We start from the raw sequence: 57,671 nt of genomic DNA on the forward strand, positions 1-57,671 counted from the left end.
GCATAATAGCTTCCCTTAAGGCCTGTTTTGCAAAGTTGCTATTGTTAAGGCTGTATTTACTGGCTTAGTATTTGTTGGGCATAAAGGATATGACTTAACATTCATAAAACACAGGGAGCGTGTCGGAATGATTAATTTTTTAGTAAGGTGCTTATGCTTCATGGTCATTTGTTTGATGTCTGGGGCCAGTGTAAGCGATGAAACAGTTTCAGTGTCTGAGGTCCAACTCGCCCAAGTATTTTCAGGTGACGATATTAAGAATTATTTAGTCAGTGAAAAGTACGATGGTGTTCGCGCAATTTGGCGAAACCGAGAGTTGCGCACTCGGAATGGTAATTTAATACATGCACCTAAGTGGTTTACCGAAAAATTGCCTGATGTGTGGCTTGACGGCGAACTATGGACAAAGCGAAACGATTTTGAAACCGTGATATCGACCGTCAGCAAACATCAGCCCATAGATTCAGAGTGGAAACACATCAGATATATGGTCTTTGATGCGCCTAATAATAAAGATGTGTTTAGCCGCCGTAGCGCCATTTATCAGGACTTAATCGATGATTTGAATTTAGAGCATGTCATCGCGGTTAAACAGTTCCCAATCGGCAGTAATAATGAGCTTTCAAGACTGTTAAATGATTTGGTCGAAAGTGGCGCAGAAGGTTTAATGCTTCAAAATGCCTCGGGAATGTTTATAGATGGTCGAAGCGGTAATTTATTAAAGCTCAAGCCTTACATGGACGCTGAGGGCATAGTCATAAAGCATTTAAAAGGCAAGGGTAAGTACGCCAGTAGTATGGGCTCTTTATTAATCAGCTATGTAAATACGCAAGGCAAAATGATTGAATTTAAAATTGGCACCGGTTTTAGTGATGCAGAGCGCGATAAACCACCGCCAATTGGCAGTTTGGTAAGCTTCAAATATCATGGCTACACAAGTAATGGTGTTCCGCGTTTTGCGAGTTTTTTGAGGGTTCGAGACAGTCATTAGTGAGCCAATAAAAAGGCCAGCAAATCATGCTGGCCTATTCGAATTGGTGGAGCTGGCGGGAATTGAACCCGCGTCCAGAAAGCGTCAACTTTTGGTACTACATGCTTAGTTTGTCATTTATTTAACCCTATGAACTCCGGCAAACAGGATTTCTTCGGGCTGGCCTAATACTATTTCGCGGTTCAACCTTAGACAAGTTTCCCTCGCTAGTCCATTAGTATGACCTTCCAAACCTTCACGAATAGACAACGGCTGAAGTGGAAGGGCCTATGCAGGTTATTAAGCTGCTAGTGCGTAGTTTTCGTCGTTTGCGACTATTTTTTGCGGCTGTTTAAAGAGGCAAACCGCACCTCTGCATGCACCTCCAGCATCATTGAATCCTGTCGAATCCAGAGCAGCCCCGAATCAACTTGGAATGATATCACACTCCGTATGTATCTAGATAGCGATGATTTTTGAATTTTCAAGTACAGGGCTTTGACCTATATCAGCCGAGCTTTTGATAGTTCAGTTTGTGATAGACAAGCTCTAACAAAATTTGCTAGCGTGTATTATCGTTTTGTTATTGCGTTGTTCATGCGTACCAGTTTACTTTCGTTATTATGCATATTGTTTGTCCTTCAGTCGGTCTTCGCTAATGCCGTCTCAGGTCACAATATGCGTATGCTCAATGCTCAAAATCAGCAGCATGTGCTGGTTATTTGCACAGGTATCGGAATAAAATGGATTAATAGTGACGTTTATTTTGCTACCGGTAACATAGTCGAGGTCGAGCAACCCAACAGCGCTAATGAAAACGAATTAAACTTAGCTTGTTTTAGTTCACTTGCACTAGAGCACAACCCGCTTCTTGATAATTTTAGCGAGTATGCTCTCAATGCTATTGCTAAAAACTCAAAACGTATTTCTTTTACCCAGTTACAATCATATCATGCACGCAGTTATTTACAGCCAGCTCCACGAGCGCCGCCAGTCATTTATCTCATATAAAAATTAATCGTAACTTTTAATAAATTTAATTCAAAAAGCCGCTGTGCGTTGCACTTTGGCGTGAGATAAAGACATGAAAAAAGCTTATATTTATTTGTCCGCAAGTTTAAGTATGGCAGCGTGCCATGTTGCGTTTGCTGAGGACATTTCTACCATCGAAAGTATTGAAGTCCTTGGCAGAATAAACAGTTTTGCAAATCAATCTGAAATTCAACTCAATCAGGCTAGTTCGCCTGACATGCGCAGTCAATTATCTATGCTTCCGGGACTTAACATTAACGGCAACGGTGCGGTATCCGGAGTGTTGCAATACAGGGGGTTGTTTGGCGACCGACTACGCGTCAATATCGATGGGAACGAAGTTGCTGGCGCGGGCCCAAATGCCATGGACAGTCCACTGTCGCACGCAATTGGCACTCTATATCAATCAGTTACTCTGCATCAGGGTATTGCTCCCGTATCGGTGGGTGCTGAAACTATCGGCGGAGCAGTGGAAATCGACGAATACGCTTTCGATATAAACCATACTGAAAAATGGCTTGTTCAAGGTGGGGCGACAGCCAGTGCTTTCGATAACGATAACCGAGCGTTAAGTGCGCTGTTGTTTACTTCCGCAAAAAATTTGTATTTAGGTTTTAGTGCGGACGCCCAAGAAGGTGACAATTATATCGCTGGAGATGGCAGAGAGGTCCCATCTACTTTTTATGAGCGTTCCGCATTAAAGTTAAAAGCAGGTATACAGTCGGGTAAACATCGTGTTGATGCTTTAGTTGCACGCCGTAATACGAATGAATCTGGCACACCCGCTTTAGCAATGGATATTATTTTTGTGGATGCCCTCTGGTATCGCCTTAACCATAGTTTTAACGCTTCCGAAAAGTGGCAAATTAAAACTCAGCTTTTTGGCAATCAAAATCAACACGATATGAATAATTTTGAGCTGAGAATGCCGCCAATGCCCGCCATGTTTCGACTTAATCAGGTAAGCAGTGAAGCTTTTGGTATCAGTTCTAAAGCCACATACAAACACAATGATCGACGTTTTGAATTTGGTGGGGAAGTGTTTCAACGTCAGCATGAATCGGTAATCAGTAACCCTAATAACGAGATGTTTTTTATTAACAACTTCAATAATATGAAGCGCGATAGGGCATCGGTTTATGCAGAGTTGAGCGAACAGCTGTCAGCTTTCGATTGGCAGTTTGGGATGCGTTTGTCTGAAGTTTCAAGTGATGCAGACCCTGTTTCAACTAATATGTCGATGATAAACCCGAACGTGGCGGCGCTGCAAAATGACTTCAATAGCGCAAAGCGTAATCAACGTTTTAATCTGATAGATTTAGTGGGTAAAGTAAAAATGCCGATAAACCAACAAATATCGTTGGTCCTGTCTGCCGCTAGGAAAGAGCGAGCCCCTAGTTACAATGAATTATACACTTGGTTTCCCCTTGGTGTTTCAGCTGGATTAGCAGACGGACGAAATTACATTGGTAATCTTGATTTAGAAAAAGAAACGGCTAATAAAATTGATCTCGGCCTGACATATCAAGACGCGACGCTGATGATGTCGGCAAACGTATTCTATGCAAAAATAGACGAATATATTTTAGGTGTAACGTCGAATAACTTAAAGGCTAACAATATTGCTATGATGAATGGTATTTTGTCGCCTTTGCAATGGAGCAATACTGATGCAAAATTAGTGGGTATGGATATGCTTGCAGCTATCCGCTTATCGGATAATTGGCGCCTGCAAGGAACACTTGAATATGTGCGCGGTAAACAAACTGTGCCGGTAGCTCAAGATCTGTATCGCTTAGCGCCATTGTCTGGGTTTTTGCAGCTCAGTTATGAAGCGAATGAATGGAAGTGGAGGCTGTCATCGAAAATTGTCGCTTCTCAAAATAAGGTTGCAGAACAACAAAACGAAACACCAACAGAGGGCTATACTTTGGTAAATACGGATGTTGAATATGCGATTACGCAGCAATTACGGATTAGTTTGATTGTGGAAAACCTATTTGACAAAGCCTATAGAGATCATCTAGCCGGAGTGAACCGTATCAATAATACTGACATTGCTCTGGGCGAAAAGATTCCCGGCACAGGCCGCAATGTTGGCGTCTTTTTGCAATATCAATTTTAGCAACTTTACGATGAGTATTAGGTATGTGCTTAATGAATAAGCGCATGCCTAAAAAAGGCAAACTTTGAGTTTTTGGCAGAATAAGTTAACTGATGCTTTGAACGGTCATCTTCTGAAGTTCAGGGATGTACTTAACTAAGTTATAGTAATACGTCTGAGTCAAATATAGTAATTTGCATGGCTTTTCACATCATGTTGCAATGCGCCTTACGAAACTAAACAATCAATAAATCGAGCCATACATGTTATTTGACCCCATTACCTTGCCATGCGGACAAGTTTTAAAAAACAGAGCCGCCAAAGCCGCCATGGAAGAGAATATGGCGGACGCCAATCATTATCCTTCTATCGAATTAAAAAACCTGTATGCGGCTTGGGCCAAAGGTGGGGTGGGCTTGATCATTTCGGGCAATGTGATGATAGATAAAATGGCCATGACCGGTCCCGGCGGTGTGGTTTTAGAAAAACATACGCCACTAGAGGCTTTTAAAGATTGGGCGCAACACGCAAAACAAGATGGCTGTGCCGCTGTTTTACAAATCAATCACCCCGGTAGACAGGTAATGAAAGCGATGGGAGGTAAAAATGTATCGCCTTCTGATGTCGCAGTAGATATAGGAAAACACTCAAACCTTCTTGCGCAGCCAAGCCCTCTAACAGCAGACGAAATTGAAGAGGTCATACAACGCTTTGTAGATACAGCAAAAAATGCGTTACAAGCGGGCTTTGATGGCGTACAAATTCATGCTGCTCATGGATATTTACTGTCTCAATTCTTGTCTCCATTGACGAACAAACGCCAAGACGATTGGGGAGGTGACTTACATAGCCGTGCTAAAATTTTGTATGTCATCGTTGAAAGAGTGCGGGCAGCCTTGGGAGCAAAAAGTATCGTCGCAATCAAAATGAATTCGGCGGACTTTCAACGCGGTGGGTTTGATGTTGCTGATGCCATTGAGGTTGTAAAGCATTTAAACTCTTTACAAGTCGATTTCATTGAGCTTTCCGGCGGCTCTTATGAAGCGCCAGCTATGCAGGGTAAGTCTGGAGACGAGCGAAGCTTGGCCAGAGAAGCCTACTTTTTAGAGTTTGCGCAGCAAATTGCCGAGCATGCTGATATGCCCATCATGACTACTGGCGGTATAAAACGTCTTGAAACAGCAGAAAAAGTGCTCGCCAGTGGCGTCGATTTAGTAGGTATGGCTAGTGCCTTAGCTTATGAGCCGGCATTGGTAAATATTTGGAAAAAACAACCAGAATTAGTTGGCTTCGTCCCCCGTGTAAATTGGAAAGATAAAGCTTTGTCGGCACTTGCAACTATGGCATTGGTTAAACGCCAGTTGCGTAAAATGGGGGCGAATAAACCCACAGACTCAAGTTCTAGCCCTTTGTTGTCTTTAATTATGGACAGAGTTCGTTTAAATAAATTGACTAAAAAATACCGTAAATGGATTGGTGTTGCTTGAACGAAAGGATAGCTTAGTAGTATAACTAGTCCAAAGCCATATAGCTTTATGGCAAGCGTGCTCAAAATAGTCAGACCCTGACGCAAGAAAAATTAAACCTTATACAATGATTACGCTACTCGGTGAAGTCGCTGCTCCTGTCTTAGGGCAAGTGGGCAATCAGCGATACATCTATCCTTCATTACGCGCAAAACGCTATCACGTGTGGCACTTGTCAAATAACGGCGAATCCAATTTAATTCGTATTCCGCCATGGAACACAGATAGGATCTGCTGCCGAGGCCCGTAGGCCTTAAGAAGAGTGTTTCATCATTCGCTCTTTTTGACGCGCCCAATCTCTGTCTTTTACGGTGTCACGCTTATCGTGTTCTTGCTTGCCTTTCGCCAGCCACATTTCTAGTTTTACCCAGTTAACTTTCCAAAACATTGCTGTTGCCACAATAGTTAAGCCTTGGCGATCCAATCCACCCATTAAGTGATCAATCTCTCGTTGATGTAATAATAATTTACGGGTGCGGGTTGGGTCACAAACAACGTGACTAGACGCCTGGTTGAGCGGCGTAATGCCAATATTGGTCACGTACGCTTCGCCCTCCTTAATGAAAACATAGGCATCGGTTAGATTGACTTTGCCTGCGCGAATCGATTTGACCTCCCAGCCTTGCAGCTGCATACCGGCTTCAAATTTATCTAACAGGTTATACTCATGTCGTGCCTTTTTATTTAAGGCAATAGTGTTATTATTAGGTTTATTCTTTTTCATGCCGCGTATTATACCTATGTTAAAAGAATTGTCTTTATTAGCTTGAATTTGAGTAAAATCAAGTCAGTTTATTATCAATATTGCATAGTAGTTAATGGATTCAATGCCAAAAATCAATAAAAATGCATTAGTCGCATACAGTGCCCAGCAAATGTACGATCTAGTCAACGATGTAAATTCGTACGACACCTTCTTACCTGGCTGTCGCCGCAGTGAAATTCTCGAGCAAAGTGATAGCCACATGCGCGCGAAGATGCTGCTCAATAAAGCTGGCGTTGACCAAGAATTAGTCACCCTTAATACGCTAACTCCCGGCAGACGAATAGATATGCAATTAGCCGAAGGTTCATTCAAATCCTTGGAAGGAGGATGGCGATTTACCCCATTATCAGATGAAGCCTGCAGAATAGAGCTAGAGCTCGATTTTACGTTTTCAAGCGGCCTTGTTGAATTTGCCTTTGGGAAGGTATTCAAATCGCTCGCGAATAATATGGTAAAAGCGTTTTCAGAGCGAGCAAAGCGAGTATACGGTTAATGCCTGAACAACTATCAATTGAAATTACATACGGTTTACCGCACAAACAATCGTTAATTAGCCTTTCAATAAAACCTGACACTACCGTTGAGCAGGCAATAGAGCAGTCAGGTATCTTGCAAATTTATCAAGACATCGACCTAACGCAAAATAAAGTGGGCATTTGGAATCGAACCTGCAAATTGCAAGATATCGTGAAAGATGGCGACAGAATTGAAATTTACCGTCCTTTGATTGCTGACCCCAGAGAGATCCGCAAGCTTCGAGCACAAAAAGCGGTGGATGAAGGACGAGCCAATAAGGTCACCGGCGGCAGGGCCACACAGGCTGATAGCAAATCAAAAAATCCATAGATATCACGCTTACTTTAAAACGCTAGTTAATGCAGCGCATTAACTAGGGTATTGCTGCTCAAGCATTTCGTATAGTTTGTCTGCGTAGTTATCGAGGTTGCTGTCAAGTGCCTGCATGATGTCGACTAAGTGCTCATTATCCTCACGCCCATCCCAAATCTTTTTGTAAGTGCCGGTTTTATAGCCGTGATCTTGACGAAAAAAATTCAACACATTTTTACCCACGTATTGTTCAAACAATATTTGAGACGTCATTTCGGCTTGTTCAACAATGCGGGTGAACAATTTGATATCAAAGCGCTTGGCCACGCACAAGCCTGCCATGAGTTCTAAATTTTCGACTAGACTTTGTTGGTATAAATCAAAGCTATTGCCGTCAAAAGCGACGGTAGTGTGAGCTGATGTTAAGGCCTGCTCAATTTGCGCAGAGGCATCCTTGATACTGCCTTTATGCTCAATTAATATATGCGACAGTGCAAAGTGCCAGATGTCGACTAGTTCCATCTGTACTTGAGGTAGATCAAGCTTTTGTGCCTTCCACCATTTCCATCCGTGGTGTTCAATTGCTTCAACCGACTCAATCATGGCCGCTCTTAAGTAGCTATAGCCTGCATTTAACCAATCTGGATTGACCTTTACATTCATTTTGTCTTGAAGATTTAGCATAATGGCGAGTTGAGATTGATTAAGCATGTTGTATCCTTAGTTGGTTTTGAGTCTTTTTTACAAACTACTGTGTATTAACTTTGCTATCGCTAAATATTGTTAATTTAAACAGACGCCGAATTACACCAGAGTTGATGCTACTTGAGAAGCATTAAGTCAGTGTTTAGCATTTAAATAATTAAGGGTTCATATGTCAGTCTCTTGTGATCAACCGGGTCTTATCCCTGTAGAAGTGGCCAAAAAACAAATTTCAGACCTAGTGAGTAGTGTTGTCCAAACTGAAAAGCTTCAAATTATTCAAAGCTTGGGCAGAGTGTTGGCGCAAGACGTCTATTCCAAAATTAACGTTCCTGGATTTGATAATTCAGCCATGGATGGTTATGCCTTCAAATGGCAGGATCTCAAAGACTTAAAAACCCTAAGCCTCGTCGGTAAAAGCTTTGCTGGGAATTCTTATCTAAAGCCACTACAACCAGGTGAATGCGTTCGTATTATGACCGGCGCAGCGATGCCCGAAGGCGCAGATACGGTAATGATGCAAGAAAATGCCTTGGTTGACGGTGAAAGAATTTCGTTTAGTAAAATACCCGAAAAAGGCAATGACGTTAGATTAGCCGGCGAGAGTATTAAGCAAAACAGTTTGGTATTGAGTAAAGGGAAGCGAATTAGCGCATCAGATGTGGGTTTGTTGTCTTCCTTAGGTTTTGATGAAGTGAGCATATACAGAGCGTTAAAAGTCGCAGTGTTTTCAACCGGTGATGAATTATTGCGCACAGGAGATGAGTATCAAAGCCACAAAATATACGATGGAAATCGCCCTGCAATAATAGCCTTACTAACTAAACTGCAGTGCGAAGTCATCGATTTTGGAATTGTTCCGGACGATAAAGAAAGCTTAAGAAGTATTTTTAAGCAAGCAGATGAACAAGCCGACTGCGTTATTACGTCGGGCGGTGTATCGGTAGGGGAAGCTGATTTTGTAAAACAAATTTTAGCGGAATTAGGGCAAATAGATTTTTGGAAAATCGCAATAAAACCAGGTAAACCACTGGCATTTGGGCGTTTGCCAAATAGTATCTTCTTTGGTTTGCCGGGTAATCCTGTATCTGCATTTGTGACATTTAATCAAATCGCGGCAGATGCCATAAAGCAGATGGCGGGTGAGCAAGTTACGGCTCCTTATACGTTGCAGGCGATTTGTGACGAAGGACTCAAAAAACAGCCGGGTAGAGCAGATTATCAACGAGGCTATTGCTTTGTTAATGAAGCCGGACAATTGCATGTGAGGTCAACTGGTGCGCAAGGGTCGGGGATCTTTTCAAGTTTTAGTAACAGCAATTGTTATATCGTATTAGAAAGGGAGAGAGGGCGGGTCGCCGAGGGTGAAACCGTGTCGGTTCAACTTTTTGATCACACCCTTACCTAAAATCAATAGTAGCCTGCACTCATCCGCCTGTAACAGGGGGAAAAAACGCAACTTCATCGCCGTCGTTGACAACAGTGTCGTCGTTCGAGATGGTGTGGTTAACCGCGTTTAAAATATCATTTTCGACTAAAATCTGCCAAGGTGCAGCCTTTTTTGCTAACGTCGATTTGATAGCAGCCACAGACTGACCCGCTGCGCCTTCTAGTTCGATCGTGCTTACGCCTAAGGTTTCTCTCAGCTGAGCGAAAAATTTAATTTTTACCATGTAGCTTTTACCCTTTTAAAGCTGTGCACAACCCTTTATGCCACTTTGTTAGTATTGTAATAATCAGGGTTTTGTTACGATGAGCCATTTTTTGCTTTTCGATAGATAAACCCTGATATCTCTTCTACTGATTGTCTAAACGTATGTGAGGTGCAAAGTTACAAGGTCTATGTGTAGAGTCTAGTTGATCTTTCAATATTCCCTGCCATGCGGTTTTACAAGCACCCGTTGAGCCCGGCATGCAAAAGATAACCTTTTTGTTCGCCATGCCAGCAATGGCTCTAGACTGAACCGTTGAGGTACCAATTTCTTGATACGAAATATGTCTGAACAGTTCTCCAAATCCTTCAATTTGCTTATCAAACAGTGGTGTCACTGCTTCAGGGGTTGAGTCTCTGTGAGTAAAGCCCGTGCCGCCGGTTATCAATATTGCCTGCACCTTTGGATCTGCAATTTGCGCCGACACAACCGCTCTTATGAGGTATACATCGTCAATAACGATGCTTCTAAACACTACATTGTGGCCGGCTTGCTTAGCTTGTGAAGTCAAGTAATCTCCCGAAGTGTCATTCTCTGGGGTACGCGTATCTGAGATAGTTAACACCGCGATATTAAGGGCTTCAAAAGGGGTTTCAGTTTTGCTCATGCATGTTTCCTTTGGCGCTCATTGAGCGTACATTTTTATCTGTTTGCTTGGCAGTGTGCGCTATCCGCCAAGCATTGCTAATTGTTTGGTTGCGCCGGTAAAGCCTCTTTGTAATTCATGACTGGCTGTTTTTAGGCTCAAATGCGCTCTTAATGCCTCGCAAGTAGCGTCTACGTCACCTGCGCTGAGGGTATCTCGAATGCTTAAGCCCACTTCAGAAAACAAACACAAGTGCAGCTTGCCGGAGCTCGATACGCGCAAACGATTGCAGGTGCTGCAAAAATCTTTGCTGTAAGGCATGATTAAACCCAAGTTGCCCAAATAGTCGGGGTGACTAAACTCTTGCGCTGGTCCAGCGTGTTTTTCGCTCACCATGCGCTGCCAGCCTTTGGCAAGCAAGTCTTGTTTGATTGCTTCGCCCTGAATATGATTGGCAGCAAAAAATGAGGCGTTGTCGCCGGTCTGCATTAGCTCTATAAACCGCCAAGTAACCGCGTGAGTTTTTAAATAATCTAAAAACTGCTGCATGCCTCCAAAATTGAACTGTTTGAGAATAACTGAATTAAATTTAATGTGCTTTATTCCTGCCGCAATAGCGTCGTCGACGCCGGCAAGGATATCGACTAACTTGTCTTTGCCCGTGATAGCAGCAAACATTCTTGGGTCGAGGCTATCAGCACTCACATTTAGCGCATCTAAACCTGCGTCTGCATATCGTTTGACGTCTTTTTTAAGTCGGAAAGCATTAGTGGTCATGGCGACTTTATCAATACCTGGGGTGTTCTTGCATATCGCTATAATGTCTATCAGGTCTTTTCGTAAACTGGGCTCACCACCCGTGATGCGAATTTTGCTGGTGCCTAAACGAGCAAACGATTGCACCAGCGTCTCAATTTCTTTAAGCGTCATATTGTCTTTAGATGTATCACATTCGTTGCCATTGGGGAGGCAGTAATTGCATCTGAAGTTACACATTTCTGTGATGGACAGCCTTAGGTAATGAAACTGCCGGCCAAAGCTATCTTGAAGCATGAAATTGTTTAATCCTCTCGAAATATTACTTTTCTCAATAACACTTTATCATGTCTTGGTTAAAAGATAAGCTCATAGCATGTCGTCTTATTATATTTTAAGCATTAGTCAGCAATAATTTTATTTGCTCATTTTTATCTTCACAGAATAAACAAACAAATGGTGTCGCATTTAACAATGATAGTAATACAACACGAAGATTTTTTACATGCACAGGAATATGAGTACTTACGGTCTTTAGCGACAAGTGACGGGGCAATAGTTACTTTCACTGGAATTGTTCGAGACTTCTCTGATAAATCAGATGTTTTAGCAATAGAATTGGAGCATTACCCAGAAATGACGCAAAAGTCTTTAGAGGGAATTTGCCAAACAGCAAGGTTAAGATGGCCATTAGGTCAGATAAAAGTCATCCATAGGGTCGGAAAAATCCTCGCGATGGAACAAATTGTCTTCGTAGGAGTTACTTCTAAACATCGTGAAGCTGCATTTGCAGCTTGTCAGTTTATTATGGATCATTTGAAAACTAGCGTTCCTATTTGGAAGAAAGAAATAGGCCTAGAAAACGAACATTGGGTTGAGGCAAATGCTTCAGACAATGCAGCAAAAGAAAAGTGGTAACAATTTATTGTTAAAACTTTGAGTCTTTTTTGTAAAATCTTCTGTACTTATTTGTTACCTTTATACTTTACTCAGCAGTAGTGGATTGAATCGGTAAACCGGCAATCGCGTCGGTATCGATTTAATGCGCATCATAATAAGAGAAGATAACATGCTAAAAAACCGTATTGATGGAGAAGTACAGCCAGGATTTAAATGGGGCCCGTTTACTATGCGTATCCCATTTGTGCATTTACGTTTTTCGTTGCCCGATATGTTACAAGGGTTTGCGGTTGCAGGAGCCACTGGCTTGGCCCTTGTTCCCTATTTTATGGCGCTACTAGGGCTCAGCTTCGAAGAAGCCGTAGTCATGGCGATGTTCCATACCCTATTAATTTCTTTCTCATGGATGCTATTTGGTGACCCGTATGCGCCCGGTTGGTTAACCCCGGCAATACCATTTGTGGTAGCATTTATTACTGCACCCGCTTATTTAGGTGATCATGCCTCGCAGTTTCAAGCGATGACCGCACTTTCCCTCAATTTTTCTGCAATATTAATATTTCTTGGCATCACTGGTTTGGGGGCAAAATTAATTCAAATTGTACCCAATGTGCTTAAGGGCGGCATTATCCTTGGCGCCGCCATCGCTGCATTTATGCGTGTTACGAAAGATGGTGACGCAGCGAACGTATTTCAGTCTGCACCTATCGCCGGGACCCTAGGGGTAGTGGTGTGCTTGTTGTTTGCGTTTTCAAAACCCTTACAATTGGTGGCGATGCGCAATCAAGTGTTGGCCAAAATACTGGGATTTGGTTTATTACCAGGCTTTGTGATTGCAGGTACGGTGGGTTACTTTACCGGAGAATTCGACTATAACATTCGCTGGGAACTTTTGGACGTGGCTAACGCAAGTGCGTCTTTGTGGGCAAAAGCGAGTCCGTTTATGATCGGTTGGCCGCCAATTGAAACCTTTATTGCATCGTTCCCTTTAGCGCTAATCACCTATATTTTGTTCTTTGGCGATGTTGTCACAGGCAATGAAATGATAGAGCAAGCGCAAAAAGAGCGTACAGATGAAAAGCTTGAAATCAATAGTAGCCGTGCGCACATGGCTACGGGTATTCGCAACGCACTTATGGGCATTATTGCGCCATTTTTTAGTACTCAAGGCGTGTTATGGACTGGCATTCAGGTGATCCTACTAAAACGATGGACACAGGGGCGAGATAAACTGGATTCTATTTTTGACAGTATCGGTAGTTTCTATCTGTTTGGTTTACCGTTTTTATTCATTTTACTGCCTCTGGTTACCTTACTAGAGCCCTTATTACCGGTTGCGCTAGCAGTTACCTTAATATTAACCGCCTTTGCGTGTGCGACCCTTGCATTGTCTTTGGTGCAAGATGCAACGGAGCGCGGTGCGATGGTAATAACCGCCATGGCATTTAGCTTGTTTGAACCATGGTTAGGTTTGGCGGTAGGTATCATTACCATTGCGGGTTTGTGTGGATTTAAAGTGTTTATGCCAAACAAGAAAGACGACTGATTTATGCAGCTTTAATTAAGTATAAAAATAAGCACACAAATCGCGATTAAAGAGCATTTTTACTTACTTACTCTCTTTTTACAAAGAGTCGCGAGCTCAAAAGCCAGCTAATGTTAGCTGGCTTTTTTATTGCTAATAAAGCAGTTAACGCCCTGCGCTCTATTCATCACAATCTAAACTCGTCCCATGCAGTCTTTTTAACAGTAAACGGCTTTAGTTAAATCAAGCTCACGTGCGGCCTCTGACAGCCGATATCAAAGATACGATGGCATCAGCAATAACGGTAATATGAATAAATTATTTTGGGTGATTACGGGAGTGTTGCTTTGCAGCAAGCTAATGGCGTCTGAACTAAGTGTTCAGGTATTGGACAATAAGCATCAGCCATTATCGAATATTGTTGTAGAGTTGGTCCCCTCTGAAAAGAGTGACTCTGACTTAAGTTTACCTGTATCTGCAAACATGAAGCAGTTAGACCAAAAGTTTGTTCCTCATATTTTAGCGATCAGTAAAGGAACACAAGTGCACTTTCCGGATTCTGACTCCGTACGTCATCACGTGTATTCGTTTTCAGAGGCGAAAACCTTCGAGATAGCAATTTATAAGGAAGAAGTAAAGCGGCGCATCGAATTTGAGCAAGCAGGAGTAGTAGAGCTTGGCTGTAATATTCATGACTGGATGCTTGGTTATATCTATGTTGCAGAATCGCCACTTTTTCAACAAACAGCACCTGGTGGTTTATCGCGTTTCTCTGAATTACCAAACGGCAGATACACCATAAAAGTCTGGCATCCAAGAATCGCATTGGGTGATATTCAGACACTACATGAGATTGACATTGAATCTCACACACAGAATGTTGTGATTAGGCTCAAAGAAGATCTCCGCCCAAGTCTCGACGACTTCGATAGCGTGCATGCTTTTAGCGAGTATGATTGATTTTTATGCGTGCAATGTTATTTTGCTTCTGCTGTTTAAGCATGTTCAATGCGCAAGGACAAAACATAACTGGCCGTTTTGAAGCCGCCTTAGTGCTTGCTGATTCTATTGAGTCATGGCAAAGCAAAGGCAGCGGCCTTATCCGCGGTGAAGAAAATGCACTTGAATGGCAACAGGGCTTTATCGCTGGCCGTTTTGATCTCAATCGAAACTGGCAGGCAAAAGCGGTTATAAATGCATATGCTGATGGTGAAAAACACCTAGGTTTTACGCAGGCGTATTTACAGTATAAACCCTTGAGCCCGAAGCAAATAAAATTCAAGTCGAAAATAGGCATGTTTTATCCGGCGATGTCGATTGAAAACACCAGTGAAGGCTGGCTGTCTCCTTATACCTATACGCAGTCGGCCATCAACAGTTGGATTGGCGAGGAATTACGGACCATTGGCGGGGAAGCAGCGTGGTCGTCAAATGGCAGAAGACAAGGCAGCCCTTGGTCTTGGGAATTGAATCTTGGCATATTCAAAGGCAATGATCCTCTTGGAACCCTAATCGCTTGGCGAGGCTTTGCAATGCATGACCGCCAATCGCTTCATCATGATAAGGTGCAGTTTGCGCCTGTTGATTCAATTATCAACATCAACGATATTGGCAGCCCAACCTGGTTAAAGCCCTTTGTTGAAATAGATGGCGATTGGGGAGCTTATATTGGCTTTCATTTGAGTTACTTGCGTGAAACAAATATGCGTTATTACTACTATGATAATCGAGCCGATCCAAATGCAATAAATGCAGAGCGACTGTATGGCTGGCACACTAAGTTTCATAGTTTTGCCTTGCAGCATCAATTGGATGCAAACTGGCGTTTCATGGCACAGTTTCTAAGCGGCAGTACCTTGATGGGTAATCGAAGCGTGTTTACTGATTTTGTATCAGCTTATTTAGCCGCTAGCTATGCTACAGGAAAACATAGAGCCACAGTGCGCATTGATTATCATGCTGTTAATGAAGAAGATACTAAACCCGAAGACCAAAACGACAGCAGCGGAAAGGGCATGACTGTGGCATGGCGATATCAGTACACTGCAGTCGTTGAGCTTGGAGCGGAGGTGCATCAACATAGAAATGACGTGGCAAACAGAGCGCAACTAGGCCTTAACCAACGCCAGATTCAGTCTCAATTGCGCTTGGTATTAGCTTATACCTTTTAAAGATCAACAGACCCCAATGTTAACTAAAGAAGTCACCTTATCTTCAAAATACTCAATATTTACGACGCTTAAGTCCAGTTTGGGCTAATATTTTCGCAGAGATTTCTTCAACAGAAAACTTTGTGCTGTTTAAAAATGGAATTTTTTCTTTGCGATACAGGTTTTCAACTTCCCTTAGTTCCATTCTGCACTGTTGCATTGAGGCGTAGCGGCTGTTTGCGCGACGCTCTGAACGAATAGCATGCAGTCTGTCGGCGCTGATAGTTAGCCCAAACAGCTTTTGTTTAAATCTTCTTAGAATAGGCGGCAGTTTTAAAATATCCCCCATGTCTTCTTCCGTGAAGGGATAGTTAGCCGCTTTGATGCCGTATTGCAGCGCAAGATACAAGCTTGTGGGAGTTTTTCCTGAGCGAGATACACCCACCAAAATAATGTCCGCCTCTTCGTAATCCTTTAGATTAGAGCCGTCATCGTTTGCCAATGCGTAGTTAACCGCTTCGATGCGAATGTCGTAGGTTTTTTCATGCATGCTGTGGGTGCGATGTTTGACGGGTTTTGAAGGGACCCCGATCACTTTTTCAAGCGGTGCCACAAACTGGTCCAAGAAATTATAATTGATGCCGACTGACTCTCCCATAATCTTGCCAACTTCGACATTTACCATCGTATAAAATACTAAAGGACGTTCGCCAGTCATTTTAAATGAGAGTGCAATTTGATCGAGGACATCTTTTGCATGTTGTTCGGTTTCAACAAAAGGTACTGTGATGTGATCAAACTCTATGGGGAACAAAGATAGTAGAGCATGTCCAAAAACCTCTGCTGTTATTGCTGTACCGTCAGATACGTAGAATGCTGCGCGCACAACATCTCCTTAACATTGTTGTAATTTTATTACGAAAAAAATTAAATTTTACTTTGCTATAAAACCCAATTTAAAATCAACGGGTGTTTAAAGCTAGCACGTTTCATTCGTTTGTAATAGAAGATGAAACTATTCAATTTTCTATTGGTAATTTTTAAGTCGTTGGAGGCCACTATAGTGCAGGAATACGTTCTTTGGTATCAAGAGTTGGGTATGGATGATGTGAGTCGCGTTGGCGGTAAAAACGCATCCTTAGGTGAAATGATATCAAACTTATCAAATGCAGGGGTGCAGGTCCCTGGTGGATTCGCAACGACAGCATATGCTTTCAATGAATTTTTAGTGCAAAGCGGTGTAGAAGCAAAAATACATGAAATACTCGATGCACTTGACGTCGAAGATGTAAATGCCTTAGCTAAAGCCGGCGAACAAATTCGTCAATGGATTTTAGATACGCCATTTCAATCCGAATTAGAAGACGAAATAAAAACTGCTTTTGAAAAGCTTTGCGTCGACGCAGGTGACGAAGCTTCTTTTGCCGTGCGCTCGTCTGCTACCGCTGAAGATATGCCAGACGCTTCTTTTGCCGGTCAGCAAGAGACGTTCCTAAATGTAAAGGGCTATGAGTCGGTATTGGTCGCAATTAAGCATGTTTTTGCGTCTTTATTCAACGACCGTGCTATTTCTTATCGCGTACACCAAGGTTATGACCATAAAGGCGTTGCACTGTCAGCAGGTATTCAGCGTATGGTCCGAAGCGATATGTCTTCATCGGGCGTTATGTTTACAATTGATACTGAGTCAGGCTTTGAAGATGTAGTATTTATTACCAGCTCATACGGACTTGGTGAGATGGTAGTGCAGGGCGCTGTTAACCCTGATGAATTTTATGTTCATAAACCGACGCTAGCAGCCAATCTACCCGCGGTATTGCGTCGCAACATTGGTAGTAAGATGACCAAGATGATTTATTCATCTGATTTAGAGCACGGTAAGCAAGTTGAAATTGTCGACATAGACCCGAAAGATTCTAAGCGCTTCTCGTTAAACGATGATGAAGTTATGGAATTGGCTAAGCAAGCCATGATTATTGAAAAACACTATGCACGCGCCATGGATATTGAATGGGCGAAAGATGGCCTAGACGGCAAACTGTATATTGTGCAAGCCCGTCCTGAAACCGTGCGTAGCCGCGAAGACATGCAGGTCATTGAGCGCTTCCAGTTAAAAGACAGTGCTCAGTTAATTTGTGAAGGGCGTGCAATTGGACACAAAATCGGCGCGGGTAAAGCCAAGGTGCTCGGCTCTATTGCAGAAATGGACCGCATTGAGCAAGGCGATGTGTTAGTTACCGACATGACCGACCCAGACTGGGAGCCGATCATGAAAAAAGCGTCTGCGATTGTGACCAATCGTGGCGGCAGAACGTGTCACGCAGCCATCATTGCGCGTGAAATGGGCATACCCGCAGTGGTTGGCTGTGGAAACGCGACTGATTCTATTGCCACTGGCGACGAGGTTACCGTTTCGTGTGCTGAAGGTGATACCGGTTATATTTACAACAAGGTACTTGATTTTGACGTAACGACCTCACGCATTGATTCAATGCCTGATCTTCCCTTAAAAATAATGATGAATGTGGGAAATCCAGATCGCGCGTTTGATTTTGCGCGTTTGCCTCACGAAGGCGTAGGTTTAGCCCGTTTAGAATTTATCATCAATCGAATGATAGGCGTTCATCCTAAAGCACTGTTGAATTTTGATGAGCAACCAGATGAATTGAAAGATGAGATCACCGATATGATTTCAGGCTATGCATCGCCGGTTGAGTTTTACATCGAGAAGTTGGTAGAGGGAATCGCGAGCATTGGCGCTGCGTTTTCACCGAAAAAAGTTATTGTGCGCATGTCAGACTTTAAGTCCAACGAATACTACAATCTGGTTGGCGGTTATCAATATGAGCCTCACGAAGAAAACCCTATGTTAGGTTTTCGAGGTGCCAGTCGTTACATTTCTGAAGACTTCAGAGCATGTTTTGCGCTGGAATGTGAGGCAATAAAACGCGTTCGTAATAAAATGGGCTTAACTAATGTTGAGATTATGATCCCCTTTATTCGTACTGTAGAAGAAGGTCAGCAAGTTATTGAGTTGCTTCGTGAAGAAGGCTTAGTGCAGGGCGAAAATGGCTTACGCGTTATTATGATGTGTGAGCTTCCGTCGAATGCCTTGTTGGCTGATCAGTTTTTAGACATTTTTGACGGATTCTCAATCGGTTCGAACGATTTAACTCAGTTAACCTTGGGCCTCGATAGAGATTCTGGACTGATCGCTCATTTGTTTGACGAGCGCAATGAAGCGGTGAAAGCATTATTGTCTATGGCGATAAAAGCAGCTAAAGCTAGAGGTAAGTACGTTGGTATTTGTGGTCAAGGCCCATCAGATCATGAAGATTTTGCGGCGTGGTTAGTGGATCAGGGTATCGACAGCGTATCACTTAATCCAGATACGGTAGTGGAAACTTGGTTGTACTTAGCAAAACAGCATAAAGCCTGATTGTGTATGGCCTGTATAGGTGATATTGTAAGTCAAAGCTAACAAAAAAGGCGTCTATTTAGACGCCTTTCTTATGCTTTCAAGATGCTTAAATTTATACTAATTACGCGTCGCGCATTTCCTTTTCAAGCGTTTTCCGTTTTTTCACTTTGCAGTCTAAAGAACGTTCAACCGTCTTGCGGCCTAGGTATGCAGCCGGAGCATAAGGATGTTTAGGTTTAAATATTTTCTTTAAAAAATTACTCATTGGTCCTCCTAATTGGCTGAGAGTATAGCAAATGCATAGGTAAATGTAAAAACACTCACTATTCGCATCGGCTGCATATGTAAAAACATTAATTTATAAATCAACGTTTTAACTAAAAATTTGAGAGTAACGGCACTAAAAAGAGGCGCTTTTGACTGCGACTATGACTACCTTTTGCTAAATGTTTAAAACATAAGCATATGCTTATCAAAGTAAACCAAAAGCTTAGCCTATTCAATATTGCTTGATTTACGCCTCTATGATTAACCGTGCGCGGTGAGTGGCAGGTTTTGTGTGCGAAAAAATTCATAAAAAGCCTTCAATCACCTGAATATGCCTAGAGGCTGAGATATTAAATCAGTATACTAATACGCTTAAATCACAGGAGCGTGCATTGACCGCATTACCAAGACTGATCCCAGCAGACACTTTACGTCCAGATACCAAAGCATATTTGGTGGCATTGCGCGATAGCGAGTTTACTGGTGATATCGAAATAAGCCATGCTAGCAGAATGGCAGTTGCAACTGATAACTCAATTTATCAAAGTATTCCTCAGGCAGTTGTCTTTCCTAAAAACGTAAAAGATTTATCGCTTATCGCTGAAGTTGGTAATGCTTTCAAAGAAGTAAGTTTTAGCGCGCGGGGCGGCGGTACCGGAACGAACGGTCAGTCATTGACCCCTGGTGTGGTCATTGACACGTCTAAATATATGCGTGAGATCCTCGAGCTTAACTTGGATGAGCAGTGGGTAAAAGTGCAGTGTGGCGTTATCAAAGATGTGCTAAATGATTATTTAAGGCCTCACGGCTATTTCTTTTCCCCCGATTTATCAACCAGCAACAGAGCCACCATTGGCGGTATGATCAACACCGATGCGTCGGGTCAAGGCTCTTTGGTTTACGGTAAAACGAGCGACCACGTTTTAGCGCTAACATCTATCACGGCCAGTGGTGAAATACTGCAAACGCAGGCCATCAGCGTAGAAGCTGCAAAAACAATTGCCGCTGAACAAAGCGATTACGCAAACATCATGCAGCAGGTGCTCGCAACCTGTATAGGCAAACGTCAAGCAATTTTAGACAAATTCCCTCGCTTAAATCGCTTTTTAACGGGCTATGATTTAGAGCACGCCTATGATGAAGATAATGATTCAATTGATGTCAGTCGCTTACTCGCAGGCTCCGAAGGCTCTTTAGCATTTATCGCTGAAGCGAAGTTAAACATTACAAAAATTCCTAAACATACCGCTTTAGTCAACATTAAATATAACAACTTTGAATCTGCCCTGCGACATGCTCCTTCAATGATTGCAGCAAATGCTACTTCAGTGGAAACCGTTGATAGCCGTATTTTGGACTTGGCGCGAACCGACATTGTATGGCATAGCGTATCTGAGCTAATTAAAGACGTACCTAACAAAGCCATGGCTGGACTCAACATGGTTGAATACAACAGCGATGATCAAAGTGATATTACGCAGAAAATTCAGGTTTTAAGCGAGCGGCTTGATGCTGAAATTATAAACAATAAGTCGGGCGTTATTGGTTATCAGATAAGCTATGATAGGAGCGATATACAAAAAGTATATGGCATGCGAAAAAAAGCCGTTGGCTTATTGGGTAAAACGAAAGGTAACAAAAAGCCCATCGCGTTTGCCGAAGATACCGCAGTACCGCCAGAAAAACTCGCTGACTTCATTATGGAGTTTCGCGCTTTATTAGATAGTCACGGACTGCAATATGGTATGTTTGGCCATGTTGATGCAGGTGTGCTGCACGTTCGTCCCGCTCTAGATTTATATGATGTAGAGCAAGAAAAACTCGTAAAAACAATATCCGATCAAGTGGTTGCGTTGGTTGCTAAGTATGGCGGCTTGATGTGGGGAGAGCATGGCAAAGGGTATCGGAGCGAATATGCGCCAGCTTTTTTCGGTGAAGGCTTGTTCGATGAGATATGCAAAATAAAGGCAGCCTTCGACCCACATAACAAAATGAATCCGGGTAAAATATGTGTGCCATATAATTCGGATGCTCAATTGGTAAAAGTAGACGCTGTTAAGCGGGTTACTTTTGACCGCCAAATTCCAGTGCAGTTTAGAGAATCATTTGCACCGGCAATGAGTTGCAATGGCAATGGACTCTGTTTTAACTATGACACAAGTTCGCCCATGTGTCCCTCTAGTAAAATCACACGAGACCGCCGTCATAGCCCTAAAGGGCGGGCAGGGCTTATTCGCGAGTGGCTGTTTCAGCTTCAGCGCCACGGCGTTTCCCCGCAGGAGCTCACGCATAAGACCTTTGCCAAACTTAACTGGTTTGCACGTGCAAAACCGAGTGAGCAGGAAGGTGATTTTTCGCACGAAGTATTTGAGGCGATGAACGGCTGTTTGGCGTGCAAGTCTTGCACGAACCAGTGCCCAGTAAATGTAGATGTGCCTGATTTTCGATCGAAGTTTTTGTCGATTTATTACACGCGATATGCGAGGCCTCTAAAAGACTATTTTGTTGCCAATGTTGAGCGCTTAGCACCCTTGCTAGCCCGCATTCCGCGGATCGCTAATGTGTTTTTAAATAACCGCTTGGTGAGATACGTGCTTAAGCATTGGATCGGTTACGTCGATGCGCCTCTGCTGTCATATCCAGCACTTTCAAAGCGTATTAGTGCCCTAAACAGTGAGTTCGATTTTAAGGCCCTGCAGCGCCTCACTCAAGAGCAAAAGCAGAATTATGTTTTGGTGGTCCAAGATCCGTTTACTAGTTTTTATGATGCTGACGCAGTCGATAAGACGCTACACTTTGTGCAGGCCTTAGGATATACGCCGGTGTTATTGCCATTTGCGCCAAATGGTAAACCGCAGCATGTAAAAGGCTTTTTAGATGAGTTTGAAAAAACAGCTCGCTCCAGCTCTGGCTTTTTAAATAAGGTAAGCTCCCTTAATATCCCCTTAATTGGTGTGGATGCATCTTTAGTGCTTTGCTATCGTGATGAATATCGTAAAATATTGGGCGATGAGCGCGGCGACTTTAGCGTGAGCACCTTAACCGAGTGGCTAAAAACATTACCGCCGCATAACTTTGAGAATATGCGCGCCAGAAACGATGAACCGTATTATTTGTTTGCGCACTGTACAGAGAAAACCGCTCTGCCAAGCTCTGAAAAAGATTGGCAGAATATATTCTCAGGCTTAGGCTTGCGCTTAGAAATCGTTCCGGTCGGATGCTGCGGCATGGCCGGCACTTACGGACATGAAACGGAGCATTTAGAGCATTCAATTGGCATTTACGACCTTAGCTGGCGAGAAAAAATCAATGCGTATTCCAACTCACATATTTTGGCTACAGGCTACTCATGTCGCAGCCAAGTTAAGCGCTTAGTCGAATTTAGACCACGTCATCCTATTGAAGTCTTAGCTGAGCACGCTACAAAAAACCACAACTGACAATAACGGAACAGATATGACAGAAATTACAGATCCACAGGCCTTATCAGCTTGGGTAAGAGAACAGTTTCAGCGTGCCAACAAGCACCTTGCTGAAAAGGGAATTTTGTTTGAATCGGTAGTGACTGAAGAAAGCCGCTATTTGGCCCCATATGCTGCGGTTTGGCAGATTCGTAGCCATGACAAAAAATCTTACTGGGTGGTGAGCGGTGACTTGCCAGCAGACGCAGTTCCATTAGAAGCTGCAGCGACAGCAAGAGAAGCGATGAAACGGTTTTCGTACTCCTGGCAAATGCAGGCTGAAAATATAGAGCGCAGTAAAACTAACGATCAGGCTCAAATAGATTTTGCAAAGTTATTAAAAAATAAAGCGGATATGTTATACAAACTAGCGACGGATAAAAAAATATGGCAAGACCCAGTTTAAGCGATTGCTGCTTTTAACCTTATTGGTCTTGCCATGATTGCACTATTCATCACTTAAAAGTTTAGAAGCGATGACTTGAAAACGCGATGACTTGGCTTTACGAGCGATGATGGTAAGCTCAGTCGGCGCGATCAAGGGCTGTATTTCTAATGGAGCGATGTCTAAATGCTGTTTGGTTTTTATATCCAAAATAGCAGTGATATCTTCCTTGCTCAGTGCCAATGTCACGTTATTTGCCGACACCGGCTCTAGTGCATTTGCCTGACCGAAAACACCAGCGATTAATACCGCGGTTAGTAAAGATTTCATGAATTTCTCCTAATTAAATTAATGTAATGTTTGTTGCTATTTGTTATCAGAAGGTTAAAAGTTATTTACAAGTTAAGCGTATGAATTAACTTACTTTTATTTAACTTCTTGGTTGTATATTACGGCTAGTTTGAGTAAAAGATAAGCTATATTAATTGCATATTCGCATTACTTAAACTAATGTATATCGAGATATATTAACGTATGAGAACCCATGCCTAAACGATTGCCTCCGCTAAACGCTCTTAAAGCCTTCGAATCTGCCGCTCGCCATCTTAGTTTTACTAAGGCTGCTGATGAGTTGTTCGTAACTCAAGCTGCAGTCAGCCATCAGATAAAATCTCTTGAAGGTTATTTATCCACAAAATTATTTCATCGTAAAAATCGTTCGCTGTTATTGACCGAGGAAGGGCAGGCTTACTTTCAAGATTTACGAGATATCTTTTCTCAGGTGCAAGAAGCCACCGACCGCTTATTATCGATGGGAGCGAAAGGTGCGATAACTATTGCCACGCCTCCTAGCTTTGCCAGTCAGTGGCTTGTTCCCAAAATTTATCAGTTTTCTGCTTTGCACACCGACATCGACGTGCGTATCAAAGCAGTCGATTTAGATGAAGGTTTTTTGGATGACTCAGTTGATATCGCTGTATATTACGGACGAGGCTCATGGCAGGGCTTACACGCGACCAAAATGTTAGCAGAATACCTGACGCCAATGTGTTCACCTTTATTGCTGCAAAGGGGCAAACCCTTACTGACATTAGACGACCTTAAGCATCACACTTTGCTACATGACAATACTCGGGGCGCATGGAAAAATTGGCTTCAGGCATTTTCTGTAAAAGACGTGAATGTTAATCAAGGTCCGATTTTTAGTCATACTATGCTGGTATTGCAGGCTGCTGCTATAGGTCAAGGCATTGCGCTGTCGGATACCGTATTGGCTAAACCAGATATTGATAGTGGCAGAATTGTATGCCCGTTTTCAGAAAGAATTGAAAGTAAACTCAGTTATTATTTAGTGTGCAAAGAATCACAGGCAGATAAAGGAAAAATTAAAGTATTCAGAGACTGGATGCTGACCCAAGTTGAAAAAACAGGTGAGTAAACCTATGGAAGTGACCAGATCAGTTCAAATTGCGCTTGTATCAGGAATTATATTTTGTCTACTCAGTGTGGCTATTGGCGCCTTCGCTGCACACGGTTTGAAGTCTTTACTAAATGAGCATCAATTGGGCATTTTTGAAACCGCCGCTAAATATCAGATGTATCATGGCTTAGCCTTAATTATGGTTGGATTATTTGGCATGCTTAGCGCAAGCAAACTCCAATTTGTCAATGTTGGGTTTGTGGGTGGCGTGTTGTGTTTCAGCGGTAGTCTGTATTTGCTGGCTTTACTTGAATTGCGCTGGTTAGCTTTTATCACGCCAGTAGGCGGCGTTTTGTTAATGCTCGGATGGTCAGCCTTTTTGTTTCAAGCCTTATCTTTTTTTAAGTCATTAAAAACTGAGAGCAAGCTATGACTGCTGAGTTTTTGCTATATTGCCGCAGTGGCTACGAAGCTGACTTGCTGGCAGAGATTGATCACAAGTTGAGCATAAACAAGCAATTTGGCTACGGACGCTTTGTCAAAGACTGCGGCTTTATACGGTATTGCATCACGCCTTCTTCTCATCAACATGCTGCTGCTAGTATGCAAGGTCAATACAAGCTGATGTTGACCCTCGATGATCTGATTTTTGCCCGACAAAAAACACTCATCATAGCCAATATTTCGTTTCCCGATTTACAGGACCGGGTTGCTGACGTTATTGCTAAAGTAGAACATGTCTTAGAGGCCAGGAGTTTAGCTTACCAGCAGTTCGGAGATATTCGCGTGGAATACCCCGACACCGAGGATGGCAAACAAATGGCCAAGTTCACCAAAAAATTCACAGTGCCATTGCGCTCAGCGATGCGTAAAGTAAAGTTGCTCACTAAAGTTGAAAACACGGCTTTGCCTTATTTACATATATTTTTTGAGCAAGGAGACGCCTGCATACTGAGCGTTTCTTATCCCAAAGATCGAAGCGAGCAATTGCTTGGTGTAAAACGTTTAAAATTCCCGCCTGATGCACCATCACGCTCAACCTTAAAGCTTGAAGAGGCAATTAGCCAATTTTGTAATAAACACCAGCAAACTAAATTGTTTGTGCCGTCGATGAGCGCTGTTGATTTGGGAGCCTGCCCAGGTGGATGGACTTATCAACTTGTGATCAGGGGGATGCAGGTCGAGGCAGTTGATAATGGTGCAATGGATGACAAGCTAATGGCTAGCGGCTTAGTGACTTACTCAGCGGCGGATGGATTTACCTATAAGCCTAAAGACGGCCATGTTGACTGGTTAGTGTGCGACATGATTGAACAGCCCGATAAGGTTGCTCAGCTTATGATTGCTTGGTTGCAAAAGGGTTGGGCGAATGCGGCGATATTTAACTTGAAATTACCCATGAAAAAACGCTACCTCACCTTACAAACGATTGTAGATGAATTCAATCATTGTCTGCATAATGAAGAGCAGCCGATGTATATGCGCGCAAAGCACCTTTATCACAATCGAGATGAAGTCACATTTATGATTGTAAAGAACAGTCAAATGCAGGCCGAATTGATTTTATAGTCATAATATTTTTGGCCAAATTTACACACAGTCTAGCCTTATTATGAAAATAACGTTGAAAGAGGTGTAATTACTGCTGAATAATCTATATAATTCGCCGCAAATTTTTCTCAAACCTATGAAGTGGAAATATGTCAGACTTATCACATTACAGAAATATAGGTATTTTTGCTCACGTTGATGCGGGCAAGACCACCACGACCGAACGAATCCTAAAACTTACCGGAAAGATCCATAAAACCGGTGAAGTACATGACGGCGAATCAACCACCGACTTCATGGAGCAAGAAGCTGAGCGCGGAATTACTATTCAGTCTGCAGCGGTAACCTGTTTTTGGAAAGGACATCGTTTCAACGTTATCGATACCCCAGGACACGTTGACTTTACAGTTGAAGTTTATCGCTCGTTAAAAGTACTAGACGGCGGCGTGGGTGTGTTTTGTGGTTCTGGTGGTGTAGAGCCGCAGTCTGAAACAAACTGGCGCTACGCGAACGATTCAGAAGTGTCTCGTATCATTTTCGTAAACAAGCTTGATCGCATGGGCGCTGATTTTTATCGAGTGGTTAAGCAAGTTAAAACGGTATTGGGTGCTAACCCACTTATCATGGTCTTGCCAATCGGCGTAGAAGATGAGTTTTGCGGTGTAGTTGATCTACTCGAACAAAAAGCATACATCTGGGATGACACAGGTCTTCCAGAAAACTATACAATTACTGACATCCCTGCTGACATGGTAGAAAAAGCTGCGGAATACCGTGAAATGCTGATTGAAACTGCTGTTGAGCAAGATGACGACGTGATGATGGCATACATGGACGGTGAAGAGCCGTCTATCGAAGACCTCAAACGTTGTATCCGCAACGGTACTCGGAAATTAGACTTCTTCCCAACCTATTGCGGTTCTGCGTTTAAAAACAAAGGTGTTCAAAACGTACTTGACGCAGTTGTTGATTACTTGCCCAGCCCAACAGAAGTTGAGCCGCAAGATTTGTGCGATCCTGAAACAGGTGAGCCTACTGGCGAAAAAGCCATTGTTACTGTTGACGAACCTTTCCGCGCATTAGCGTTTAAAATAATGGATGACCGTTTTGGCGCTCTGACCTTTATCAGAATTTACTCGGGTAAATTGAATAAAGGTGACAGTATCTTAAACTCTTTCACTGGCAAAACTGAACGTGTTGGCCGCATGGTTGAGATGAACGCAGATGACCGTACCGAGTTGAGTAGCGCGCAAGCAGGCGATATCATTGCTATCGTAGGCATGAAAAACGTGAAGACCGGTCACACTCTTTGTGATCCTAAGCACGAATGTACACTTGAACCAATGATTTTCCCAGAGCCGGTAATCTCTATCGCAGTTGCACCTAAAGATAAAGGTTCAACTGAGAAAATGGGTATCGCAATTGGTAAGATGGTTGCAGAAGATCCTACTTTCCAAGTCGAAACAGACGAAGACTCTGGCGAAACCATCCTTAAAGGTATGGGTGAGCTTCACTTAGACATCAAAGTAGATATCTTGAAGCGTACCTATGGTGTTGATTTACAGGTAGGTCAGCCTCAGGTTGCTTACCGTGAAACCATCACCAAACCAATTGAAGATTCTTACACGCATAAGAAGCAATCTGGTGGTTCGGGTCAGTTTGGTAAAATTGACTATAGAATTCGTCCTGGAGAGCCAAATTCAGGCTTTACGTTTAAGTCAGTAGTTGTTGGTGGTAACGTTCCTAAAGAATTTTTCCCAGCAATTGAAAAAGGCTTTAAAGGCATGATGGATGCGGGCGTACTGGCTGGATTCCCTGTGTTAGACGTAGAAGTTGAGTTATATGACGGTGGCTTCCACGCAGTCGATTCATCAGCCATAGCATTTGAAATTGCAGCAAAAGGCGCATTCCGTCAGTCAATTCCAAAAGCAGGCCCACAGCTTATCGAACCTATTATGAAAGTTGATGTGTTTACACCAGATGACCATGTAGGTGACGTTATCGGTGACTTAAACCGTCGTCGTGGCATGATCAAAGACCAAGAAGCTGGCGCTACAGGCGTTCGTGTTAAAGCTGACGTACCGCTTTCTGAAATGTTTGGTTATATCGGCTCACTTCGCACAATGACGTCTGGCCGCGGTCAGTTCTCAATGGAATTCTCACACTACACGCCTTGTCCTAACAACGTGTCTGAGAAAGTTATTGAAGAAGTTAAAGCACGTAAAGCAGAGAAAAAATAAGCGAATGGCAGTCTGATTGACTGTAGTTTGTTAAGAAATAAAAAGCCGGTACAATGCAGTATCGGCTTTTTTTATTCAATATGTGAGTTAATAAATGTAAAAAGCTTTACACCCTGAAATCATCAATGCTACGACGTTTTTTTAAAGCTGCTCTTGATTAAAAAGAGTAAGCGTTCATATTCTGCCTTGGGGATATTTCTGTCTCCATACTCTGCGCCATAGTAGCGATTAATGAATACTCCAATTTGCTTGCTCTGCTTGTCGGTTAAATGAGGAGATAAGCGCGCTATGAATTGTTTTAAGGTTTCGTGTTGCTGTTTCTCCCAACCATATCTGTTTAATAAGGCTAATAGCTTTGCAGACGCAGAATAGTGTTTGCGCTGAAACCATGTTTTGTAGGGTAAAAATAATACGCCAATAAATAAGGCGATTGCCGCTAACGCGCTAAACATAAAGGTCGTCATATTTTTAGCGTTAAATTCGCCAAACCATTGTTTAATTAAATCTCGCTGGGAGTCTTGGTCGAATCGTAGAACAGATTGCGTCCATTGATGATCAATCAATACCAAAAAGTCGTGTAATTGCCTAACTAAAGGGACATCGTTAAACTCAGATAAGTTAAATGGTCTTTGCACCATGTCGCCTTCTTCTTCATCAAGGGAAGACAATAAACCGTTCATTAAGCGGTTTGGCGCCACTATTGCGGTGGGGTCAATGCGCGTCCAGCCTTCATTTTCTATCCAGTATTCTACCCATGCGTGAGCATCATATTGTCTAACTGTCAGAATATTTTTATTTTGTAATTCGCCGCCCTGATAGCCAGTCACTAGTCGAGCTGGAACCTTTGCCAAACGCAGCATATAGGCCAAAGATGACGCATAATGAGAGCAAAAGCCTCGCTGGTAATCAAATAGAAATTGGTCTATCGGACTGTTCTGCATAAGGGGCGGGCGAAGGGTATATGCAAAATCACTATCATAAAAGAGCTGTAAAATCGCTTTGAGCTTTTCGCGCTCTGATGCAGAGGCCGGCACCTTATTTGCAACAAATTCCTGAGTTCTGGGGTTGCCTTGTCTGGGTAATTGCAGGTTGCGCTGACGTTCATATTCAGTCATGAAATGATTGAGCGGGGTATCTAAATAAGAGTTTACGATATACAAACTGGGTTTACTGTTTTCCGTTTGTGTAAATAACTGATAGGACTGATTTCGGTAAATGGCCCGATCACTCATGACCTCTTCAACGATCGGAAAATCGAGTGAATACTGCCAGCGCAAATCGTTGGGTTCGGCAATAATCAAATAACGAGTCGCTTCACCAACCGGCTCAATAAATACCGTGTCTTCCGTGTTTGATAGCTCTTCACCCATTGTCCAGCTAGCACCATTGAATGAATCAAATACCAGCGCCCGCCAGTAGCGCTCTTGGGCTTCTGGGATCCTGCCAGTAAATTCTGCACGGAATGCTAAATCGCCCGACTGTGCAAGATTTGCAATATCGCCTGGTGACAGTGTTTCCGACAGGCCGGTACTCGAAGATTTATTTGCAGGCGCTTCCCAAAGTGGTGGAAGTCGCGGCACCATCAGAAATAACAAGATGGTGATTGGAATAGTTTGCAAAATCAATTTGGTAGATTGTTTTATACCTGAAGACGTAGAAAGCTTGCCTTTGTTGAGCATATACACACTGGCTAAACTTGCAAATAGCACACTTGTGTAAAACACCGTGAAGAGTAAGTCTTGATGATAGATAAACCCACATGCCACCAAAAATATAATCACTACGATGATCAAGTGGAAGTCGGCAAATGAACGCATGGTGATAAGCTTTAAGCAACCTGCGACCACTAATAAATTAATCATTGTGGCTAACAAGCCATATTGACCGGAAAAAAAGACCAATAAAAGCATGCAAAACACAGCAAGCAGATTTAAGGTTACATTATTAAGGGGCTTAATTTTTCTAACAACTTTTGCCCATACCACACCCAGTGCGCATACAAATAATATCCAAACCCAAGGCATCATGGTCGAAGATAAGGGTAATACCGATAGCGCAAAACATGCGCTGATCATTGAGCCTGGTATTTTTAGCTGAGCCTGATTGAGTTTACGCATCATTTTGGCGTCGATCCATTTGATGGGCTTGACCAAATGTTGCAAGCTGAAATAAACAGTTTTGTAAGTGCGCATATCCGGTCTGCGGCAAAATTTTTGTGGCGCCTAAATCAACACCAAAAACGACTTGCTCTTGAGAGAGATGTTGAATCTGATAGCTCATAATGCGCAAGCCATTTTCTAAATCACCTTGAATATAGTCACTTAACTTTAACCAGCCGCTAATCCCGGCATTTTCTGAAAAGTCTTTGGTGAGCATTCCTTGGCCCTTTGCCATATGTTTCCATGAAACGTGATGAATAGGATCGGTAGCCACAAAGTTTCGAATCCCCTGCAAATTATCCGACTGCAGTTTGATAGTGGTTTGCGCAAGTGTATTTTCATTATTTTTATTAGAGGGATGCAGCTTTATAGGTGCCTTGATGGCTATTGGATAGACTAATATTCGATGTTGAGGCTGCAAGTAACTCCAGCATCTAAACAAGCCAAAGCCGAAGTAACACTCTACCTTAATTCGAGCGCACATATGCAAACCACGAGTCATTGGCGGTAAATTTAAACTTAGATGAGTGCTTTCATATTCTTTTTCTAATGAGTATTGCAGTTGGCGGCCCATTGATGAGAGTAAAAACTCACCAGCAGGATATTGCTGCGTGCTTAGTAGCTGACACTTGAGGGTGATATCTCGGTTCTCAAATTCCGGTTCAAACGGACTGAAAGATAGCTCATGCTGGGTAAAGTACTGATAACTATGAAATAACGAGAGTAACAGCAGCGCAGAGAAGAAATAGCTCATGCTCAAGACAATGTTGTTTTGGTAATTAGTGCCTAAAATAAATAGAAACAGCACTATTGCAACCATCGCCCACCCAAAGCTTGAGGGTAATATGAAGGTGTTGGTCAGATTAAATCGGCTCTTGTTCTGAGCAGGAATACGTTTATCTAGCCAGTGATTTCTGCGCGTTAACCAATTCCGTCTAAACGACTGCAATATATCCTTCATCAGGCGGCCAAGGGGTCGACCTGCTGCAGGAGGTGTTCGCTATAAGATGACGCAGTATGTGCTAGGGAATGGCCTTTTAAGCGATGCTCACACACACCGCTAAGCACAAACTGCACGTCTTCAGGAGTCACAAAATCTCGGCGATGTATAAATGCAGCGGCTTTTGCTGTGTTTAATAACGATTTGGCCGCACGGGGTGACAAAGGATTAGGAAAATCGCTGGATTGGCGAGTGTGATTGACCAAATTTAGCACATAATGAATTACAGCATCACTGACCTTCACATTATCGACCAATGCTTGTAGCTCTTGCAGTGCATTGAAATCGATAATCGTTTTAAGTTGACTAGCCTGCGTCTCGTTTAACAGCATTGCTTTTTCTGACTGATAATCAGGGAAACCTAAGGATAACTGCATGTTAAAACGGTCGAGCTGAGATTCAGGAAGAGGGTGGGTGCCTGATTGGTTAAGTGGATTTTGAGTCGCAATCACAAAAAATGGGCTAGGTAAATCGCGTGTGACACCATCGATGGTCACTTGACGTTCAGCCATGGCTTCGAGTAATGCGCTTTGTGTCTTCGGACTGGCGCGATTGATTTCATCAGCTAATATGACTTGATTGAAAATCGGCCCAGGGTGAAAACTAAATTTGCTGTTTGATTGCTCATAAATATTAATGCCCAGCATGTCAGCAGGCAGTAAATCAGAGGTAAATTGAATACGTGCAAATTCCAAACCAAGCACCTGCGCAAGTGATTGTGATAATGTGGTTTTGCCCATACCCGGAAGGTCTTCAAGCAACAAATGGCCACGTGCTAATAGGCAAATCAACGACAGCTCAATTTGCGACTCTTTGCCTCTTATGACTTGGCTTATATGTTCTATACAGCTTTTGATATCTGTTCGCATGGCACTCGACTTTTATTGTTAGGCAGATAGAGTAATGTATTTATCGGCGCAAAGGCTTATTGATTTAGATACATCAGTATGTTCTTAGGTAAAAAAATTCATTACACTGTAATTTGCAAACCTCTTTTACTTCTTACATCTAAAAAGGACTAAGCATGGCCAATCATCCGCTGGCGGGACAAACGCCGCAGCCGTCACAACTGATCAACGTAGCGAAATTAACCGCGGACTACTACGCACTGCAACCCGATGTCAGTATTCCTGAGCAAGCGGTGACATTTGGTACCTCAGGACATCGGGGTAGCTCAAGCTTATGTTCATTTAATGATAGTCACATTGCCGCAATTTGTCAGGCGCTCGCTGAATATCGTTTGGCGAACAAGATTACTGGACCGATATTTGTCGGTAAAGATACTCATGCACTGTCTGAGCCTGCGCTGATCACCGCCATTGAAGTACTTGTGGCAAATGATGTAGAGGTAGTCATTCAGCAAAATAACGAATTTACGCCCACGCCGGTTATTTCACAGCGGATCATCCGACACAATCGCGGTCGGAAAAGCCACCTAGCCGACGGTGTAGTAATAACGCCTTCGCATAATCCGCCCAGCGACGGCGGCTTTAAATACAACCAGACGCATGGTGGGCCAGCTGACAGCGGAACCACTGGTGCTATCCAGCGTCGAGCCAACGATATCATCATGCAAGGTAGTCAGGCGGTAAAGCGTATGACTTTTTCTCTTGCTATGCAGGCAGACAATTTGCATGAACAAGATTTTGCGCAAGATTATATTGAAGCTCTAGCGGATGTCGTTGACATGCAGGCGATTGCCGACTCAAAGCTAAGGTTAGGTACGGACCCTTTAGGTGGCTCGGGTGTTGAGTATTGGGACAAAATTGCGCAAAGATATAATGTGGATATTACCGTGGTAAATCCGCAGGTTGACCAGCGTTTTGCATTTATGCGCTGTGATCGAGACGGTAAAATCCGTATGGACTGTTCATCCGCATATGCCATGTCAGGGCTTATTGAGCTCAAAGATAAGTTTGATGTTGCGTTTGGGAACGACCCCGATTTTGACCGACACGGCATCGTGTGTAAATCATCAGGCTTGATGAACCCGAATCATTATTTAGCCGTGGCGATTGACTACTTATATCAACATCGACCCCATTGGCACGCTTCTCAAGCAATTGGAAAAACTTTGGTATCTAGCAGTATGATTGACCGAGTTGCTCACAAGCTTGGGCGGAATTTACTTGAGATGCCGGTTGGGTTTAAATGGTTTGTAGAAGGTCTGTGCGAAGGTCAAATTGCCTTCGCAGGTGAGGAATCAGCGGGCGGAATATTCTTACAGCGAGATGGCAAGACTTGGGCGACGGACAAAGACGGCTTTATTATGAGTCTATTGGCCGCAGAAATTACGGCGGTTAGCGGCAAAGATCCAGGAGAGCATTATAAAGACTTGACCAAAACATTTGGTGAGCCAAAGTATACGCGCATTGATGTACCCGCAAGCTTGGAACAAAAAACCACACTCTCAAATTTAAGTGCCAGTGATATTCGTGCCGATACAATGGCGGGAGAAGAGATAACCCTCATTCAAACGAATGCTCCGGGCAATAATGCTGCTATCGGAGGTGTTAAAGTGAGTACCGAAAACGGATGGTTTGCTGCTCGCCCATCGGGCACAGAGAACGTGTATAAAATTTATGCAGAGTCGTTTAAAGGTGATAGCCATCTTCAACAAGTCATCAAAGATGCCGAGTCCCTTGTGGCTAGCGTGCTCAAAAAGTGACATTTGTTATTATTGTGTATTAATATAGTAAAAATAATGTTGCAATATTACATTAAATTCGTTTTTAAGTAATTTATTCGGCATAAATTTACATTTATATAACAAAGTAAGAGATTTATTAGGCTTTTTACGATAGTTTTGCTACCTTTATTGTAATAAAATTTCAGTGACGGCAGATTTAATTAGGTGTATCTGCAGTCCATTTATTCATTTCAATAGAGAGAGCAAAATGACTACCGCTAAAAAGTCAGGAAATACGCAAATTAAAAAGCGTTCTGCTGGGTCTTTAAAGACGCCACATAACAAGGTTACCGAACTTCCTTCACTAGATTTATCTAAAAAAGCCTTCAAAGAAGCCGTGGTTCGTCATCTTCATAGCACGCTCGGGACTGACGAGAACAAGGCAAATAACCACGCCTGGTTTAAAGCAATTAGCGCCGCTATCCAGGAATTGGTGCTTGAGCGCTTAAGAACGACACAGAAGAACCACTACCTGAACGACACACGAGCTGTACACTATTTTTCTGCTGAATTTTTGATGGGCAGACTGTTGTCCAACAATATGCACAATTTTGGATTGTTCGAAACAGCAGATTCTGCGCTTCAGGAGCTAGGTGTTAGCTTGGCAGATGTGTTAGAAGAAGAGCCGGATATGGCGCTTGGTAATGGCGGTTTAGGGCGTTTAGCTGCATGCTTTATTGATTCTTTGGCGACGATGGAATATCCAGCGATTGGTTATGGCATACATTACGAGCACGGTTTGTTTCGACAAGAGATTAAAAACGGTGCTCAAATCGAACGCCCTGACAGCTGGCGTGATTATGGGAATCCTTGGGAGATATGCCGTCCTGAATCCATCCAAGAAATATCACTATATGGCTATGTTGAAACAAAATATGGTAAAAAAGGTCAAATCCAGAAGGAATGGCACCCCGGCGCAATCGTCAAAGGCCTGCCTTGGGATATTCCAGTCGTGGGCTATGGTGGCAAAACCGTAAATGTATTGAGACTTTGGGAAAGCCAAGCGTCAAGTTATTTTAACTGGGACGTATTTAATGCTGGCGGTTATGTTGATGCTCAACGAGAAAATGTCGAATCCGAAACGATCTCTAAAGTGCTGTATCCAAACGACGAAACGGAAGCTGGCAAGGAACTGAGACTCATTCAGCAATACTTTTTCAGCGCCTGCTCTCTAAAAGATATCATACGCCGTTATAAGCGCGCTCATGGAGATAATTGGTCACGCTTTACAGAGCAAGTGGTTATTCAGCTAAACGATACACACCCCGCGATTGCGATCCCAGAGTTAATGCGTATTTTAGTTGACAGAGCAGAGCTCGATTGGGATAGCGCATGGGCAATTTGTCAAAATACCTTTGCCTATACCAATCACACCTTGTTGCCGGAAGCCTTAGAAAAATGGCCAGCGCGAATGATCGAAAAAATATTGCCTCGTCATTTAGAAATTATCTATGAGATAAATCATCGCTTTATGGCATTGGTTGAGAAAAAATGGCCGGGTGATAACGCAATGAAGGCTAAGCTTTCGATCATCGAAGAGAGCAATGAAAAAATGGTGCGCATGGGTAATCTGAGCGTAATTGCAGCTTTTGCCGTTAATGGTGTGGCAGAAATTCACTCTCGCTTGGTAAAACAAGACCTATTTCCGGAGTTTGACCAACTGTATCCTGGTAAGTTGACGAACGTGACTAACGGAATCACACCCAGACGCTGGTTGAAAGCTTGTAACCCTCTGTTGTCGGATTTAATTTCAAAAAAAATCGGGAATGATTGGCCGCTGCATTTAAGTAAGTTGGATGACCTATCTGAGTTTGCCGATAACAAAACCTTCCAAAATTCATTCATGCGAGTTAAACAGAAAAATAAAGACGCGCTAGCAAAAGAGATAAAACAACTGACCGGAATATCGGTAGATACCAAAGCTATTTTCGATATTCAAATCAAACGACTGCATGAGTACAAACGTCAGCACCTTAACTTACTCCATATATTGGCGCTGTATCGTCGCTTACTTGAAAATCCTGATTATGACATTCATCCAAGAGTGTTTATCTTCGGGGCAAAAGCCGCGCCGGGCTACGCGTTAGCTAAAACGATTATTTATGCAATTAATAAAGTAGCCGAAAAAATCAATGCCGACAATCGCGTCAATCAAAAGCTGAAAGTAGTCTTTTTGCCAAACTATCGCGTGTCACTCGCTGAAAAAATGATACCTGCGGCCGATGTATCGCAGCAAATATCCACTGCGGGCAAAGAAGCTTCGGGTACCGGCAATATGAAATTGGCATTAAATGGCGCGGTCACAATCGGTACGCTAGATGGCGCGAATATAGAAATTGCCGAGGAAGTGGGTGATGACAATATCTTTATTTTTGGTAAAACGGTTGAAGAGGTTAACGAACTTGTCAGCACCGGTTATAACCCCTATGACTATTATTACAAAAACAAAGAAATCAAAGCGGTATTAGACTGGTTAGACAGTGATTATTTTACGCCAGGACAACCTGGTGAATTATCCTCGCTAAAACAGAGCATGCTCGATGGTGGCGACCCCTACCTAGTATTAGCTGATTTTGAATCATACAGTGAAGCCAATATAAGGCTTGATGAGGCTTATAAAGACAAAGCACGCTGGGCAAAAATGGCCATTTTAAACACTGCAAAGATGGGCAAGTTTACTTCTGACCGTTCTATTCAAGATTATGTCAATAAGATTTGGAAACTCGATAAGTGCAGCGTGATCTAAGCATTTACGCTCTTGCCCCTATCTTTAGTATAAAAACCAGCTTTTTGCTGGTTTTTTTGTAAAGAAATTGCGTTGCAGAACGATATATAGTTTAACGTAGCGCTCTGTGCATAGCACATCGATTTTTCGGCGACACTTTTTAAGGCGCCCATTCAGCTTATGACCCTAGAACAGCATCAGCACATAAATAACATTCCTAACCGATATCACTTTATTGAGATCGTCGAAGATATTGCGCGCACAGAAGAACGCTTCAGTTTAATGCTCCTTGACGTGATGCGATTTTCTGATGTATCAGCCGCATTCGATCATAAATCCGGCGATCTGGTGCTGCTGCAAATTGCCAATCAAATCTGTCGCATTTTTGATGATGCCACCGCGATTGGACGTTTAAGTGGCGACATATTTGGAGTAGTGTTTGTAGATGCATTCACCCCCGATTCCATGCGGGCAAAGAACGAACGCCTTATTTCTCACTTTAAAGCTCCGTTGATGGTTAACGATACCGCGTTTATCGCTGACTTTAATGTTGGTGCCGCTATTCGTAAAAACAAAGCTACTGATTCGAACACGGTTATTTCGTTGGCTGAAAATGCCTTGAAAAAATCAAAAGCAAATCGTCACGTAAATTTTTCAGTGTTAACTGACGACAGTCAAGAAGTCACTGGTAAAGGTTTAGCGTTAAAAGCTGACCTTAAACGAGCGCTAAACAGTGAAGAGCTTGAGTTATACTTTCAACCTAAGGTTGACCTAAACACTTATGAAATTATTGGTGGCGAATGTCTATTGCGCTGGAATCACCCATTAGACGGCGTTGTGTTTCCAGGTACATTACTACAAGCGGCTGAATCTTATAACATGATGAACGAACTTGGATACTGGACCTTAGAAAGCGCGTTTAAGGCAACCGCCGCTATTATCTCCCAAGGTTTCAGCATACCGATCTCTGTCAACATTTCACCTACTCAGCTTTACGATCCAAATATGTTGCCAAAAATCTGCAAACTTCTTGAAAAGTATGGTGTAACACCAGAAATGATAGAGATAGAATTAACCGAAGACGTCGCACTGAGCAACTCACTGTTAGTAAAGCGCCAGCTTGACGAGCTTAAGAAATTAGGCGTTGCTATTTCAATGGATGACTTTGGTAAAGGCTATTCAAACTTGAGTTTTATTCGGGATTTAGAACTGTCAGCCATCAAAATCGACAAAACATTTGTTTTAGAATTAGAACAGTCGCCGGTGAATATTGCTATTGTCAGAGCAACCAAAACTATTTCAGACGCGAAGGGTTGTGAAACATACGCTGAGGGTATTGAGAACCCTCAGCAGCTTGCTTTATTAAAATCAATGGGTATTACAAAGGGTCAAGGCTTTTTGTTTTCGCAAGCGGTTCCCTTGACACAGTTTGTTGATTTACTAAAAGAAAATAAATTTTCTGAAATAGTCAATGGTTCTGCTCGAAATGCAGGGTAGGGCTTGATACCATCTGCTCGGTTTAATTTTAAAAGGCAAATCGGGTGTCTACTGTTCTTAACGACTTTCTTTCTTATTCTATCGAGCATGCCAACAATTGGTCGCCATTTTCATTTACCTTAGGTGAGCACACTACAGTAACATCTAACGTAAGCGGGGTGGTAACATTCACTCCTGTTGACCGAGGCCCAGAGCAAAGGCATATTGTTTTGTCTAGTGGAGTTCACGGTAACGAAACTGCACCTATGGAAATCTGTAATAAAATGATCAGCGATATCGCTGACGGCTCTCTGTTAGTATCTCATCGTGTCATGTTCATTTTCGGAAATTTACCTGCTATTGCTCTGCAGACGAGATTTATTGAAGAAAACTTAAATCGACTATTTGCGCCAGATGTGTCTGGCATGAGTGCAGAAGTGCCCCGAGCAAAAGTCCTTATGCATGCGGTTTCTGATTTTTTCGCTGATGCAAAAGGAGAGCGTCACCACTATGATTTACATACCGCTATTCGCGCGTCGAAAAATGAGAAGTTTGCGGTCTATCCTTATTTGCACGGTCTACCATACAGCAAGTTAGAACTGCAGTTTATGTCTGATTGCGGCGTAAATACGATCTTACTGTCGCAGTCATCAACCGCTACTTTTAGCTACTATTCATCGCGCTATCACAATGCACATACTTTTACGGTAGAGTTGGGTAAGGTTAAACCCTTTGGCGAAAATGACATGGCGCGCTTTGCATCCGCCGACAATATGTTTAGGCGCTTACTTCAAGAGCCTGTGCTAAATTTAACCCCATATAATGAATGCCCCCTTCAACTTTATGAAGTCAACCAAGTGGTGGATAAGCACCATGAAGATTTTGCTTTACACTTTTCAGACGATACCGCGAATTTCACGGACTTTCCCAAAGGAACCTTATTAGCCAGCGAGTCAGGTCAAGAATACCGGGCGCAAGTAGATGGCGAGGCAATCGTATTCCCTAATGCAGATGTGGCAATAGGTCAGCGAGCCATGTTAACGGTGGTGCCCTGTGAGCTTTGAATCGTTTAATCTGCATCCGCAGTTAGCCAAAGATAGCGTTTTGGTCTGCAGCTTAGACCTGTGTCAGGTAAGAATGATTAATGACGATAACTACCCTTGGTTTTTATTAATCCCACAGCAAAATAATGTAACTGAATTACATCAATTGAGCGTGGCTCAGCATCAATTACTTACAAAAGAAAGTAGAATATTGAGTTTAGCGATAGAAAATTGCTTTACGCCTGCTAAGCTAAACGTAGCGAGCATCGGCAACATGGTTGCGCAACTGCACGTTCATCACATTGCTCGTTTTACTACCGATATAGCTTGGCCGAAGCCCGTTTGGGGTTTTGCTAAGATGCGTGCTTATGCACCTACAGAGTGTGAGAGACGGATAAAACAGATGACGCTTGAAATTGATAAGCAGCGGCTAATGTAAACTTAAATTAATGAATGCTAGAGGGATTTAATATGATTATTACTACAACCAATTCCATCGAGGGTAAAAATATTACCCAATATTGTGGTGTCGTGATCGGCGAAGCGATTATGGGTGCTAATGTCTTTAAAGATTTATTCGCTTCTATTCGAGATATCGTTGGCGGTCGGTCAGGCGCATATGAAGCAGAGCTAACGAAAGCCCGTCAAATTGCCTTCGAAGAAATTGAAAGGGAAGCACATATGCTCGGCGCAGATGCGGTGGTCGGTGTGGATTTGGACTATGAGGTTGTGGGCCAAAATGGCAGCATGCTAATGGTTAGTATAAGCGGTACAGCGGTAAAACTGAGTTAGTTACTATCAAAACGCCTCAATCAACAACAGGAAATTGTAATGAATAAGCCAACAGAAACAGCGAAAACCAAGACAAAACAAGCAAGCGCTATACAAATTCCTCAACAGGCTTTTGATTGGTACGATGAATATGCCCACGGGGATATAAATCGACGGACATTTATGACCCGCTTGGCGTCATTATCGGTGGCGGGTTTATCATTAGGCGTTATTAGTAGTGCGTTGCTGCCAAACTACGCGAATGCGGAACAAGTGTCATTTAATGACCCTTCGATAAAAGCGACTTACCAGACCTTTGAATCACCAAAAGGTCATGGAAAAGGAAACGGATACTTGGTTGTTCCAGAAAATTTAGACTCTCAGGCGCCAACGGTATTAGTGGTGCATGAAAATCGAGGACTCAATCCATACATTAAAGATGTTGCTCGCAGACTGGCCAAAGCCGGCTACATTGCTTTCGCGCCAGACGCCCTCTATCCCTTGGGCGGTTATCCAGGTAATGATGATGATGGTCGGACCATGCAGCGCTCTATGCAACGAGATTTGATTGAGCAAGATTTTATGGCTGCTGCTACTTGGTTAAAAGCACACTCAAAAAGCACAAGCAAACTCGGTGTTGTAGGCTTTTGTTTTGGTGGATATATTAGCAATCTACTCGCGGCAAGTATGCCTGAACAAATTGATGCGGCAGTACCGTATTATGGAACGCCGGCTTCAGAGTCGCTGCAAGCAAATGTAACAGGTCCGCTATTAATACACTTCGCGGAGCAAGACCAGCGTGTAAACGCCTCTTGGCCCGGCTATGAAGCGATTCTAAAGGCAAACAATGCTGACTATAAGGCCTACTTTTATGCCGGCGCTCAACATGGCTTTCATAACGATTCAACAAGCCGATACAGCCCTGAGGATGCCGAACTTTCTTGGCAGCGAACGCTTGATTTTTTTGCAAGCCATTTACAGGCATAACGACAAACAAGTGACGTCAACAAAAACTATATTGATTCTTTGTTAAAGTTTTAGGCTGAGTTAACCGACTACTATAAATAAGGTATGTTTATTTATAGGCGCGTATGCGGTTTTTGTTTTTGTTGTGCCTCTTCTCTTTCCAAGTTGACGCGGCTTTTACTGTTATTGTTTTGAATAACGATGGTAAGCCAGTGCCTGATGCTGTGCTCGCGGCACCAGTCGTTGAAGATGCGCAAAAGCAAAACGCAGAGCTACCGATTGCAATAATGGATCAGGTTGGCATGCAGTTTAAACCTCATGTACTGATCGTTAATACTCATCAGTTAGTAAGTTTCCCAAACAGCGACGACACGCGACACCATGTCTATAGTTTCAGTGAGCCCAAAGTATTTGAGTTAAAATTGTTTAAAGGCACAAATTCAAAGCCAATAAGCATGGAAACAGCCGGTGTAGTTGAACTAGGATGCAATATCCATGATCAGATGCTCGGCTTTATCTATGTCGACAATAGCGGCACCGCGGTAAAAACAAATCAAGCTGGCCAAGCTGTTTTTGTTGGTGAAAAGCCAAAATCTTTAACGCTGTGGCATCCAAGACTGGCGCGTTCAAAAGGCGAGTTACTCTCATATTCATTGGATGAAACGAACGAAGACGGCAACTACGTGTTGCTGGTCGATATTTCTCCCAAGGTGCCCGATAAATCACATAATAAGTTCAAAAGTCGCTTTAAACGCCCGCTTTCGGGGCAAAGCGAATAATGGCTAATTATTCAACGTTTAGACTGCACATCCTAAAGCTAGTACTTGGGGTGTTAGCATTTTCGTCTGTGGCGATTTTAGTTAATGTCTGGATAACAACCACTAAGACTGGGCAAACCCAAGTGTTTGATACTCTCAATGTGGGCGAGGGTGTGCTAAAACAGGTGTTTGCTAATCGTGAATCGCAACTTATTAATTCTGCGCAAGTGTTGACAGCCGACTTTGGGTTTAAGCAGGCAGTTGCGACCCGCGACAGGGCCACTATCCAAAGCGTTCTAAACAATCACGGGGCACGCATTGAGGCTGATGTTATGGCCCTATTGAGTCTGCAGGGTACATTGCTTTCGACCACAATTAATATGGCGCCAGAAACATCGGTAGCCTCATTAATCTCAAACGAAAAGTTAGCAGAAGTATTAAGCCTTGGCGGCAGTACTTTTTGGACAGTGATCCAAGGTGAGTTATATCAAACTATTTTGTTGACGATTGATGCGCCGACTCCAATTGCCATTGCTTTGGTCGGTTTTAAAGTAGATAAAGGGCTATTAAGCAGCTTCGATGATATTACTCAACTGCACACGACAATGCAGCTGACCAAGCCGAGTGGTGCTGTTTATAGCGTAACGACATTGCCCGATGTAAATCGAAACTACTCGATAGGTGACTTAGATGGTGGCCTGTCATGGCTCGCTATGGGGGTTTCTGATAATACTTTCGTATCTAGAGAGTTTGCGCTGACACAGTCCAGTTATGAGCCCATTAGGATCATATTAAGCGCGAATGTGGACGTAATTTTCGCTACGTTTAAGCAACTTCAAAGCAGTATCTTTGCCATTGCAATAGGCTCGCTGGCATTAGCATTAGTGTTTGGCATGATGCTCGCCAAAAATATTACACGCCCCTTAAGCCAGTTGGTTGAAATTACGCATAAATTAGCTAATGGTGCTTATGAAGATCTCGGCGCGGCAAAGCAGGGTATTCACGAAGTCAATCAGCTAACAACTTCTTTTAGAACCATGCAGACGAATATTCAGCAGCGTGAAAATAAAATACGCTTTCAGGCCGAACATGACATCACAACCGGGCTCTTCAACCTTGCACACATAGGCGATTTACTGAGCACAAAATTTGATTCGAATTCGCCTTTTCAAGTGGTTGGTATCAGTATTCGTGGTTTTAGACAGCTAAACGATACCTTTGGTCATCAGAACGTTGATATGTGTTTACAAGAATTAGCTGCGTGTCTAATCATGCTGGGAGGCTTGGGGGCTAGAATTTCAAGTCATGAGTTTTTATGGATCCCGTCAGAACACAAACGCAATGAAAACGAGCTAAAAGCTATTCAACTCCAGCTTGAGCAAACGATTTCAATCAATAATTTAGGTATTCAGGTTAAGCTCACATTCGTGACATTGTGCTGTCCAACTGATGCAAACAAAACGGAGAGCTTGTTTCGGCGTTTAAACATTACCTTTGATCAAGCTGACAAAACCAGTCAGGACTTGTTGTATTTTAATGCGGATTACGAGCATACATATACAAGACGTCTAGACATTATTCGCCATTTGAAGCTAGCCCTGTCAGATATTGATTCAGAGCTATCAATGGTGTATCAGCCAAAACTTCATATCGGTCAAAACAAAGTCAGTAAAGTCGAAGCGCTTATACGATGGAATAGTAAGGACTTAGGCTTTGTGCCCCCCGACGAATTCATTGAAATTGCAGAACAGGCAAATTTGATATATCAGGTCACGCAGTGGGTGATTAAACGGGTTATTTTAGACGTTAAAGAAATGCACGAGCGTGGGCAAAAGGTATGTGCTGCGATAAATTTGTCGGCTAAAGATATTATGCAGCCAGAATTATTACCTTGGATTTTAATGCAGTTGTCTACACAAAATTTGCCCGTAAGGGCTCTTGCGTTTGAGTTGACGGAAAGTGATTTGGTAAGCGATGCTAAGACTGCCGCACAGCACTTGCAAGAGTATCGAGATGCCGGTTTTAATTTGGCGATTGATGATTTTGGCACCGGCTATTCGTCATTAGCGTATTTGCAGAAATTGCCGGTGTCAGATATTAAAATTGATAAAAGCTTTGTGCTCAATTTAGCGACTAATGAAGCTGATCAAAAAATTGTGACAAGTATTATTGCCTTAGCAAAAAGTTTCAATATGAAAGTAGTTGCAGAAGGAATTGAAGACAAAGAATCCCTCCGCCTACTAGAAGAGTTCGGCTGTGATTGGGCACAAGGATATTATATTTGTCGGCCAGTGCCTTTGTCTGAGTTTTTAGCGTGGATTGATAAGCGTGTTGTGAACACAAAAGTGAATACGCGATGACAAGATTACTTCAGTCCGCTTTATTTTGCATTTTGTTAAGCTTGTCTATGCCGGTGTTTGCTCAAGGCAAATTAATAGGCACCGCCGGCCTAATGCAGGTTGAGGGCTCTGGCGGTGGAGGAATAGTGCCCTGGGCAACTCTCTCAGGTTATGACAGTAGAGACGAAATATCATTTAACGCGGTAGCAACGCGAGTAGAGCTGGATGATTTTCGCTTGAGCGTATTGGGAGCATCAATCTCTCTGTATGATCGATTAGAAGTATCTATTGCTCAACAATTGTTTGATGTTCCTGCACTTTCTGCGCAAATCGAACAACAAGTGTTGGCAGTGAAATACCGCCTTTATGGAGATGTTGTCTACAGTACTCTGCCGCAGCTTAGCGTTGGTTGGCAGCACAAGCGGCTCAAAGACAGCGCGATTGCGTCAGCACTCGGTGCCGAAAATAGCAGTAGCGGTAATGACGTCTATATTGCCGCAACAAAAGTACATTTGGCGGCTGTTGCTGGCTATAACGCCGTTTGGAATATTACCGCAAGGGCGACAAAAGCAAATCAAATGGGATTGCTTGGGTTTGGCGGGCAAAACAATGATCGCTATGAAGTCGTGCTCGAAGCTTCCGCAGGTATTCTTTTTACGCGACACTTAGCTGTTGGGGTGGAGTTTAGACAAAAACCAAACAACTTGGGTTTAGGCGAAGAACATTGGCGAGATATATTTGTGAGCTATATTCCATCAAAGTCATTTAACCTAACTTTGGCCTGGGCGGATTTGGGCAGTATTGCTGGAGCGCCTGATCAACAAGGTGTGTATTTATCATTAAACGGGAGCTTGTGATGCTTTTTAGAACGCTGGCGATATTGTGTGTAGGTGTCCTTTGTGCCTGCTCGTCGACATCAAACAAAAGTGATATCAGTGTGTACGAGCAAATCGGCGGTGCCGAAAAGGTAGCGGAAGTTGTCGATAATTTCATTACCGAAATTGAGTTCAGCCCTGAAATATTTCCCTATTTTGAAAATACAGATGTGGATCGTTTTCGAGAAAAACTAATCGAACATCTTTGTATGCTAACCGCGGGGCCTTGCGAATATAATGGGGATACGATGGTTCAGGTGCATGGCGGTATGGGGATTACCGAGCATGATTTTAATTTGGGGGTAGATTTATTCATTAATGCGATGGACAAAGCAGACATCCCTCACCGCTTGCAAAACAAAGTGATTGCAACGATGGCGCCAACCCGTGCTGACATAATCTACCAATAGCCCACTGCAGAGTAAGACGTGTTCGCCTATAGCAGTCACGTCAGCAGTCTTTCTAAATCAAGCTACTTCCAGCTGTCTTCGTCAGTATCTTTTCCGTCATAATCAGAATCAGGGCGTTTTTTAAAGTCTTTCGGAATATTGAATTTAGTGCTGTATTTAAGCAACATAATATTGCCTATGATAATCCCAAAGACAAGGGCAACAATAACAATCAACCACGTTGTGCTCATTTTTGTATCCCTTTGTTGTAAGTATAACGCGTTACCAATTCAGGCAGCGCCGCTAAGACCGCCTGTTTACCTAAAATACCAGACTGTGTAAGTTGCTCATGCAATGCCGCTATATCGAAATGCGCTTGAATGTTTTCAGCTGTTTCTTGATGACTGAGATGCCATGGCTCGCGCGCAACTCCGCCCTTATATTGTGCATAAGGAAGATAAAACCCAAAGTGCTCTGCATATTTATGTACCCATTGTGTTAGTTTGGCGCAGGGCCCATTGTTTTCGTATTCTTGTGTCACTAATTCGAAGGTGTGCCCTTGTTTGATAACATTCGCCTGATCAAAAAAATCAAAATCGGTGCCCCAATGATGTCTGCTTGCACCGGGTAGGGCGGACCACAACATGATCGCATGAATTTTTTCTTCATCACTGAGGGTGTTTGCATCAAGCGCCTCACCGTTAAGCGTATACAAGGGTAATGTCCCCATCCACTTTCTGTTCCATATAGAAAGCTGTTTGTCAAAGCCTCTAAAACTACTGCAAATTTGTAAATCTAAGTCGAGATCTTGTGCGGCCTGTTGCATATTTAAAAAAGCATCACGCACCCTTGGCAATAAAAAATGAGTGTCGTTAACCGCGCATATATGCGTGCTGTCTACTCCCATGATTTGCTTGCTACTTATCATACTTAACTCCCCGATTTATGCGCTTGAATGTGCGTCGTTCCGCCTCGGCAAATTGATTAATTGAGCCTAGCTTATATTAAAAATCGCGGCATATTCATCTGCTTTAAAGCCAATCCAAGAGTTACCTGCGTGGCTCAATATTGGCCGTTTTATCATTGACGTGTTTTCGCATAAGAGGGCAACGGCATTGTCAGCGTTTAAGTTATCTTTTTGTGATTCGGGCAACTGGCGAAAAGTCGTTCCGCGTTTATTTACCACGGTATCGAGACCATGTTTTGCAATCATATCCGCTAAAAATTCAGCTTTGACCGCTTGTTTTTTATAGTCGTGAAATTGATAGTCAATATTGTTCGCTTCTAGCCATTTCTTTGCTTTTTTTATCGTATCGCAGTTGCTAATTCCATAAAGTATTGTCATTTGCTTCTCTTTTATTTATTCCCGGATGCGAGCTCGTCTACGCGTTAAATTTATAACCGCCTTTCTTTAGGGCTTTTACGGCGGCTTGCAGTGTGTCTTCTTTCACTAGGATATAGTCAGTCTCAAAGGTTGAGACTACGAATATGCTGATTTTTTCTTTGGCTAATACGCCGCCAATATCGGCCATGATACCAACCATAGATAGGTTTAACGGACCAAGGATTTCCATTACGCGCCAATCATAGTCGGTTTCTTCAGCATCAATGGTGAGTTTTTGGGGCACAACAAGTGATAATTCGTCGTGAGTTTTGCCAATAAAATAAACATCGCACTGCAATACCACCGCTGGTATGGCTTGTTCTACATCTAAGCTGTGGATCGCAAAAGTTTCAGCGAGAACTTGTAAGGTTTGTTTTTGCACGGGTTCACCTCATTAATGTTATCCACCATAACTGTGGATAAACTTGTGTAGTACGTTGTATGTAAGCATTAACGCCATGAAAACAATAGCAAAAATTGTATGCTCAGAATACACACAAGCATCATTTATTCTACACAATTATCAAAAACTATTGTTAAATTAAGTCATTAGTTTGCATACTAAAAGAAAAAGGACAAACAATGCAGCCACTTTCAATCTACGCAGGAGAATCAGCTCTTCAAACCATACAGCAAAAAGGTGTTAGCCCAGACATGTTTTCTGCTGTCTTAGGTGCTTCTGGTGGCCCTAAATGGTTTGTATTGTATGGCTTAGATAAAGTGCTGTTTAGTGAGTTTATGGATTTGTCTGAACGGCCAGTAGATATTATCGGGTCGTCTATTGGTGCTTTTCGCGCCGCTTGCTTTGCCCACAATGATACTAAAGCCGCAATTGAACGCTTGGCTGACCGCTACAGCAATACTGTGTATTCAGATAAACCCACTGTGCAAGAAATTACCGAAAAGGGCGTAGCGCTTTTGGATAATATGATGGGTGAACAAGGCGTCGTAGAGGTGCTCAATCATCCAAGCAAGCGATTACATATTGTAGTTGCCAAGAGTCACGGCATGGCTGCCAGGGAAGTGCGGTGGCAGCAGGGCCCGGCGCTGGGTCTAGCGGCTGCCCGAAATGCTATTGGTAGAGCCAAGCTACAAAAAAGCTTCACAAGGGTAGTGTTTTCAAACACTGAAAGCTTGTTTGGTTTTTCGGAGCAAGTTGAATTGAAGACTAAGCACGTGCAGCTAAACCAAGAAAATATGCTTATGGCACTGATGGCGACAGGTTCAATACCCATGGTTATTCAGGGCGTGCCAGACATACCCGGCGCAGGTAAGGGAATGTATCGTGACGGCGGCATTATCGACTATCATTTTGATATGCACATAAAAACAACCGGCTTGGTGCTATATCCGCATTTTAGCAAAACGCCTATCCCGGGCTGGTTTGATAAAGCGCTGAAAAATCGTCAGTGTCACCCATCAAGCTACGACAACGTAGTCATGGTCACACCAAGTGATGAATTTATTGCCAGTTTGCCCTATGCGAAAATACCTGACCGAAAAGACTTTGAAAGCATGAATGCACAAGAAAGGATCCCATATTGGCATAAGGTGATGGCGCAGTCTCATGCGCTTGGCGATGCCTTTTTAGAATGGGTAAACAGCCCAGAACCATCAAAATTTGTACAGCCAATACAACTCAAGCGCTAAACCGCTAAAAAGCGCTTGCGAAATTGATATGGCATGGCTATCATACGCGCCGTTGGTAAATAAGCCGCTTAGCTTTGCAAATCACCAACGGTTTAAAAAATACGACTATAGCTCAGTTGGTTAGAGCGCTACCTTGACATGGTAGAGGTCGGCAGTTCGAGTCTGCCTAGTCGTACCACGTATATAAAGGGCTGCAGGAAAATATAGTCTTTTTTCAAAACCTCAAAAAATGACCATGCAAACCATCTGCAAACTTTAGAAGGTTTTTACCAAGTTTAACACTTACCAATATATTATATCACTCCTTCTGCTTTACGGTAGCGTGATTATTAAATCAAATAATATTTCAGTAATCTAAAAAGGCGTTCTGCAATGCGCCAACAACATATCTTGCGTAATCTTACCGCCCAGCTTAATAAGACTTCTTTTCGAGCTGTAATATGATAAGTACCTTATGCGCAAACAAGCATTAGGGCAAAGCAGTCACAAACGAAATGCTCAAGACACATCACAGGTATTCTATTAAGTATTAATAATGCTCTCATAACATTTATAAGAGTGCGGTTTGTATTTGTTCAACTATTTTTATTCTTTATCAAAAATTGCAGCATAATATTCCTTGTGACTGATTGTTTGAAAGCTTTTGTAGCGGAACAATATATTGGCAAAGGGGCGCTATTTAAGTTTCTTTGTATCGCATTCATGAGAAAAATGGTTCTCAGATGAAAAGTCGAACTCCTAAATGGCTGCATGGTTTAAAATTTCAGGGGCAGCCGAACACTGTTCGATAGCAAAAGGTGTTCGTTCGATGGAAATAGTATGTAATTTTTGTTTAGGGTGATTTATGGATGATACACAAGGTAAAAAAATACAAAGTAAGGTCAATGCTATTTGTGATGACCTATACAGTAAGGGAGTTAAGCCGACCACTCGAACGGTGTTAAAAATGGTAAATGAGCTTAACAGCACGTCTAGCATTCTTAAATACATACAGAACTGGAAAGAGTTAGTCGCCGAGAAAGAACAACGCCTTTTTGATGAACTTGGATTTTCATCGGAATTTACTCAGTCTTTCATGAAAGAAGTTAGCCGCTTTAGACTTCAGATTGAACAACACGCAAAAGAGCAAGAGTCTGAAGCTCGGAATATGAAAGACATAGCTATTAGCGAGCTTGATAAGCTTGAAAAGAGACTGCAAGAAAAATTGCTACATATCGAAAAACAAGATAAAGAGCTCGAGCAATTGAGAGCTGAGCAAGAAATTCAAGCCAAGAGCTACGAGGTCAAGCTTGAAAAAGAAGCTATCGCAACAGAGACAAAAGTTAATGAGTTAAGAGAACAACTTGGACGAGCTTGCGAGGAGAACACAAGAGTAACGAATGAAAATCGCACTCTACATACTGAACTTGCAAAAGCTGAGCTGAAGGTTGAAGGGAATCAGGACTACATACTTGAGATCAAGGCGAAAAATTGTGAGTACGCTGATATCAATAAAGAACTTCAACGAGAGAGAGTGGAGCTGTCTATAAAGGTGGCTCGCCTCGAAGAGAAGGTCGATGGTAATGAAAAGTTAATTGCGAGTTTGCAATAATGTGGTTGAAAGAGCTTGCGGCTCCATCGGCTCGCAGTCTTTTAGTTAATGGCCTATAAATGGGTAATGGGCAGAAGTAGCGTTGGCTGCAAAAGCTGCTCGCACTCTTATGTGCAATAATGACTTGTACATTTTGGTTTCTTTTGATAATTTATTCGTAAGCTTTATCACAGGCAGGAAATGTCTGATAGTAGAATTAACGCACAAGACTCGGTAAAAGAGAGTGCAGGGCTGGCAGCCTTTTCTATTAGATACACTCGTTACGATTGTATGGTGATAATTAATTGGGAGTAGACCCGTATCGGCTACTCGGCTCGCAAACAGAAGGCCATAAGTCTGGCATGCGACATCAATTATTTATTGGATATACGATGCCTGTAAAAAACTCATGCCCCAAAACTGAATCACTTAAGCACTATAAAAACCTATCTTACGAAACCCTAGCGGCAAGCTGGCTATTAAATGATGGCTGGGATGTCTTTATGCCGATGATAGACCACGGCCTTAAAACGGATTTTGTCGTCTCAGATGGCGATAGGTTTTATCGCATTCAGGTTAAAACGATAGATTCCCACGATGAAAATGTTGTCGTTGAAAACAAATGGGGCGAAGCCAACATCGATTATGTTATCTATTTTTCGAGGGTAGCGAACTGGGGTTATATTACTCCGCCGTTCAATCAAAGTAAGAAACGGCTAAACGCACTTGGGCATTTGAGGTTCCACCAACATCAGAAAAATTTCGTTAAAGCTTTTACGTCGATTTAGATTTTTAACGCAAAAACAAATCGTTCATCATTCGATGATGAACATTGATGAATGAGCGGAAGAGCACGTCAATTGTGGCGTGCAGCGCATCATAAACACGATAAAAAGAGTATGTTCAGTGTTAAAGTGGCGATTGATATCGATTATGTATGACAAGAGCAATTCTTTTTATTGGACATTCTTAAGCTGACCTTGTTAGCAGTTGGTATCTGGGTTTTCAGTCTGACAGTTTCAGGTGAGACTAAAGCTGCCTTTGCTGATTCGATATTTCGCTAACACATAGAATCCATTTTAACGATAATAATTGAAGCCTTGACTGGCTCCTGTGGGCTGTTTCCTGCCAGTCGTCAAAAACCGATTTTAGAGGAGTTTCGGGCGAGTAAGCCCCATTTTACAAAAATTTATTGTATGACGGCAATGAGGGCGAAAGCCGACTTACGCGGGTGTAACTTACTTTTCGCTTTTTGCAAAAATTTGAATAATCATTTTTACTGCAAAATGAACTACCCATTGAACATTTCGTAAGGCATATAAAAAATGATGTTGGAATATATTTCTATAGTGTCAGTAAAAATTACTTGAGCGCCTTGTGTAATATCACCACAAAGCGCCATAAGAAAATTTACTTACTTATCATTTTAGCGTGTGCCATTCTATACAACACCGGCAACACAATCAGTGTTAATAATGTCGATGAAATAATCCCACCAATCACCACTGTCGCCAACGGCCTTTGTACCTCTGCCCCTGTACCTACATTCAATGCCATCGGAATAAAGCCCAAGCTAGCGACAAGCGCTGTCATTAATACAGGACGCAGCCGCGTAATTGCGCCCTCTATAATGGAAGCAATTAGGTCACCTGTTTCCTCTAGTTGCTGCTTAATAAACGACAACATCACAAGGCCGTTTAGCACTGCAATCCCAGAGAGTGCTATAAAACCTACGCCAGCGGATATCGACAGCGGCATGTCTCTGAGCCATAGCGCAAATACCCCACCCGTTAATGCAAGTGGAACACCGGTAAATATAATGAAAGCATCGCGAAGTGAGCCAAACACTACAACCAATAGCACTAAGATGACAAACAGGGTCGCAGGCACTACCAGTGATAAGCGCTGACTCGCACTTTCCAATTGCTCGAACGTGCCGCCATAGTCGAGCCAGTAGCCAGCAGGTAAATCCACTTGTTCTGCTATTTGCACTTTAGCTTCACCTACAAAACTGCCTAAATCGCGGTCGCGCACATTGGCCGTAACCACCACGCGGCGTTTACCGTTTTCTCGGCTAATTTGATTAGGCACTGATGAATAGCCTAATACTGCTACCTCAGATAAAGGCACAAAACCACCATCGGGTATCGCAATCGGAATATTACCAATTGCATCTAGGTTACTGCGCGTCTGCTCATCAAAACGTACCAGCAACTCAAAGCGACGGTCACCCTCAAAAATAAGCCCTGCGGTATTGCCTCCGATGGCGGAGGCAAGCCACTCTTGCAAGTCAGTCACATCTAAACCATAACGCGCCAATGCAATGGGTTTAGGATTGATTGTAAACAGCGGAATATCATCGACTTGTTCAAGTCGAGCATCGGCAACGCCATCAATCGATTGCAACACGCTAAGTATGTCATTAGCGGAGGCGACCAATGTATCTAAATCATCACCAAACACTTTGATACCTAAATCAGAGCGCACCCCGCTAATCAGTTCATTAAAGCGCATTTGAATAGGTTGAGTGAACTCGTAGTTATTCCCTGCAACGCCCTGTAGCTCTTGCTCTAGCGTTTCAACAAATTCTGCTTTTGAGAGGCTTGGATCAGGCCATTCATCACGCGGATGCAGCATCACAAAGGTATCAGTCACATTTGGCGGCATCGCGTCGGTAGCCACCTCTGCCGTGCCCGTTTTAGCAAATACCGTTTTCACTTGCGGATACGTCATAATCTTATCTTCAAGCGTTTTTTGCATCGATACGGCTTGTTCAATACCAGTACCTGGAATACGCATGGCGTGCAGTGCAATATCGCCTTCATCCAGTTGCGGAATAAATTCCGTACCCAATCGTGTTGCCATCACGATACTTACTACTACAAGTGATGCAGCGCCTACTAAGACAAACCACCTGAATTTGAGAGCGCCATCCAAGACAGGTCGATACACCGACTTTCCGGCCACAATAATCGGGCTTTCTTTCTCGCTGACTTTTCCATTCATAAACAAGGCTACAGCGGCTGGTACAATTGTGATAGAGAACACCATTGCTGCCAACAAGGCCATAATGACGGTAGCCGCCATAGGATGGAACATCTTGCCTTCCACGCCTGTTAGTGAAAACAGCGGGATGTATACCACTGTGATAATGAGCACGCCAAATAAGCTGGGGCGTATCACTTCGTTAGTTGCTTGGAAAACCAATTCAAGACGGTCTTTTAATGGCAATACGCCACCTGTGCGCTTTTGGGCTTCTGATAATCGCCTTATGCAGTTTTCAACAATAATGACCGCACCATCCACAATCAGACCAAAGTCCAGGGCACCTAAACTCATCAAGTTAGCCGATACGCCGTAATTCACCATGCCGGTAATAGTCGCTAGCATGGCAAGCGGTATCACGGCTGCGGTGATGAGTGCAGCGCGTATATTACCGAGCAATACAAACAACACCACAATAACCAGTAACGCACCTTCTACTAAGTTCTTTTGCACGGTATCGATGGCTTTATCAACAAGTTGCGTGCGGTCATATACTGGGTCAATCACAATACCAGCAGGTAAACTAGTTTGTATTTCATCTACCTTAAGTGCTACGGCTTGTGCTACAGCCCGTGAGTTGCCCCCCACAATCATCATCGCAGTGCCAAGCACCGTCTCGGCTCCTTCTTGAGTCGCCGCCCCCGTTCTAAGCTCTTTGCCAATCGCCACACTGCCAATATCCTTAACCGTCACAGGGATAGAATTGACCCGCTTGACCACTACGTTTTCAATGTCTGCGATGGTTTGCAGCTGTCCTTGTGAACGAATAAGTATTTGTTGACCGTTGCGCTCTACAAACCCTGCTCCTTGATTGGCGTTATTACGCGCTAACGCTTCGTGAATGTCGGGTAAACTGACGCCGAAGTTCAGCATTTTTAATGGCTCAGGGTTAACGTGATATTGCTTTACATAGCCACCTATTGCATTGACCTCGGTTACGCCTTTTACCAGTGCTAGTTGGGGTTTCACGATCCAGTCGTGTACCTCTCGCAAAGCCATTGCATCATAGGGCTGGCCGTTGTCTTGTAGTGCACCGTCTTTGGCGCGTAAGGTATACATGAATATCTCACCCAAACCGGTGGCAATAGGTCCCATTTCAGGCTCTAAGCCTTGTGGGAGTTGGCTCTTAATTGCCCCTAGCTTGGTATTGATAAGGTTACGCGCAAAGTACAGGTCAGTGCCTTCATCAAAGACGACCGTTACTTGCGACAAGCCATAGCGTGACAACGAACGGGTGTAGGATAAATTAGGCAAGCCTGCGAGCGCCGTTTCCACCACAAAGGTAATGCGCTGCTCTGTTTCTAGCGGCGAATAGCCTTTCGCTTGCGTATTAATTTGCACCTGAACGTTGGTGATATCGGGTACGGCATCTATGGGGAGTTTGTTATAACTCCAAAAGCCTAAACCCATAACCAAAAAGGTCAGCATCAGCACCAAACCACGGCGCTCAATGGACGTCCTTAATATTGATTCAATCATCTAAGCGCCTCCCACTGAGAGCTGTCAGCTAGATAGGCGCTCTTATGCTGTATAAGAAAAATGAGGCGATTAATGATCATGTCCAGCCTCCGATTTTTCTAAGTCGGCTTTGAACAAAAAGCTGTTGCTCACGACGACAACGTCAGATTCGGAGACACCACTTAACACTTCAATGTTATCAGCGTCCTGCCTGCCTAAGGTGACAGGCTCAGGATGGTACTCATCGCCCTTTTTAACAAATACAACACTTCTACCTTCATATTCTTGAATAGCCGCTTTTGGCACAAGCATAGCCACATTAAGCCTATCAATGGTGATGTTGCCGAGCACCGCTGCACCAACTGGCCAATGACCTGAAGTATTGTCGATTTTGGCATAGGCGAGTACGTAGGGTTGCTCGTCAGGAGATGGCAAAATATGACTGATAACTGCATCAATCTTGGCGTCCGCTAGGCCTAGCTGCACTGATTGCTGCTCAGCCACCGCGCGTAACTGATTGGGAAATATTTTAAGCTGTGCCCATACACCATCGTAGTTAGCAATGGAGAAGAGCACTTGCCCATTTGATAGTTCACCTTCATTTGCATGTCTAGCAATGACAGTGCCCGCAAAAGGAGCGGTGACTGAATAGCTTTTTAGGCTTTCATTGGACTCCACAATAGCAAGTGCAGCACCTTTTTTTACTTTATCGCCTAAGTTTGCGTTAACGCGCGTGACAACGCCATCAAACCGCGCACGAATATGACTGAGCGATGCTGGGTCGGTGACGACATTGCCATACACTGTTTTAGTGATATTTAGGGTGCCTGACGCAACAGCCTGCGTCGTAACGCCAACTTGTGTTGCCATGGCTTGGGTCATTACTACAAACTCATTGCGGTGCGCATCTTCTTTTCCTTCATCGCCATATTCTCCCTCGCCACTAATGGCAGTCAGAGGCATAAGTAATACGCTTACCAATAACGCAAGTTGGAACGGCTTTAAAATAGTAAATATTAGTTGTGATAGTTTCATTTTGACACTCGCTGAAAATTAGGGACTGATGATGTCTGCAAAGAAGACCTAGCCGCAGAACCTGTGGTTGACGAAAGCGGCGTTGCCGTTAACGATTCAATGTCGGCGGCTCGCTGGTGCGCTTGTCTTGCTGAGTGAATAAGGGCTTGTTTAGCATCGAGCAGTTCTTGACGCGTGGTCACCCATTCAAGGTAACTAAATCGACCATCAAGGTAAGCTTGCTCAACCAATGACAGTGCTTGCTCAAGCGGCGGTATGATGGCGTTTTGTAAGGTTTGCACATTAAGCAATGCGTTATCCCTTGCCATCAGGGCTGTATTAAGTTGATGATAAAGCGCTAGCATGGCACCTTGTCTTTGCTGCTCCAATTGATTTAACACGGCTTTTTGTTGCTCGTACTCACCCAGGTTTCGCTCAGTCGCGAACAAGGGCATACTGACGCCAGCCACAAAGGCGGTTTCATCAATACCGTTTATGCGTCTAATACCGGCGCTCCAACTCACGTCCGCTTGGTTTGCAGATTGGGCTAGCCTAACTTGCGCTTCTTGCAGTCGATATTCCTGTGCATACACATCGATGTTAGGGCTATTTGAGACTTGCTCAAATAAGATCGTAAGAGACGGCGATGGTGACAACGCAAACAAATCGCCTTCAACGCGATTAACGCTTGGGGATTGCTCTCCCCACATAATGGCAAGGCTTTTAATCATGGCCGAGTTGGTTTGTTTTGCGGTTACTACATCGAGCCTTGCACGAGCAAGAGAGGCCTCTGCACGCTGCTGCTCAAATGCAGGGGACGCGCCTGCGTCAACACGTTTGACAACCGATTGGTAAGTATACATCGCCAAAGTTTGTGCATCTTCATAGGCTTTTATCATGGCTTGCTGTGCCAGCACATCAATGTAGCGACGCGTGACTTCCGCCAGGATGTCCAAGGTACGTATTTGCTTTTGTGCTTCTGTGACGCGCGATTTTGCGCTAGCAAAATTAGTACGAGCCTCGATTTTGTCACCAAACTCAATCACAGAAGATAAGGTTAGCGTCAGCTCAGTGTCTTTTATGCCAGAGACTGCACCTGTGCCTAAAAAGTTTTCGAGCTCAATGCCGGCGTTAAGCTCTGGCTTAAGTGCGGCTGTTTTTAACTCACCCTCTAGGGCTTGTTGTTTAAAGGTAAATTCATACAAATAAGGCGCATTTGCGAGGGTGCGCTTTATTGCACTCTCTAGCGTTATCGGCTTTATTTCGTTGCTATTTTGTACTTGCGCCTGAACTGGCAAATAAGCAAAAATAGCCATACTATAAACGCCCACAGCGCACACGCGCATCGAGCGTTTCAATGAGAAAAATGTCATTGTTTATATCCTAATGTTTCAAAAATTATTTTCCGCTATAAAAATAGCGAACTCATGTTTGAAAAGACTAGGACGTAATTTTGGGAGGCCGCAGCAAGCGCGTAATCGGTGCGTCTATTACTTTGGATAAGTAGAAGAAAGCATGACCTTCATCTAGGGAGGGTTGTTTAATGCCAACAGAGTTACCTACCCATTGGGTATGAGAGCCGTGGCAATGTCCACAGTGGTGACAATCAGATGGGTTATGAGGGCTTTCAGACGACGCGGTTAAATCTAATGACGTAGCATTTTTTTCAGGTTGAGGAGATGCATGTGCGTCGTGCTTGTCGTGCTCATGCACTTCAGCGAGGTGTTCGACATCAAGAGTATGGAAGTCTAAAGAGCTTGCGACAGCAGTGAACGACTGAAATAAAATCAGCATGACTACTACATAGCATGTCACCTTTGTTTTAAACATAACCTTCTTTTTTTCCATCGTTAACAGGCGAAATACTATCACGGTATACCTGTTGTGCAACCTTACTAACCAGATTAATGTGCATCTTGCTCATCTCGACACGCCTCATCTGCAAATTCAAATTCGATAGTGGTATGCACAAAATCAAATTTAGCGAGTGCTTTTCGAAACGTTTCTTTTAATGCCGTCATATTCTGTATTGAGATATCCTGCTTTAACTGAACATGT

General features: G+C 43.1%; 53 protein-coding genes, 1 tRNA gene and 1 other RNA gene (1 of these 55 only partly in view). 34 read left to right on the forward strand and 21 right to left on the reverse strand.

From position 1 onward, the window contains the following. Positions 1–127 precede the first annotated feature (127 nt). Positions 128–991, forward strand: a complete 864-nt coding sequence (locus tag AB9H30_RS09860) for a DNA ligase (RefSeq protein ID WP_371194502.1) — start codon at positions 128–130, stop codon at positions 989–991. A gap of 44 nt (positions 992–1,035) precedes the next feature. Here AB9H30_RS09860 and ssrA read toward each other — a convergent pair. After that, positions 1,036–1,393: a transfer-messenger RNA gene (ssrA, locus tag AB9H30_RS09865) on the reverse strand. Between the two features lie 174 nt (positions 1,394–1,567). Between ssrA and AB9H30_RS09870 the strand changes: the two genes are divergently transcribed. The 4 genes from AB9H30_RS09870 (at position 1,568) to AB9H30_RS09885 (ending at position 5,882) form a co-directional block, all read left to right on the forward strand. Continuing rightward, entirely contained in the window at positions 1,568–1,981 is a 414-nt protein-coding gene (locus AB9H30_RS09870; protein ID WP_371194503.1) for a hypothetical protein, read from the forward strand. A gap of 73 nt (positions 1,982–2,054) precedes the next feature. Further along, complete coding sequence (locus AB9H30_RS09875; RefSeq protein ID WP_371194504.1) at positions 2,055–4,127, forward strand: TonB-dependent receptor; 2,073 nt, start codon at positions 2,055–2,057, stop codon at positions 4,125–4,127. Between the two features lie 242 nt (positions 4,128–4,369). Continuing rightward, positions 4,370–5,593: an NADH:flavin oxidoreductase/NADH oxidase family protein gene (locus AB9H30_RS09880; RefSeq protein ID WP_371194505.1), complete on the forward strand. Its 1,224-nt coding sequence runs from the start codon at positions 4,370–4,372 to the stop codon at positions 5,591–5,593. A gap of 91 nt (positions 5,594–5,684) precedes the next feature. Then, positions 5,685–5,882: a Slp family lipoprotein gene (locus tag AB9H30_RS09885; RefSeq protein WP_371194620.1), complete on the forward strand. Its 198-nt coding sequence runs from the start codon at positions 5,685–5,687 to the stop codon at positions 5,880–5,882. Between the two features lie 3 nt (positions 5,883–5,885). Here the strand turns inward: AB9H30_RS09885 and smpB are convergent, their stop codons facing one another. Then, a complete protein-coding gene (smpB, locus tag AB9H30_RS09890) occupies positions 5,886–6,356 on the reverse strand; it encodes an SsrA-binding protein SmpB (protein WP_371194506.1) in 471 nt (156 codons plus the stop codon). 103 nt (positions 6,357–6,459) lie between these two features. Here smpB and AB9H30_RS09895 point away from each other — a divergent pair, with 103 nt between their 5' ends. Next, the gene (locus tag AB9H30_RS09895; RefSeq protein WP_371194507.1) at positions 6,460–6,891 is read left to right on the forward strand and encodes a type II toxin-antitoxin system RatA family toxin; all 432 of its coding nucleotides are present in this window, start codon (positions 6,460–6,462) and stop codon (positions 6,889–6,891) included. Then, on the forward strand, positions 6,891–7,244 hold the full coding sequence (locus AB9H30_RS09900; RefSeq protein ID WP_371194508.1) for an RnfH family protein: 354 nt from the start codon (positions 6,891–6,893) through the stop codon (positions 7,242–7,244). The genes AB9H30_RS09895 and AB9H30_RS09900 overlap by 1 nt, the downstream gene beginning before the upstream one ends. A 39-nt stretch (positions 7,245–7,283) precedes the next feature. Here AB9H30_RS09900 and AB9H30_RS09905 read toward each other — a convergent pair whose 3' ends face one another. After that, positions 7,284–7,937, reverse strand: coding sequence for a dUTP diphosphatase (locus tag AB9H30_RS09905; RefSeq protein ID WP_371194509.1), 654 nt, complete (start codon positions 7,935–7,937; stop codon positions 7,284–7,286). Positions 7,938–8,100: 163 nt separating this feature from the next. Here AB9H30_RS09905 and glp point away from each other — a divergent pair, with 163 nt between their 5' ends. Further along, positions 8,101–9,336: a gephyrin-like molybdotransferase Glp gene (gene glp, locus AB9H30_RS09910; RefSeq protein ID WP_371194510.1), complete on the forward strand. Its 1,236-nt coding sequence runs from the start codon at positions 8,101–8,103 to the stop codon at positions 9,334–9,336. 19 nt (positions 9,337–9,355) lie between these two features. On the opposite strand, the gene moaD is transcribed toward glp, so the two are convergent. The 3 genes from moaD to moaA all read right to left on the reverse strand — a co-directional run bounded on the left by moaD (position 9,356) and on the right by moaA (position 11,279). Beyond that, the gene (moaD, locus tag AB9H30_RS09915; RefSeq protein WP_371194511.1) at positions 9,356–9,601 is read right to left on the reverse strand and encodes a molybdopterin converting factor subunit 1; all 246 of its coding nucleotides are present in this window, start codon (positions 9,599–9,601) and stop codon (positions 9,356–9,358) included. 124 nt (positions 9,602–9,725) lie between these two features. Next, positions 9,726–10,247 (reverse strand): molybdenum cofactor biosynthesis protein B, encoded by a 522-nt coding sequence (gene moaB / locus AB9H30_RS09920; protein WP_371194512.1) that lies wholly within the window; start codon positions 10,245–10,247, stop codon positions 9,726–9,728. Between the two features lie 60 nt (positions 10,248–10,307). Then, complete coding sequence (gene moaA / locus AB9H30_RS09925; RefSeq protein ID WP_371194513.1) at positions 10,308–11,279, reverse strand: GTP 3',8-cyclase MoaA; 972 nt, start codon at positions 11,277–11,279, stop codon at positions 10,308–10,310. Between the two features lie 177 nt (positions 11,280–11,456). Here moaA and moaE point away from each other — a divergent pair, with 177 nt between their 5' ends. From moaE to AB9H30_RS09945, 4 genes are all read left to right on the forward strand, one after another. Beyond that, entirely contained in the window at positions 11,457–11,900 is a 444-nt protein-coding gene (gene moaE / locus AB9H30_RS09930; RefSeq protein WP_371194514.1) for a molybdopterin synthase catalytic subunit MoaE, read from the forward strand. Between the two features lie 151 nt (positions 11,901–12,051). Beyond that, a complete protein-coding gene (locus tag AB9H30_RS09935) occupies positions 12,052–13,428 on the forward strand; it encodes a xanthine permease (protein ID WP_371194515.1) in 1,377 nt (458 codons plus the stop codon). A gap of 288 nt (positions 13,429–13,716) precedes the next feature. Next, positions 13,717–14,367, forward strand: coding sequence for a methylamine utilization protein (locus tag AB9H30_RS09940; protein WP_371194516.1), 651 nt, complete (start codon positions 13,717–13,719; stop codon positions 14,365–14,367). Between the two features lie 41 nt (positions 14,368–14,408). Beyond that, positions 14,409–15,578, forward strand: a complete 1,170-nt coding sequence (locus AB9H30_RS09945; protein WP_371194517.1) for a hypothetical protein — start codon at positions 14,409–14,411, stop codon at positions 15,576–15,578. A 52-nt stretch (positions 15,579–15,630) separates the two neighbouring features. Here AB9H30_RS09945 and AB9H30_RS09950 read toward each other — a convergent pair whose 3' ends face one another. After that, positions 15,631–16,443, reverse strand: a complete 813-nt coding sequence (locus AB9H30_RS09950) for a pyruvate, water dikinase regulatory protein (protein WP_371194518.1) — start codon at positions 16,441–16,443, stop codon at positions 15,631–15,633. Between the two features lie 177 nt (positions 16,444–16,620). On the opposite strand from AB9H30_RS09950, the gene ppsA reads away from it, so the two are divergent. Further along, positions 16,621–18,996, forward strand: a complete 2,376-nt coding sequence (gene ppsA, locus AB9H30_RS09955; RefSeq protein ID WP_371194519.1) for a phosphoenolpyruvate synthase — start codon at positions 16,621–16,623, stop codon at positions 18,994–18,996. 103 nt (positions 18,997–19,099) lie between these two features. On the opposite strand, the gene AB9H30_RS09960 is transcribed toward ppsA, so the two are convergent. Then, positions 19,100–19,243 (reverse strand): hypothetical protein, encoded by a 144-nt coding sequence (locus AB9H30_RS09960; RefSeq protein WP_371194520.1) that lies wholly within the window; start codon positions 19,241–19,243, stop codon positions 19,100–19,102. A gap of 394 nt (positions 19,244–19,637) precedes the next feature. On the opposite strand from AB9H30_RS09960, the gene AB9H30_RS09965 reads away from it, so the two are divergent. Further along, a complete protein-coding gene (locus AB9H30_RS09965) occupies positions 19,638–22,685 on the forward strand; it encodes an FAD-binding and (Fe-S)-binding domain-containing protein (RefSeq protein WP_371194521.1) in 3,048 nt (1,015 codons plus the stop codon). 16 nt (positions 22,686–22,701) lie between these two features. After that, positions 22,702–23,112 (forward strand): DUF4826 family protein, encoded by a 411-nt coding sequence (locus AB9H30_RS09970; RefSeq protein ID WP_371194522.1) that lies wholly within the window; start codon positions 22,702–22,704, stop codon positions 23,110–23,112. A 42-nt stretch (positions 23,113–23,154) separates the two neighbouring features. On the opposite strand, the gene AB9H30_RS09975 is transcribed toward AB9H30_RS09970, so the two are convergent. Continuing rightward, positions 23,155–23,421, reverse strand: a complete 267-nt coding sequence (locus AB9H30_RS09975) for a hypothetical protein (RefSeq protein WP_371194523.1) — start codon at positions 23,419–23,421, stop codon at positions 23,155–23,157. Positions 23,422–23,635: 214 nt separating this feature from the next. Here AB9H30_RS09975 and AB9H30_RS09980 point away from each other — a divergent pair, with 214 nt between their 5' ends. The 4 genes from AB9H30_RS09980 to fusA all read left to right on the forward strand — a co-directional run bounded on the left by AB9H30_RS09980 (position 23,636) and on the right by fusA (position 28,302). Continuing rightward, a complete protein-coding gene (locus AB9H30_RS09980) occupies positions 23,636–24,529 on the forward strand; it encodes a transcriptional regulator GcvA (RefSeq protein WP_371194524.1) in 894 nt (297 codons plus the stop codon). A 4-nt stretch (positions 24,530–24,533) separates the two neighbouring features. Continuing rightward, positions 24,534–24,944 (forward strand): DUF423 domain-containing protein, encoded by a 411-nt coding sequence (locus tag AB9H30_RS09985; protein ID WP_371194525.1) that lies wholly within the window; start codon positions 24,534–24,536, stop codon positions 24,942–24,944. Further along, positions 24,941–26,080, forward strand: a complete 1,140-nt coding sequence (rlmM, locus tag AB9H30_RS09990) for a 23S rRNA (cytidine(2498)-2'-O)-methyltransferase RlmM (RefSeq protein ID WP_371194526.1) — start codon at positions 24,941–24,943, stop codon at positions 26,078–26,080. The genes AB9H30_RS09985 and rlmM overlap by 4 nt, the downstream gene beginning before the upstream one ends. 131 nt (positions 26,081–26,211) lie before the next feature. After that, positions 26,212–28,302, forward strand: a complete 2,091-nt coding sequence (gene fusA, locus AB9H30_RS09995) for an elongation factor G (protein ID WP_371194527.1) — start codon at positions 26,212–26,214, stop codon at positions 28,300–28,302. 128 nt (positions 28,303–28,430) lie between these two features. Here the strand turns inward: fusA and AB9H30_RS10000 are convergent, their stop codons facing one another. Genes AB9H30_RS10000 through AB9H30_RS10010 form a run of 3 tightly spaced genes read right to left on the reverse strand, consistent with a single transcriptional unit; the run spans position 28,431 to position 32,330 of the window. Then, a complete protein-coding gene (locus tag AB9H30_RS10000; protein ID WP_371194528.1) occupies positions 28,431–30,422 on the reverse strand; it encodes a DUF3488 and DUF4129 domain-containing transglutaminase family protein in 1,992 nt (663 codons plus the stop codon). Further along, entirely contained in the window at positions 30,412–31,422 is a 1,011-nt protein-coding gene (locus tag AB9H30_RS10005) for a DUF58 domain-containing protein (protein ID WP_371194529.1), read from the reverse strand. Before AB9H30_RS10005 ends, AB9H30_RS10000 begins: the two co-directional genes overlap by 11 nt. Then, complete coding sequence (locus tag AB9H30_RS10010; protein WP_371194530.1) at positions 31,422–32,330, reverse strand: AAA family ATPase; 909 nt, start codon at positions 32,328–32,330, stop codon at positions 31,422–31,424. The genes AB9H30_RS10005 and AB9H30_RS10010 overlap by 1 nt, the downstream gene beginning before the upstream one ends. Before the next feature lie 155 nt (positions 32,331–32,485). Here AB9H30_RS10010 and pgm point away from each other — a divergent pair, with 155 nt between their 5' ends. The 11 genes from pgm (at position 32,486) to AB9H30_RS10065 (ending at position 45,513) form a co-directional block, all read left to right on the forward strand. Next, a complete protein-coding gene (gene pgm / locus AB9H30_RS10015) occupies positions 32,486–34,129 on the forward strand; it encodes a phosphoglucomutase (alpha-D-glucose-1,6-bisphosphate-dependent) (protein ID WP_371194531.1) in 1,644 nt (547 codons plus the stop codon). 229 nt (positions 34,130–34,358) lie between these two features. Next, a complete protein-coding gene (locus AB9H30_RS10020) occupies positions 34,359–36,896 on the forward strand; it encodes a glycogen/starch/alpha-glucan phosphorylase (protein WP_371194532.1) in 2,538 nt (845 codons plus the stop codon). A gap of 159 nt (positions 36,897–37,055) precedes the next feature. Beyond that, positions 37,056–38,372, forward strand: a complete 1,317-nt coding sequence (locus tag AB9H30_RS10025) for a putative bifunctional diguanylate cyclase/phosphodiesterase (RefSeq protein WP_371194533.1) — start codon at positions 37,056–37,058, stop codon at positions 38,370–38,372. Between the two features lie 44 nt (positions 38,373–38,416). Continuing rightward, entirely contained in the window at positions 38,417–39,415 is a 999-nt protein-coding gene (astE, locus tag AB9H30_RS10030; protein ID WP_371194534.1) for a succinylglutamate desuccinylase, read from the forward strand. After that, positions 39,405–39,833: an HIT domain-containing protein gene (locus AB9H30_RS10035; protein ID WP_371194535.1), complete on the forward strand. Its 429-nt coding sequence runs from the start codon at positions 39,405–39,407 to the stop codon at positions 39,831–39,833. The genes astE and AB9H30_RS10035 overlap by 11 nt, the downstream gene beginning before the upstream one ends. Positions 39,834–39,865: 32 nt before the next feature. Beyond that, positions 39,866–40,186, forward strand: coding sequence for a heavy metal-binding domain-containing protein (locus tag AB9H30_RS10040; protein ID WP_371194536.1), 321 nt, complete (start codon positions 39,866–39,868; stop codon positions 40,184–40,186). Between the two features lie 39 nt (positions 40,187–40,225). Beyond that, entirely contained in the window at positions 40,226–41,152 is a 927-nt protein-coding gene (locus tag AB9H30_RS10045; RefSeq protein ID WP_371194537.1) for a dienelactone hydrolase family protein, read from the forward strand. Positions 41,153–41,256: 104 nt separating this feature from the next. Beyond that, a complete protein-coding gene (locus AB9H30_RS10050; protein ID WP_371194538.1) occupies positions 41,257–41,910 on the forward strand; it encodes a methylamine utilization protein in 654 nt (217 codons plus the stop codon). Then, positions 41,910–44,249, forward strand: a complete 2,340-nt coding sequence (locus AB9H30_RS10055; protein WP_371194539.1) for an EAL domain-containing protein — start codon at positions 41,910–41,912, stop codon at positions 44,247–44,249. Before AB9H30_RS10050 ends, AB9H30_RS10055 begins: the two co-directional genes overlap by 1 nt. A gap of 47 nt (positions 44,250–44,296) precedes the next feature. Then, positions 44,297–45,085, forward strand: coding sequence for a DUF3034 family protein (locus AB9H30_RS10060; RefSeq protein ID WP_371194621.1), 789 nt, complete (start codon positions 44,297–44,299; stop codon positions 45,083–45,085). Beyond that, complete coding sequence (locus AB9H30_RS10065; protein ID WP_371194540.1) at positions 45,085–45,513, forward strand: group 1 truncated hemoglobin; 429 nt, start codon at positions 45,085–45,087, stop codon at positions 45,511–45,513. The genes AB9H30_RS10060 and AB9H30_RS10065 overlap by 1 nt, the downstream gene beginning before the upstream one ends. 62 nt (positions 45,514–45,575) lie before the next feature. Here AB9H30_RS10065 and AB9H30_RS10070 read toward each other — a convergent pair whose 3' ends face one another. From AB9H30_RS10070 to AB9H30_RS10085, 4 genes are all read right to left on the reverse strand, one after another. Further along, entirely contained in the window at positions 45,576–45,743 is a 168-nt protein-coding gene (locus AB9H30_RS10070) for a DUF2897 family protein (RefSeq protein WP_371194541.1), read from the reverse strand. Next, positions 45,740–46,420 (reverse strand): M15 family metallopeptidase, encoded by a 681-nt coding sequence (locus AB9H30_RS10075; protein ID WP_371194542.1) that lies wholly within the window; start codon positions 46,418–46,420, stop codon positions 45,740–45,742. The genes AB9H30_RS10070 and AB9H30_RS10075 overlap by 4 nt, the downstream gene beginning before the upstream one ends. A gap of 66 nt (positions 46,421–46,486) precedes the next feature. Beyond that, entirely contained in the window at positions 46,487–46,837 is a 351-nt protein-coding gene (locus tag AB9H30_RS10080; protein WP_371194543.1) for an ArsC family reductase, read from the reverse strand. A 37-nt stretch (positions 46,838–46,874) separates the two neighbouring features. After that, complete coding sequence (locus AB9H30_RS10085; RefSeq protein ID WP_371194544.1) at positions 46,875–47,258, reverse strand: ACT domain-containing protein; 384 nt, start codon at positions 47,256–47,258, stop codon at positions 46,875–46,877. Between the two features lie 200 nt (positions 47,259–47,458). On the opposite strand from AB9H30_RS10085, the gene AB9H30_RS10090 reads away from it, so the two are divergent. The 4 genes from AB9H30_RS10090 to AB9H30_RS10105 all read left to right on the forward strand — a co-directional run bounded on the left by AB9H30_RS10090 (position 47,459) and on the right by AB9H30_RS10105 (position 50,884). Further along, on the forward strand, positions 47,459–48,526 hold the full coding sequence (locus AB9H30_RS10090) for a patatin-like phospholipase family protein (protein WP_371194545.1): 1,068 nt from the start codon (positions 47,459–47,461) through the stop codon (positions 48,524–48,526). 101 nt (positions 48,527–48,627) lie between these two features. After that, positions 48,628–48,704: transfer RNA gene (locus tag AB9H30_RS10095), tRNA-Val, on the forward strand. Between the two features lie 666 nt (positions 48,705–49,370). Beyond that, the gene (locus AB9H30_RS10100) at positions 49,371–50,117 is read left to right on the forward strand and encodes a DNA-binding protein (RefSeq protein ID WP_371194546.1); all 747 of its coding nucleotides are present in this window, start codon (positions 49,371–49,373) and stop codon (positions 50,115–50,117) included. A gap of 284 nt (positions 50,118–50,401) precedes the next feature. Next, on the forward strand, positions 50,402–50,884 hold the full coding sequence (locus AB9H30_RS10105; protein WP_371194547.1) for a group I intron-associated PD-(D/E)XK endonuclease: 483 nt from the start codon (positions 50,402–50,404) through the stop codon (positions 50,882–50,884). 622 nt (positions 50,885–51,506) lie between these two features. On the opposite strand, the gene AB9H30_RS10110 is transcribed toward AB9H30_RS10105, so the two are convergent. The 5 genes from AB9H30_RS10110 to AB9H30_RS10130 all read right to left on the reverse strand — a co-directional run. After that, entirely contained in the window at positions 51,507–54,620 is a 3,114-nt protein-coding gene (locus AB9H30_RS10110) for an efflux RND transporter permease subunit (RefSeq protein WP_371194548.1), read from the reverse strand. A 69-nt stretch (positions 54,621–54,689) separates the two neighbouring features. Then, positions 54,690–55,634: an efflux RND transporter periplasmic adaptor subunit gene (locus AB9H30_RS10115; RefSeq protein ID WP_371194549.1), complete on the reverse strand. Its 945-nt coding sequence runs from the start codon at positions 55,632–55,634 to the stop codon at positions 54,690–54,692. Continuing rightward, complete coding sequence (locus AB9H30_RS10120) at positions 55,631–56,986, reverse strand: TolC family protein (protein WP_371194550.1); 1,356 nt, start codon at positions 56,984–56,986, stop codon at positions 55,631–55,633. The genes AB9H30_RS10115 and AB9H30_RS10120 overlap by 4 nt, the downstream gene beginning before the upstream one ends. Positions 56,987–57,053: 67 nt before the next feature. Beyond that, on the reverse strand, positions 57,054–57,443 hold the full coding sequence (locus tag AB9H30_RS10125) for a hypothetical protein (RefSeq protein ID WP_371194551.1): 390 nt from the start codon (positions 57,441–57,443) through the stop codon (positions 57,054–57,056). A 74-nt stretch (positions 57,444–57,517) separates the two neighbouring features. Continuing rightward, on the reverse strand, positions 57,518–57,671 hold the 3' portion of the coding sequence (locus tag AB9H30_RS10130) for a cation diffusion facilitator family transporter (RefSeq protein WP_371194552.1). The gene runs 743 nt beyond the window's last position; the window shows 154 of its 897 coding nt (coding positions 744–897); its start codon lies off the right edge, out of view; it ends in the stop codon at positions 57,518–57,520.

The sequence above is a fragment of the Glaciecola sp. SC05 genome (genome assembly GCF_041380235.1).
Lineage (GTDB): Bacteria > Pseudomonadota > Gammaproteobacteria > Enterobacterales > Alteromonadaceae > Glaciecola.

Excerpts from the sequence above, each read along its gene's own strand:
- AB9H30_RS10055 (WP_371194539.1), top strand. The coding sequence starts at position 41,910 with ATGGCTAATTATTCAACGTTTAGACTGCACATCCTAAAGCTAGTACTT.
- AB9H30_RS10090 (WP_371194545.1), top strand. The coding sequence starts at position 47,459 with ATGCAGCCACTTTCAATCTACGCAGGAGAATCAGCTCTTCAAACCATA.
- AB9H30_RS09895 (WP_371194507.1), top strand. The coding sequence starts at position 6,460 with ATGCCAAAAATCAATAAAAATGCATTAGTCGCATACAGTGCCCAGCAA.
- AB9H30_RS10075 (WP_371194542.1), bottom strand. The coding sequence starts at position 46,420 with ATGATAAGTAGCAAGCAAATCATGGGAGTAGACAGCACGCATATATGC.
- moaA (WP_371194513.1), bottom strand. The coding sequence starts at position 11,279 with ATGCTTCAAGATAGCTTTGGCCGGCAGTTTCATTACCTAAGGCTGTCC.
- AB9H30_RS10100 (WP_371194546.1), top strand. The coding sequence starts at position 49,371 with ATGGATGATACACAAGGTAAAAAAATACAAAGTAAGGTCAATGCTATT.
- AB9H30_RS09975 (WP_371194523.1), bottom strand. The coding sequence starts at position 23,421 with ATGAAATCTTTACTAACCGCGGTATTAATCGCTGGTGTTTTCGGTCAG.
- AB9H30_RS10120 (WP_371194550.1), bottom strand. The coding sequence starts at position 56,986 with ATGACATTTTTCTCATTGAAACGCTCGATGCGCGTGTGCGCTGTGGGC.
- AB9H30_RS09980 (WP_371194524.1), top strand. The coding sequence starts at position 23,636 with ATGCCTAAACGATTGCCTCCGCTAAACGCTCTTAAAGCCTTCGAATCT.
- AB9H30_RS10000 (WP_371194528.1), bottom strand. The coding sequence starts at position 30,422 with ATGATGCGTAAACTCAATCAGGCTCAGCTAAAAATACCAGGCTCAATG.
- AB9H30_RS09935 (WP_371194515.1), top strand. The coding sequence starts at position 12,052 with ATGCTAAAAAACCGTATTGATGGAGAAGTACAGCCAGGATTTAAATGG.
- AB9H30_RS09960 (WP_371194520.1), bottom strand. The coding sequence starts at position 19,243 with ATGAGTAATTTTTTAAAGAAAATATTTAAACCTAAACATCCTTATGCT.
- AB9H30_RS09945 (WP_371194517.1), top strand. The coding sequence starts at position 14,409 with ATGTTCAATGCGCAAGGACAAAACATAACTGGCCGTTTTGAAGCCGCC.
- AB9H30_RS09870 (WP_371194503.1), top strand. The coding sequence starts at position 1,568 with ATGCGTACCAGTTTACTTTCGTTATTATGCATATTGTTTGTCCTTCAG.
- AB9H30_RS09875 (WP_371194504.1), top strand. The coding sequence starts at position 2,055 with ATGAAAAAAGCTTATATTTATTTGTCCGCAAGTTTAAGTATGGCAGCG.
- AB9H30_RS10040 (WP_371194536.1), top strand. The coding sequence starts at position 39,866 with ATGATTATTACTACAACCAATTCCATCGAGGGTAAAAATATTACCCAA.
- pgm (WP_371194531.1), top strand. The coding sequence starts at position 32,486 with ATGGCCAATCATCCGCTGGCGGGACAAACGCCGCAGCCGTCACAACTG.
- AB9H30_RS10065 (WP_371194540.1), top strand. The coding sequence starts at position 45,085 with ATGCTTTTTAGAACGCTGGCGATATTGTGTGTAGGTGTCCTTTGTGCC.
- moaB (WP_371194512.1), bottom strand. The coding sequence starts at position 10,247 with ATGAGCAAAACTGAAACCCCTTTTGAAGCCCTTAATATCGCGGTGTTA.
- AB9H30_RS09970 (WP_371194522.1), top strand. The coding sequence starts at position 22,702 with ATGACAGAAATTACAGATCCACAGGCCTTATCAGCTTGGGTAAGAGAA.
- AB9H30_RS10020 (WP_371194532.1), top strand. The coding sequence starts at position 34,359 with ATGACTACCGCTAAAAAGTCAGGAAATACGCAAATTAAAAAGCGTTCT.
- glp (WP_371194510.1), top strand. The coding sequence starts at position 8,101 with ATGTCAGTCTCTTGTGATCAACCGGGTCTTATCCCTGTAGAAGTGGCC.
- AB9H30_RS10005 (WP_371194529.1), bottom strand. The coding sequence starts at position 31,422 with ATGAAGGATATATTGCAGTCGTTTAGACGGAATTGGTTAACGCGCAGA.
- moaE (WP_371194514.1), top strand. The coding sequence starts at position 11,457 with ATGATAGTAATACAACACGAAGATTTTTTACATGCACAGGAATATGAG.
- AB9H30_RS10025 (WP_371194533.1), top strand. The coding sequence starts at position 37,056 with ATGACCCTAGAACAGCATCAGCACATAAATAACATTCCTAACCGATAT.
- AB9H30_RS09905 (WP_371194509.1), bottom strand. The coding sequence starts at position 7,937 with ATGCTTAATCAATCTCAACTCGCCATTATGCTAAATCTTCAAGACAAA.
- AB9H30_RS09900 (WP_371194508.1), top strand. The coding sequence starts at position 6,891 with ATGCCTGAACAACTATCAATTGAAATTACATACGGTTTACCGCACAAA.
- smpB (WP_371194506.1), bottom strand. The coding sequence starts at position 6,356 with ATGAAAAAGAATAAACCTAATAATAACACTATTGCCTTAAATAAAAAG.
- fusA (WP_371194527.1), top strand. The coding sequence starts at position 26,212 with ATGTCAGACTTATCACATTACAGAAATATAGGTATTTTTGCTCACGTT.
- AB9H30_RS09880 (WP_371194505.1), top strand. The coding sequence starts at position 4,370 with ATGTTATTTGACCCCATTACCTTGCCATGCGGACAAGTTTTAAAAAAC.
- AB9H30_RS10110 (WP_371194548.1), bottom strand. The coding sequence starts at position 54,620 with ATGATTGAATCAATATTAAGGACGTCCATTGAGCGCCGTGGTTTGGTG.
- moaD (WP_371194511.1), bottom strand. The coding sequence starts at position 9,601 with ATGGTAAAAATTAAATTTTTCGCTCAGCTGAGAGAAACCTTAGGCGTA.
- AB9H30_RS09860 (WP_371194502.1), top strand. The coding sequence starts at position 128 with ATGATTAATTTTTTAGTAAGGTGCTTATGCTTCATGGTCATTTGTTTG.
- AB9H30_RS10010 (WP_371194530.1), bottom strand. The coding sequence starts at position 32,330 with ATGCGAACAGATATCAAAAGCTGTATAGAACATATAAGCCAAGTCATA.
- AB9H30_RS10125 (WP_371194551.1), bottom strand. The coding sequence starts at position 57,443 with ATGTTTAAAACAAAGGTGACATGCTATGTAGTAGTCATGCTGATTTTA.
- AB9H30_RS09940 (WP_371194516.1), top strand. The coding sequence starts at position 13,717 with ATGAATAAATTATTTTGGGTGATTACGGGAGTGTTGCTTTGCAGCAAG.
- AB9H30_RS10050 (WP_371194538.1), top strand. The coding sequence starts at position 41,257 with ATGCGGTTTTTGTTTTTGTTGTGCCTCTTCTCTTTCCAAGTTGACGCG.
- AB9H30_RS10060 (WP_371194621.1), top strand. The coding sequence starts at position 44,297 with ATGCCGGTGTTTGCTCAAGGCAAATTAATAGGCACCGCCGGCCTAATG.
- AB9H30_RS10115 (WP_371194549.1), bottom strand. The coding sequence starts at position 55,634 with ATGAAACTATCACAACTAATATTTACTATTTTAAAGCCGTTCCAACTT.
- AB9H30_RS09985 (WP_371194525.1), top strand. The coding sequence starts at position 24,534 with ATGGAAGTGACCAGATCAGTTCAAATTGCGCTTGTATCAGGAATTATA.
- AB9H30_RS10080 (WP_371194543.1), bottom strand. The coding sequence starts at position 46,837 with ATGACAATACTTTATGGAATTAGCAACTGCGATACGATAAAAAAAGCA.
- AB9H30_RS10045 (WP_371194537.1), top strand. The coding sequence starts at position 40,226 with ATGAATAAGCCAACAGAAACAGCGAAAACCAAGACAAAACAAGCAAGC.
- AB9H30_RS10070 (WP_371194541.1), bottom strand. The coding sequence starts at position 45,743 with ATGAGCACAACGTGGTTGATTGTTATTGTTGCCCTTGTCTTTGGGATT.
- rlmM (WP_371194526.1), top strand. The coding sequence starts at position 24,941 with ATGACTGCTGAGTTTTTGCTATATTGCCGCAGTGGCTACGAAGCTGAC.